Below are 55,495 nucleotides of genomic sequence, written 5' to 3' on the forward strand. Positions count from 1 at the left end.
GCGTGTAGACTGTGGCCCCATTGGCGCGCCCCTCGCTTAGGGCATCGGCATGGAACGAAATAAAGAGGTCGGCCTGAACCTGATGCGCCAGAGCAACGCGGCCCTCCAACGAGACGAAAATATCCTCCTCCCGCGTCAGGATCACGTCAAATTCCCCCGCACGAAGCAGCATGTCTTTCAGTTCCTTGGAAAAGGCCAACATCAGTTCTTTTTCATTGACGTCGCCCTGCTCGGCACCGGGATCAATGCCGCCATGACCAGGATCGATCACAACGACCAAAGGCGTATCGCCACGCTGACGTGGGCGGATCACACCCTTGAGCGGCGTTCCGGTTGCCTCCCATCCCGGCAAATCAGGCGCTCCTGAGGCTGCGGCAAAGCTCTCGGCGTCCATGTCTTCCAGTTGAATGGTCAAAATCGCAGCACCCGTCTGCGTGGCTATGGCCATATCGGCCCCTGCCACGCCATATGGACCGGCCAGATCGACTACCATACGGGACCATCCGGGTCGAAATCCGCCCATACGAACCGCGACAGCGCGCTCTGAGCGGTCAATACTCTCGGGCGTGGCCTCTCGCCAATCCACTTCGCGGAAGTCCATGACAAGGCGCGGAGGGCTTTGCAGGGTAAAGACGCGCCACGGCACGCCCTGGCTCAGCTGCAGGCGCAGCTCGACGCCATCCCGTGTATCGACGATCTCTGAAGCAGCTTCGTCAAAGCGCGCCAGACCGCTGAAGTCCTGCGCTACCGCCAGTGACGCCCATAGCGCCATGACACATCCCAGTATCACCCGGATCATTTCTGCTCGCCTGCCGTTAGGTCTGATTTTGTTTCAGCTTACACCAGCGCGCAGCGATTGCCCACTCAATCTTGTTATGACCGCGCGTCCATAAACGTCTTTAGCCGCGCAAGCCCTTCTTCGATATCAGCCGTGGAACGTGCATAGGAAAACCGCAGGGTGCCCGCCCCGCGCTTGGGGTCAAAATCAAGGCCGGGGGTCACGGCCACACCCGCTTTCTCAAGAATCTCGGCTGCAAAGGCACGGCTGTCTTCGGTCAGGTCGCTGACATCGACGTAAACGTAGAACGCGCCATCAGGCGGCGCGATACGGTCAAACCCGGCTTTCGGCAAGCCTTCTAGCATCAAGGCGCGGTTGGCCGTGTAAACATCCATATTCGCTTGCAATTCGTCGCCGCAATCCATCGCCGCTAGCGCGGCCAATTGACTGGCATGTGGCGGACAAATAAAGAGATTTTGCGCCAGACGCTCCACCACGCGGACGTGATCTTCGGGCACGACCATCCACCCCACGCGCCAACCCGTCATTGAGAAGTACTTTGAAAAGGAATTGATCACATAAGCGTCGTCGCTGATCTCCAGCGCGGTGACGGCCTTCGCCTCATATTCGATCCCGTGGTAAATCTCGTCACTGATGAAACTGGCCCCCTGCGCGGCGGCGGCCTGCATCAAAGCACTCAGCGATGCGCGATCCAGCATCGTGCCGGTGGGATTCGCCGGACTGGCCACCATCAACCCATCCAGATTGAGGCCTTCCAGATCACCCGGCACCGGCTGCAGGCGGTTTTCTGCCGCGGTTTCAATATCGACCGGGGTCAGCGCGAGGGATTTCAGGATCTGCCGGTAGCTGGGATAGCCCGGCGCCCCGATGCCAACCCGCGCGCCTGTGTCAAAAAGCGCCGTGAAGGCCAGAATGAACGCCCCTGACGAGCCGGGCGTGATCACCACACGCTCCGGCGACAGGTCAACATCATACCATTCGCCATAAAGCTTTGCGATGCGCGCCCTGAGCTGCGGCAGCCCAAGTGCCACGGTATAGCCCATCGCGTCGGTTGCCATCGCCTTGGCCAGCGCCTCTCGTGCACCATGCGGCGCAGGGGTTCCGGGCTGGCCCACTTCCATGTGGATGATGTGCCGCCCCGCTTCTTCGGCCTGGCGCGCAGCTTCCATGACATCCATCACGATGAAGGGATCGACCTCGGACCGGCTTGAGTTTCGCATTTGCTTCCCCGTAAACTGCGCTAACGTTTAGATGGGTTTCACTTGGAAAGCGCGACGCCGTCAATGTCTCTCTCACACATCTTACGTATTCTGACCGCAAGCGCCTTGTTGGCGATGCTTCTGGCACTGCCAGCACGGGCGCAGACAATCTTGCGCGATCCCGATATCGAACACGCCCTCAAACAGCTTGCCGCGCCCGTCTTACACGCCGCTGGATTGGGCACGGCGGGCATGCGGATACTCGTCATTGACGATGGCTCTCTCAATGCCTTTGTCATTGATCGGAATCATATTTTCCTCAATTCCGGCCTGATCCAGCGCATGGAAACGCCGGACATGCTGCAATCGGTGATCGCGCATGAGGCGGCGCATATCGCCAATGGGCATTTGACCCGGCGACCTATCAATCTGCGCAATGCACGTACGGCAGCTGGCATCGGATCGGCACTTGCCGCGATCGCTGCGGTTGCGGCGGGGGGTGGTGCCGAGGCGGCGGGGGCCGTCGCACTCGGGGCACAGACCACAGCACAGCGCCTCTTTTTCGTGCACACACGTGCTGAAGAGAACGCGGCGGACCAAAGTGGCCTGCGTTACCTGGTTGAGGCTGGGATCAGCACAGAAGGTGCGCTCAAAGTGCTTGATCTCTTTCGCGGACAAGAGCTTTTGATTTCCGCCCGACAAGACCCCTATGCGCGCACGCACCCTCTATCGCAAGATCGCTACCGTACGATGCAGCGCCTGAGCCAGGCACATGTTGGGCGTGAGACGCCCAAAGATACCGCAGCGTGGTACTGGTTTATGCGCGCCAAGGGCAAATTGTCGGCCTTCCAGCGGTCGCCGAAGTGGACCCTGAATCGCGCAGGTGAATCGGGCTATGCCGATATCAAGGCGATGCGCGAGGCAGTGGCTTGGCATCGGCGCGCAAATCTCAACCGTGCCCTGCCGTTGATCGACCAGGCGATCGCCGCCAACCCGAATGATCCCTACTATTATGAGCTTAAGGGACAGATCCTGATGGAAAGCCGGCAGTTCGACGCCGCCGTCACGGCCTATAGAAGTGCGGCACAGCTTGCGCCACGCAACGCACTCATCCAAGGGTCGTATGGTCGGGCTATGTTGGCCACGGGTCAAACGCAGGACGCTCTGCAAATGCTTGAAAAATCACGCGCATCAGATGGACGGGATCCGCGGCTTTTAAGAGATATGGCCACGGCCTATGCCAAACTTGGAAACACCGGCATGGCCTCGGTTGTGACGGCAGAGCGGTACGCCATGGTCAATCGGATGGAAGACGCCGCAATCCATGCCAAACGCGCATCGGGGCTTTTACCTCAGGGCTCCGCGGGGTATCGAAGGGCCCAGGACATCCTGTCAGCGGTCAAGCGCGCCGCTCGGAACAAGTAGAGTTTGGGGGAGAGCGAATGAAAAACTGGCTTATAGCAGCAGCAGCCGTCACGGCGCTCACCCTGCCCGCGCACAGCCTAGATGTGGACGGGATGAGCGATGCCGAGCGCGAAGCTTTTCGGGCGGAAATCAGGCAGTATCTTCTGGAAAATCCTGAAGTGATTATGGAGGCCGTCGCGGTTCTGGAACAGCGTGAAGCAGAGCAACAAGCCCAGGCAGATGTGGCTTTGGTTGCGGCAAATGAAGAGGCGCTGTTTGAGGACACTCACTCTTGGGTCGGGGGCAATCCAAACGGTGACATCACGCTGGTTGAGTTCATTGACTATCGCTGCGGGTTTTGTCGGCGTGCCCATCCCGAAATCGAAAACCTACTCGAAACTGATGGAAACATCCGCCTGATTGTAAAGGAATTTCCCATTCTTGGAGAGGATTCTGTAACCGCATCGCGCTTTGCCATCGCGGTGAAGCAGCTGGCAGGCAATGAGAACTACAAGGCTGTTCATGATGCCTTGATCGCCCTGCCGGGAGAGGTGTCTGAACCTGCGTTGCGACGGCTCAGCGATGCGTTTGACCTGCCCACTGATGATATTCTCGCGCATATGGAAAGCGATGATGTGACCGAAGTGATCGCGTCAAATCATGCCCTGGCACAACGTCTGCGCATTTCCGGCACGCCGACATTTGTGATGCAAACCCAGATGTTACGAGGGTTTGTTCCTGCGGATGACATGCTGGCGATAGCGGAAGATCTGCGAAGCGAATAACTTGCCGCAAGATTGCGCGCTAAGCTCTTATGAAATAATTATTATTCCGCAGCTTGTGCCGCTTCTACAGCATCAATTTCTGCGGCTTTTTTCTCAACCTGTTCGACGATGTGCTCAATCATCTCATCATTGGACAGTTTGTGACTGGCTTTGCCAGCCAGATAAACCATCCCCGATCCTGCACCGCCACCGGTAAAGCCCACATCGGTCATCAAAGCCTCGCCAGGACCATTCACAACACAGCCAATGATCGAAAGGCTCATGGGGGTTTTGATATGCTCCAGCCGCTTTTCCAGCGCCTCGACGGTCTTGATGACGTCAAAGCCCTGTCGCGCACAGGATGGGCAAGAGATGATATTCACACCGCGATGACGCAGCCCGAGAGACTTCAGGATTTCATACCCAACCTTCACCTCTTCCACCGGATCGGCGCTTAGGCTTACCCGGATCGTGTCGCCAATGCCCATCCAGAGCAGGTTTCCAAGACCAATCGCGGACTTGATTGTACCAGACACAAGGCCACCTGCCTCAGTGATGCCAAGGTGAATCGGCGCGTCCGTGGCCTCGGCCAGGGCCTGATAGGCAGCGGCCGCCATGAATACATCAGACGCCTTACAGCTTATCTTGAATTCATGAAAATCATTGTCTTGCAGCACCTTGATATGGTCGAGACCAGACTCCACCATCGCCTCGGGCGTGGGCTCTCCGTATTTCTCAAGCAGGTGCTTTTCCAGCGATCCTGCGTTCACACCAATGCGCATAGAGCACCCATGATCGCGCGCGGCCTTGATCACTTCGCGCACGCGGTCTTCTGAGCCGATGTTGCCCGGATTGATCCGCAGACAGGCCGCGCCGGCCTCTGCCGCCTCAATTCCGCGCCGGTAGTGAAAATGAATATCTGCCACAATCGGCACCGGGCTTTCGCGCACGATGTCCTTGAGCGCGCGCGACAGAATCCTCATCGGGCACGGAAATACGCACGATATCCGCGCCCGCCTCTGCGGCGGCCTGAACCTGTGCGATGGTGCCGGGGATATCCGTAGTGACCGTATTGGTCATGGTCTGCACGCTGATCGGGGCATCCCCGCCCACGGGAACGTTGCCCACCATGATCTGACGGCTTTCGCGGCGATAGATATTGCGCCAGGGACGGATGTGATTAAGCGACATGAGCGCGGGTCCGCAACGTTGTAAACTTAAACTGACAATAGGTTGCAGTGGCACAAGAGGCAATTGCCTTGCGGCGTTTAATCCTCGATTGGGGCCTCCGGCGTCTCTGCCACGCCCTGAAGCTCTGCCACGTAGCGCAGCAGGTCTTCATCCTGGTTAAGGTCAGCGACCTGCAAAGCGTCTGCCAACATCTGCGCATCCAGCGGCAAACCTGACGTCACCTGCCCGCTGGGCCCAGCCGGACCATAGTGCTGGCCGTTCATGGCAAAATAGATAGAACCGGATTCGCCCACGCGCAGCTCGGACGGTTCTTCGGTCACAGGGACATCCCAAGTGTCACCGGCATTCATGATTCCTTCGAACAGGACCGTGCCATCAGCCGCCCGAACACGAACCCAGGCCGGACGCACAGCCACCATGCGCACGCCCTGTGGCTGATCACTCAGAACCTGCGGGCTCGCAACCGGTGTTTCGATACCCGGCTCTTCCGCTGTTACCGAAGCAAGCGCATTGTTGGACGAGAAATTGGCAGGTGCCGTGTCAGAGGCGAAATTCGAAGGTGCCGTGTCCGCCGAAGGAAGTTCTGGACGGAACGTTCCCACTTCAGATGGATCGAGCGTGGAAATCGGCGCATCGCGCGCAGTCAGCACGGGCACATCAAGCGCCTGTGGACGGTAAAGCCGATCCAGCCGTTCATCCCGCGGCGCCTCAAAGCCATTGTCTGCTGTTTGGGCCGGATCCTCGGTGCTCTCCACACCCGGAGGTGCCACCACGACACCGTTCAGGGGATCAAGATCGCTGAGAACATCAGGTGTGTTTTCCACGGGTGCAAACTGCACGCGTTGAACTTCATTCAGAACGCTCCAGCCGCCGTAGCCAATCCCGCCGATGAGCAGCATCAGAACAAGGGCCGACCCAATCGCGCCGGGTTCAACGCCGGACACAATGGAATCCTTGGCCGGGACAAAGGGTGTCTTGGGAACCGCAATCGGATCCTCGCGATGCATCTTGCGGCGCGCTTTGGCAATCTCGCCACGCCGCAGGCTCGACGCCTCTGCGGACATACCGTGCGCAATGGAAAACCCGCTTTCCTGACAAAAGCCTTCAAATGCCTTGTCGGGGTCCATGTTCAGATAGCGCGCATAAGAGCGCACATAGCCGGGAATAAAGCCGGGTGTGTCAAAGGCATCGGGATCGCAATTCTCGATCGCAGCCACATAAGAGGCCTTGATCCGAAGCTCGCGTTCCACATCCAGCAGAGATTTGCCCATGGTCGCGCGTTCGCCGCGCATCATGTCGCCAAGGCGCAGGTCAAATGCATCGAAACCGCGAGGTTCGTCTCCCGGTTCGTCTGACACACGTTTTGACCGGAAACCGATCATACCCTTACTGCCTTTGTCCTATGCCTGCTCGCAATCTCATGATTCGCGTGCATCCCGCCCGTCTCACATAACTGTAACATATCGCAGATGCGAATGCACCCGCAGCACGTTTATGCAGACAATTCGGACCGATTTAAGGCGCAATGGCTCCAAAGTGCGTCCATTGCGTGGACAAGTTGGTCAATTTCTTGCGGCCCATGCACCGGAGATGGCGTGAAACGAAGCCGCTCAGTGCCTCTTGGAACCGTGGGGAAATTGATCGGCTGGACGTAGATTCCATAGCCGTCGAGCAGCATGTCACTGAGCTTTTTGGTATGAACCGGATCACCAACGATGACAGGCACAATGTGGCTTCCATGATCAATCAAAGGAAGTCCAAGCCCCTTGAGCCGCAGCTTAAGCGTCTTGGCTTGTGTCTGGTGCAGATCACGAAGCGCCTGATCGGTTTTGAGATGCGCCACGGATGCCGCCGCGCCAGCCGCCACCGCAGGTGGCAGGGATGTGGTGAAGATAAAGCCCGGCGCATAAGACCGTATGGCATCGCACATCTTGGCCGTCGCCGCGATATAGCCGCCCATCACGCCAAAGGCTTTGGCCAGCGTGCCGTTGATGATGTCGATGCGGTGCATCAGCCGGTCGCGTTCCGCAACACCTGCTCCGCGTGGCCCATACATGCCGACGGCATGCACTTCGTCGATGTAAGTCAACGCACCGAACTCGTCTGCCAGATCACAAATCGCCTCGATCGGAGCAAAATCGCCATCCATGGAATAGACCGATTCAAACGCAATCAGTTTCGGTGCATCCGGGTCATCGGCAGCGAGCAGTTCGCGCAGGTGATCCAGATCGTTGTGCTTGAAAATCCGCTTGGCCCCGCCATTGCGGCGCACACCCTCGATCATCGAGGCGTGGTTGAGTTCATCGGAATAGATGATCAGACCGGGGAACAGTTTTGGCAAAGTTGAGAGCGTGGCATCATTGGCGATATAGGCGCTGGTGAAAAGCAGCGCCGCTTCCTTGCCATGCAGGTCTGCCAGTTCGGCCTCAAGACGTTTGTGATAAACGGTTGTGCCGGAAATGTTGCGCGTGCCGCCCGAACCGGCCCCGGTGGAATCCAGCGCTTCGTGCATCGCCTCCAAAACGACGGGATGCTGCCCCATGCCAAGATAGTCATTGCCGCACCAGACCGTCACGGGCTGTTCGGTGCCATCCGGACGACGCCAGATCGCATGCGGGAACTGCCCCTTTTGACGTTCAATATCGATAAACGTCCGATACCGGCCTTCTTCATGCAGGCGCGCAATCGCTTCATCAAGCTTCGCAGAAAAATCCACGCGTCTTCCCTTCCTTGGCAGTCTGGCCTGGGTGGGCCACATGTCACCGAAATGACATGCTCAGGTTTCTTGGGACGGATATAGAACCCGTCGCTTGCAAGCAATAGTTTACAAATTGCCACGGGGGTCTCTTTGACCCAAATCAAGATGCTGGACAGTGCGCACGGGGCTGGTAGGGTCGCGCCAAACTCCACGACCAATGATTGGAGACATCTCATGTCCCTTGACGCCGTTTTGGCCCGAATTGATTCCGACATGCCGCAGGCGATGGATCGCCTGATGGAGCTGTTGCGTATTCCGTCAATTTCGACCGATCCAGCCTATGCCAAACCCTGTCAGGAAGCCGCCGATTGGCTGGTGGCAGACCTGCAAAGCCTTGGAGCGCGCGCTGAGAAACGCCTGACATCGGGCCATCCGATGGTGGTCGGCCATATTGACGGACCGGAAGGCAAGGACACGCCGCACCTTTTGTTTTATGGTCATTATGACGTGCAGCCGGTGGATCCCCTCGACCTGTGGCACACCGATCCGTTCCAGCCCGAGCTACAAGATACCCCCAAAGGTCAAGTCATTCGCGGGCGCGGATCGTCAGACGACAAAGGGCAATTGATGACCTTTGTCGAAGCCTGCCGCGCCTACAAGGCGGTCACTGGCACCCTGCCCTGTCGCATCACGTTTTTCTTCGAGGGCGAAGAAGAATCCGGCTCGCCTTCGCTTGTGCCTTTCATGGAAGAGAATGCCGCCGAACTGAAAGCCGACCTGGCCCTGATTTGCGACACGTCCATGGTCGCGCCGGGTGTGCCGTCTATTGCTTCACAATTGCGTGGGATGGTGAAGGAAGAGTTCACAATCCACGGCCCAAGAATCGATTTGCATTCAGGTCATTACGGAGGACCGGCGCTCAATCCGTTGCGCGAAATCTCTCGTCTCATCGCCAGCTTCCATGACGACACAGGCCGCGTGGCGGTCGAGGGATTTTATGAAGGCGTGCACGAAGTGCCGGACGATCTTTTGCGCCAATGGGAAAACAGCGGCTTTGATGAGGATGAATACCTTACATCCGTGGGCTTCACCGAGCCGCATGGCGAAGACGGCTATTCGACGCTGGTTCAGCAATGGGCACGACCAACGCTAGAAGTCAATGGCCTGTGGGGCGGGTATCAGGGCGTGGGCACCAAAACGGTGATCCCGGCCGAGGCGCATTGCAAGGTCACCTGCCGGTTGGTTGGAGATATGGACCCCGACGCGCTTCGTCGCAAGCTGCGCAAACATGTCGAGGACCGGCTGACCCCAGATGCGCGGGTAGAATGGAATGATGATCTTGACGGCTCGCCCGCGGCGGTGATGAACATCGCGCGCCCCGAGTTCGAAGCCGCGCGTCAGGCGCTTAGCGATGAATGGAACCGGGAGGCGGTCTTTGTTGGCATGGGTGGCTCGATCCCGATTGCCGGGTTCTTCAAGGAAATCCTCGGGCTGGATTCCATGCTGATCGGATTTGCCAACGAAGACGACGCCATTCATAGCCCGAATGAGAAATACAACGTCGAAAGCTTTCAAAAAGGCGTGCGCAGCTGGGCGCGGGTGCTGGACGAGCTGACAGGCTGATCTGTGATGATCCTGGGCTTTGAGGATCATGTCGAGATGTTGAACGGCATCGAGATTGCCTGGAGCATGGGCGGTGATGGCCCACCCCTGCTCTTGCTGCATGGCTTTCCGCAAACCCGCGCGCTTTGGGCAAAGGTGGCCCCGCAATTGGCCAATACGTACCAAGTGATCTGCCCCGATCTGCGCGGCTATGGCGCAAGCGGCAAGCCGCACCCCGTCAGCGCCTACAGCTTTCGCGAAATGGCGCGGGATCAGATCGCGTTGATGACCCATTTGGGCCATAAGAGATTTGCAGTGGCTGGCCATGATCGCGGTGGGCGCGTGGCGCATCGTTTGGCTTTGGATGCGCCGGGGGCTGTCTCAAAGCTCTGTGTCATGGACATTATTCCCACCCATACCCTACTCACCGAGCTGCGCATGGATGTGGCGCAGGCCTATTACCACTGGTTTTTCCTCGCCCAGCCCGAACCTTTCCCGGATCACATGATCGCCGCTGATCCGGATCGGTACTTTGAGTCCTGCCTGTTGGGTTGGGGTGCTGCCAAACTGGAGGACTTCGACGCCGACCAACTGGCCGCCTACCGCGCAGCCTGGCGTGACCCCTACACGATCCGCGGCATGTGCAATGACTACCGCGCGGCGATTTCCCATGACGTTGAAGATGATGCCGCCGATCTAGATGCGCAGATCACCTGCCCCACGCTTGTCCTCTATGGCGCAGACGGGGCCATGGCCAAAGCCTATGATGTGGCAGAGACCTGGGCTGGGAAATGCACGGATATGCAGGCCAAGGCTCTGCCTGGCGGGCATTTCTTTGTGGATTGCGCGTCAGATGAGACGGTGGACGTGCTGCAAACGTTCTTTGAGGACGCAGTGTAAGGTCCGCTTTGCGGACTGCACGGACCTTGCGTTGAGCCGTGCCAGCGGCGGACCGGGGGACGGCGCAACCGTACAATGATCGGCGCGCTTTATCCCGGCCAAGTCCGCCTGCCAAATAATCGTAGCACTGACGCCACCCAAAGCGCCGGCCCATCGGGCCGGTCCGGCGCTGGCACGGCGGGCCTGCGGCCCTCGATTCCGTGCCATGAGTGTGGAGAACGAAGGAACGGGATGAGCTAAATAGCAGACTATCGCATTGCGCAAACACTAGTCACGCGGTCAAGTCCGTTAAAACCACCCAGTATCAAGTCATAGTCGGAAACATTGGCGCGGTTGACGGGGCTCGAACCCGCGACCCCCGGCGTGACAGGCCGGTACTCTAACCAGCTGAGCTACAACCGCGCAGATCATGTTTTACAGCAGTGGCGCGGTTGACGGGGCTCGAACCCGCGACCCCCGGCGTGACAGGCCGGTACTCTAACCAACTGAGCTACAACCGCCCGCTGCAAGTCTGATCCTGAAGGCCCAGACGTGAGGTGCTTCTTAGGCTGCGCGCTTCGCCCCGTCAAGCGCTCTCAGTGGGAAATCACATGCAACGCCGCCGGATCATGTTGGCTTGCAATTTCGAAGGAAAATGGTGGGCGGTGAGGGACTCGAACCCCCGACATCTTCGGTGTAAACGAAGCGCTCTACCAACTGAGCTAACCGCCCGCCTTGCGCGCCCTCTAGCAAATGTCAGACCGCAGACGCAAGGGCAGAAGCGCATCGCGACCAAGTTTCGTCATCAAATGTGGTTATCATCTGCTTCAGGACGTTACGTCACGTCAAGATTTGGGCAAACACATCTTCTTTTTGGACCTGATTGAAGTACCAGTCGCATTGGTTGTGGTGAGGGGCATGGTAAGGAGATTTCGTCTGTGGCGTCCTGGTTTGTCGGTATTGCCCTTCCTCTGGCCTTGTACTTTGGCCTTGTTTTTCTTCCCAGAGCAGGCGCGATACGCCTCTTGATCCTGACGGGTATGGGACTTGGCGTGCTATGGACCGCCTACTTTCTGAAAGTTGGCGGCTCGGGTGCGCTTGATCCGGTGAAAGGCGCCTACAGCGTCCTTATGCTTTTGGCCTTTACAATTGCTCTTGTTCTTGGCGGTACAATGATGGTTATGAAAACCCGCCTGCCCGAGACCTGGCCTACATGGAGCTGGCCAATATGCGTTTTGGTCGCCCTTGTGGCCGTAGGGATCCCATTGGTCCGCATGTTCGGAATGTGAAAGACACCTTGCAGACTATCAGCGAAGGATAGAGGCTGTGCCATCCCTGACGTGATGCACGATCCCCTGCCCGCCCTCAAGCGACGACAAAGCCTCTGGCGACAGCCCAAGTGCAAAGCACCGCATCAGCCGCGATGTGACACCATGCGTGACGATGACTGTGGGGCCCTGCAACCGCATCAACCCGCTTTGCACCCGTGCGCTCATGTCTTCAATTGTTTCGCCCCCAGGAGCGGTGAATTTCCACAAATTCGGATCTTCCGAAACCGGTAATTCCGGGTGTGCCTTGGCCAGCGCATCCACTGTTTTTCCTTGCCACGCGCCCATATCAATCTCGGTGAAGGCTGTTTCAACTTTGACCGGCAACCCAAGGGTTTCATTCACGATCTCTGCAGTCCGCCACGCGCGGCCCGAGGGACTTGTCACCAGAACCGTGTCGCGTGTCAGCGCACAGTGCTTCAGGATGTTGCCCTGTGTTCGGGCCTGAGACAGGCCGGTCTTGGTGAGCGGGCTATCCAAGCGCCCCTGCAAACGTCCGACACGGTTCCATTCGGTCTCGCCATGCCGCAGCACCCAAAGCTCGGGCAGCTTGGGCACACGGGCTTGATCCGGCTGGAGTTTAGGCATGGCTATGATCCACACAGCGAAAAATGGTGGGCGATAACAGATTCGAACTGCTGACATCTTCGATGTGAACGAAGCGCTCTACCACTGAGCTAATCGCCCGCCGGAGAGCTGTCTAGCCACACAACCAGGTGCGTGCAAGTCTCAACTCAAGCTTCCCTGAGTGCGCGCTTTAGTTTTGCTGTTTGACCTGACGAATGCGCACAACGCTGATATCCGCGTTTGGGGTTTCCTTGCGTCGCTTGTGTACCATTCGCCCCAAAGGTTGAAGATTCATGGTCCGGCCTTCTGCAACGGCTTCGCCCATGACGGCGATCATCGCCTCAACCACCGGTTTGACTTTGTGCTTTGGAAGCTCAGCACGACGGCTCACCTCTTCGACCAGTTCCTTGCGCTTCATTTCGGTTTGCACAGGTGTCGCTATCGGGGCCGCAGGTTTGGAAACCGCCGCAATTGGCGCTTTGGATGCCGGAGGATCAGAAGGCGTCGGCGTGGATTTTGCCGCGGTCGCCTTGGCCGGCGTCGCTTTCACCCCTGCTTTTGGTGTCTTCGCCTTGCTGCTTGCACCTGACGCAACCGATTTGGATTTTGCCTTTGTCGCGCTGCGTGTTGCCATAATAACCACCCGATTGTTTATATTTTGGAAACAGCATACGGAAATCTACATTAAAGACCACCTCTCAGTTGACCTTGCCGTTTCAGGAAATGTAAACTGTTGCAGAATAAATTCTGGGGGAATTTACGTGAAACACTTAACTATTGCTGTCGGTTTGATTTTTGTGCTTGCGGCAGAGCCATCTCTTGCCGGGTCTTTGTCGGACCCTGTTGTGGAACCTGAAGTGATCGCTGAGGACTCGACGGCGAGTTCCGAAAAGCTTGAAGGCACATTGGCCGGTCTTGCAGTTCTGTTGATCATCCTCGGAGCTGCAGGCGCGCTTTAAACTCAAAGGTCGCTGCACAAGTCGCTCGATTCAAAAGAACAACGGCGCTTTGGGCTAAAGCGCCGCTTTCTGTGTTTTTCAGAGTGTTTCGCATTTAACTTGAGCCATCTCAAAATGCGAAACACGCGCAACATTCGAAGGTTGCGCTGCGTTTCGCGAAAAGCTGTGATTCAGAGTTTTCCCGAAACGCTGTAGGTAGAATTAATGTGCTGTTGCGCCTGATCCTTGCGTGGATTGCAGCGCGGCAGCCGCCGCTTCCTCAGCCTCTTCATCCCACTCCACCGCCTGTGGCGTGTCCACCAAAGCAAGACGCAGCACTTCGCTCACGTGATCGACGGGGATGATTTCCAGCCCCTCTTTCACATTGTCGGGAATCTCCACCAGATCCTTCTCGTTGTCGCGCGGGATAAGCACCGTGGTGATCCCCCCGCGCAACGCGGCAAGAAGTTTTTCCTTCAAGCCTCCAATGGGAAGGGCCGTGCCGCGCAGGGTGACTTCACCCGTCATGGCAATGTCCTTGCGCACCGGAATGCCGGTCAGAACCGAGACAATCGACGTCACCATGGCAAGACCGGCACTTGGCCCGTCTTTCGGCGTCGCGCCTTCGGGCACATGCACGTGGATGTCCCATTTCTCAAACTTGGGCGGCTTGACCCCGATCTTTGGTGCAATCGAACGCACATAGGAATTCGCCGCGTCGATGGATTCCTTCATCACATCGCCCAGCTTACCGGTGGTTTTCATCCGGCCTTTACCCGGCAGACGCAGCGCCTCGATGTTCAAAAGCTCACCGCCCACCGAGGTATAGGCCAGACCGGTCACGACACCGACCTGATCTTTTTCCTCGGCCAGGCCGAACTTGAACTTTTTCACGCCAAGGAAGTCGTCGATGTTTTCTGATGTGACATCAACGCTTTCCGCCTCTTTGCGGATGATCTTGGTCAGCGCCTTACGCGCCACCTTGCCAATCTCACGTTCAAGATTCCGAACCCCCGCCTCACGCGTGTAGTAGCGGATGATATCGGTCAGCGCATCGTCGCCAAAGCTGAATTCCTTGGCTTTCAACCCGTGGTTCTTGATCTGCTTGGGCAGCAAATGCTGCTTGGCGATCTCGCGCTTTTCGTCCTCGGTGTAGCCGGCCAGCGGAATGATCTCCATCCGGTCCAACAGTGGCCCGGGCATGTTGTAGGAGTTCGCCGTGGTCAGGAACATCACGTTCGAGAGGTCATATTCGACCTCCATATAGTGATCGACAAAGGTCGAATTCTGTTCGGGATCAAGAACTTCGAGCATGGCCGAGGCCGGGTCACCCCGGAAATCCTGACCCATCTTGTCGATCTCATCCAAAAGAATGAGCGGATTGGTCGTCTTGGCCTTTTTCAGCGCCTGAATGATCTTACCGGGCATTGAGCCGATATAAGTCCGGCGGTGACCGCGAATTTCGCTTTCATCACGCACGCCACCCAAAGAGATGCGAATAAATTCGCGCCCGGTGGCCTTCGCCACGGATTGACCCAGGGACGTCTTGCCAACACCCGGAGGACCAACAAGGCACAGGATCGGGCCCTTGAGTTTCTTCGAGCGCTGCTGCACCGCAAGATACTCGACGATACGTTCCTTCACCTTTTCAAGGCCATAGTGGTCATTGTCGAGCACATCCTGCGCGCGACTGAGGTCCTTTTTGACCCGGCTTTTCACACCCCATGGAATCGACAGCATCCAATCGAGGTAGTTGCGCACCACGGTGGCCTCGGCCGACATGGGGCTCATGTTCTTGAGCTTTTTCAGCTCGCCATCGACCTTCTCACGCGCCTCTTTCGAGAGCTTGGTGTTGGCGATTTTCTCTTCAAGCTCAGCGATTTCGCCCTCGCCCTCTTCGCCATCGCCCAATTCCTTCTGAATGGCCTTCATTTGCTCATTCAGGTAGTATTCACGCTGAGTGCGCTCCATCTGGGATTTGACGCGGGTCTTGATCTTTTTCTCGACCTGAAGCACCGACATCTCGCCCTGCATCAGACCGTAAACCTTCTCAAGACGTTCGCTCACCGAGAGCGTTTCCAAAAGCTCCTGCTTTTGGTCCACTTCAATGCCCAGATGCCCCGACACAAGATCGGCCAGCTTGGCCGCATCATCGGCCTCGGTCACGGCCGCCAACGCCTCTTCGGGGATGTTTTTCTTGATCTTGGCGTAGCGTGCGAATTCATCCGTCACCGTGCGCAACAACGCCTCAATCGTTGCGGCATCGCCCGGCATCTCGGTCAGATACTCGGCGCGAGCCTCAAAAAAGTTTGGATTTTCAATGTAATCCGAGATTTTCACACGGCTCACGCCCTCAACCAGCACTTTGACCGTGCTGTCGGGCAGTTTGAGCAGCTGCAGCACATTGGCCAGCACACCGGTGTTGTAAATGCCGTCAGATGTCGGATCGTCCTCAGATGGATCAATCTGACTGCTCAGCAGGATTTGTTTGTCATCCTGCATCACCTCTTCCAGCGCGCGCACCGATTTTTCACGGCCCACGAAAAGCGGCACGATCATATGTGGAAACACCACAATATCGCGCAGCGGCAGCACTGGGTAAGAGGCGTTAAGGGGATCTTTCATGCTCGATATCCTATACTCGCAAAAAGGCTCTGGTCCCGACTTGGCGGCAACGCCCGGCCTTTTCCGTTTCGATTTGGTTAATCTGGGGCGATGCCCGCCCTGTTTCAACCTTGGTCGGCTTATATGGGGTCGTTTTACCTGTGGCGCCGACAATGCCGTGCGCACAGCGCTGGCACAAGCGCGAATTCAATCAAATTTCAGGTTTGTTTAAGGGTTCAGGCCAAAACGGACGCTGCCAAAACGGCGACAGAAATCCAACTGGCGGTAAATACGGCAAATGGCATGGTCAGGTCCTCACTAGTTACACTTCAAACTAAGAAAGGACCGCACACGCGCCTAGTCAGGTTACCCTGACTTTTGGTCACATAGACGCGCGTGCGGTTCCAAAAATCCGGCGAGGTCAGGCCAGCAGAGAAATTGCGACCATCGCCATAAAGGCCCAGGAAAAGGAAAAGACAGCAAAAGACATTTTATCGGTTCCCATCAACCGGGCGTGAACCGCCCGTGAAACCGAAGGTGCATGCAAAACCTTCTCAAAGGGTAAACGGATCATAACGAACCTTAACTTTACGCCAGAACAGCGACCGCCAAAACGGCTGCTGACATCCAGCTCACAGCAAACATTGCAAAAGGCATAATACTATCACTCACAGACATCACTAAAACACGGGTATCCTACCCCGAGTCAGGCGATATCACCTAGCAAGAATCCGCCGATGGGGCAGAAACGGACTGATGCCAAAATCGGGATAATGCAGTTTTCAGAGCGGATCGATGTCGCCACGGGCGCGTTCCGCATGGAAGTTTTCTTCCCACGCGGCAAAATTTCTATTGGCTATCGCGCTGCGCATTCCATCCATAACATCCTGATAATACTGCAAATTATGCCATGTCAGCAGCATGGAGCTTAAAATTTCCTGACTGCGAAACAGATGATGCAGATAGGCGCGCGAGTAGTTGCGGCAAGCAGGACAGGAACACGCCTCATCCAGCGGACGTGTGTCATCCATGTGACGCGCGTTCTTGATATTGAGCTGTCCATACCGGGTGAAAACTTGCCCCGTGCGCCCCGAACGAGAGGGCAAAACACAGTCCATCATGTCAATGCCGCGCTTCACGGCGCCCACAATATCGTCAGGTTTGCCAACCCCCATCAGGTAGCGTGGTTTGTCCTTTGGCAGGCTGTCGCAGGCATAATCCAGCACGCCAAACATGGCCTCCTGCCCTTCCCCCACGGCAAGGCCGCCGACGGCATAGCCATCAAACCCAATCTCAACCAGCGCCTTGGCGCTTTCTTCGCGCAGCTCTCGCGTCACGCCGCCCTGCATAATGCCGAAAAGCGCATGTCCGGGCCGGTCGCCGAATGCATCCTTCGACCGCTCCGCCCACCGCATCGACAGGCGCATGGCCCGCGCCACCTCTTCGTCCGTGGCTGGCAGTGCGGGGCACTCATCGAAACACATCACGATGTCCGAGCCCAAAAGCGCCTGAATTTCCATCGAGCGTTCCGGCGTCAACTCATATTTGGACCCATCAATATGGCTCTTAAACGTCACGCCCTTTTCGGTCAGTTTTCTTAACCCTGCCAGGCTCATCACCTGAAACCCGCCGCTGTCGGTCAGGATGGGCCGGTCCCAGTTCATGAACCTGTGCAACCCGCCAAGGGACGCAACGCGTTCTGCGCCCGGACGCAGCATCAGGTGATAGGTATTGCCCAACAGGATATCCGCGCCGGTCTCACGCACACTTTCCGGCATCATCGCCTTGACCGTCGCCGCCGTGCCCACAGGCATGAAAGCGGGCGTGCGGATGTCTCCACGCGGCGTGTTGATTACACCAGTACGTGCCGAGCCATCTGTGGCCTGCAAATCAAAAGAAAAACCCAATCGACACCCGTTTCTTACACTTTCGCCTCTCTCTAAAGCGGTTTACCTTACATTGTAAATTCGCCGTGAGCACATATATTGTATACTGTAGTATACATTAAAGAGGGACCTACATGACAGAAGATCAAATCATCAATCTGCTTTCTTCGAACCTGATTTACATCCTGCTCGCCTTTCTTCTTTTCCTTGTCATTTTCAAGGGCATCAAGATTGTTCCCCAATCGGAACAACATGTGGTCGAACGCTTTGGCCGCCTGCGCTCGGTGCTTGGGCCTGGCATCAACTTTATCGTGCCTTTTCTGGACGTTGTGCGACACAAGATATCCATTCTTGAACGCCAACTTCCCAATGCCAGCCAGGACGCCATCACCAAGGACAACGTGCTGGTGCAGGTGGAAACCTCTGTCTTCTACCGCATCACGCAACCCGAAAAGACCGTCTACCGGATCCGCGATGTAGATGCCGCGATCGCCACCACTGTAGCCGGGATCGTGCGGGCCGAAATTGGTAAAATGGATCTTGATGATGTGCAGGCCAACCGAAATCAGCTGATCTCGACCATCAAAATCCTGGTCGAAAGTGCCGTGGATGATTGGGGAATCGAAGTCACCCGCGCTGAAATCCTCGATGTGAACCTCGATCAGGCGACGCGTGATGCCATGCTGCAACAGCTCAACGCCGAACGTGCGCGCCGGGCGCAGGTGACTGAAGCCGAAGGGCAGCGCCGCGCTGTGGAGTTGGCTGCCGATGCCGAGCTTTATGCAGCCCAGAAAGCCGCCGAAGCCCGCCGGGTGGAAGCCGATGCCGAAGCTTACGCAACCGGCGTTGTCGCCAAAGCGATTGCCGATAACGGTCTGGAGGCCGCGCAGTATCAGGTCGCCCTGAAACAGGTGGAGTCGCTCAACGCATTGGGCCAAGGCCCGTCCTCATCCACCGTTCTGGTGCCCGCGCAGGCGCTTGAAGCCTTCGGAAATGCCTTCAACATGCTGAAAGGAAAGTCATAATGGCCTGGGTATCACTCTGGTGGGTCTGGCTTTGCGCAGCACTCGTGTTGGCCATTCTCGAACTCCTGGTGCCAAGCTATATCTTCCTTGGCATCGCCGTGGGCGCTGCCATCATGGCGGGCATAGTGGTCATCTTTCCGCCGCTTGGGGTGTCGACCCTTATGGCCATATTCGCAGCACTTTCCCTCGTCTCTTGGCTTGTCTTGCGGCGCATTTTCCGGTCTCCCGATGACCAGACGCGCATCGTGCACGAGGACGTCAACAAATAAGCGCCCTTGAGTTGGCGCAGGATACATGTTGGGATCAGGGCTCGGCCGGAAGACGTCTCCGCGCCGGGCCCTTGAATTTAAAGCAGGTTTCTTATGGCTGACAGCTCCACTCCCGAAACACTTCAATTTGGTTGGGAAGAATGGATCAGCCTGCCCGATCTGGGCGTCCCTGCCCTGCGTGCCAAAGTGGATACCGGCGCGCGCACCTCGGCGCTGCATGCCTTTGATATCGAAACCTTTGGCTCTGCAGCCAAACCCAAGGTGCGGTTCACTGTGCATCCCATTCCGGGCCGCGATGATCTGGTGATCCCCTGCTCGGCCCCCATCGTGGACCGTCGCGAAGTGGCCAGTTCAAACGGTGAAAAAGAACTGCGCTTTGTGATCGAAAGCACGATGGAAGTGGCCGGGCAAAGCTGGCCCATTGAGATCACGCTGACCAACCGGTCCTCAATGACAAGCCGGATGCTCTTGGGGCGACAGGCGATGAAGGATCACATTTCCATTGCAGCTACGGATCGGTTTCTGCAGCCCGAGCTCAATTACGATGTCTATCACACCAAGCGCATGCGCGAGGTCCAGCCCAATCGCGCCCTGCGCATTGCCGTGCTGAGCCGGGAGGACAATTACTCGACCAGACGGCTTGTGGAAGAGGGTGAAAAGCGCGGCCATGCGGTTGAGGTGATCAACACAACCCGTTGTTATATGGCGATAAACACGCTGGCCCCTGAAGTGCATTACGATGGTAAGCGCCTGCCGCGCTATGACGCCGTGATCCCGCGCATCGGCGCCTCGATCACCGCTTATGGCGCGGCTGTCATCCGCCAGTTTGAAACCATCGGCACCTATTGTGTGAACCCGTCGGCAGGCATCACCGCCAGCCGGGACAAGCTCTACGCACATCAGATCATGGCGCGCGCCAAGGTTGGGATGCCCAACACAGCCTTTGCCGCCTCGCCCCAGGACACCGGCAATCTCATCGGGTTGGTGGGCACGGCACCGTTGATCGTGAAACTTCTGGAATCCACCCAAGGCAAGGGCGTTGTTCTGGCAGAAACCAAAAAGGCCGCCGAGTCGGTGATCGACGCCTTTCGCGGGCTCAAGGCCAACTTCCTCGTGCAGGATTTCGTCAAGGAGGCCGCAGGTGAAGATATCCGCTGCCTGGTCATTGGCGGCAAGGTCGTCGCCTCAATGAAACGCACCGGGGCCGAGGGAGATTTTCGCTCGAACCTGCACCGCGGCGGATCGGCCAAGTCGGTGCGCATCACCAAAACCGAACGCGAAACCGCCCTGCGCGCGGCCAAGTCATTTGGGCTTGGCCTGGCTGGTGTGGACCTTTTGCGCGCTGAGGCTGGACCCAAAGTGCTGGAGGTCAATTCCTCGCCGGGCATGGAAGGGATCGAGACATCCACGGGTAAAAATATTGTCGGTATGCTCTATGAAGATATCGAAGCACGTGTGCGTCCGGCGCCAATTCGCAGGCGGAAAGCGGCGAAATAGCACAACCTTGGTTGGGACACGCCTCTGGACGTGCCCTGACTTAAACCTTATATCTTTGCTCAGGAAAACGTCATAGGACCGGACATGACCCAAAATCCTGATCCCATGGAAGGTGCGCCGCTCATTGCGCCCTCAACCACAGATCACCCGCTTTACGACCAGATTGTCGAGGCGTGCCGCTCGGTGTTTGACCCTGAGATACCGGTGAATATCTATGACCTGGGTCTGATCTATACCATTGATGTTGATCCAGAAAATGCGGTGAAGGTGATTATGACGCTCACAGCGCCGGGTTGCCCCGTGGCCGGCGAAATGCCTGGCTGGGTGGCCGAGGCAGTTGAACCATTGCCCGGTGTCAAACAGGTCGATGTGGAACTCACTTGGGAGCCCCCCTGGGGCATGGACATGATGAGCGATGAGGCGCGGCTAGAGCTGGGCTTTCTGTAAGGCGGTTATTGGATCGAAAGGCGAGCTACATGTTCGGCATTCCAGGCAAACAAGCGGTCAGCATGACCCCAAAGGCGGCAGAAAAGATTGCCACACTGATGGAGAAAGACGGCCATCAGGGGCTGCGTATCGGCGTCAAGAAAGGCGGCTGCGCGGGCATGGAATACACCATGGATTACGTCAATGAGGTCGACCCACATGACGAGGTGGTCGAACAGGACGGCGCGCGGGTGATGATCGCGCCCATGGCGCAGATGTTCCTCTTTGGCACCGAGATTGATTACCAGACCTCGTTGCTGGAATCCGGTTTTGTCTTCAACAACCCCAATGTCTCCGAGGCCTGCGGCTGCGGCGAGTCGATCAAGTTCGATGAGGCGTTGTTCGAGAAGAAATGAGCGTCTCAGACGCCGATATCGCCGGTTCAGTTGAGCTTTTTGGCCCCATTGGAGACATCACCACACGCAAGATGATGGGCGGGCTGTGCCTTTATGCCGACGGCACGATCTTTGCCATTCTGCACAGCGACGGCACGCCCTATCTCAAGGCGCAAAGCGCTGATATGATTGCCAAGCTGGAAGAGATGGGCGGCACCCGCTGGACCTACAGCCGCAAAGGCAAGCCGCCCACATCCATGCCCTACTGGTCCCTGCCCGACGCCGCGCTTGACGACGCGGAGCTGGCCTGCGATCTGGCACGCGAGACATTGAAGGACCTCAGATGACCCAAGCCCGCAAACTCGCCGCTGGAAACTGGAAGATGAATGGCACCCGCGCGGCGCTTGCAGAGCTGGAGGCGCTGGCCCGGGCGCATCCCAATCCTTCGGTCGGTATCCTGATCTGCCCGCCTGCCACGCTCATTCAGACCGCAAGTGCGGCAATGGCGGATACACCCGTAGAAATTGGCGGACAGGATTGTCACGCCGAGCCATCTGGCACCCATACCGGCGATATCTCGGCGGAAATGCTGGTGGATGCCGGGGCCACATCCGTGATCCTGGGCCATTCAGAGCGCCGCGAGGATCACGAGGAAAGCAGCGAAGATGTCCGCGCCAAGGCCAAGGCGGCACAGGCGGTGGGTCTTGTGACGATCATCTGCCTGGGCGAGTCGCTGGCCCAACGCGAGGCCAACAACACGCTCGACATCATCGGCGGTCAGCTGGCCGCCTCCCTGCCCGACAGCTGCTGTGCCACCAACACCGTTGTCGCCTATGAACCCATCTGGGCCATTGGCACCGGCAAAGTGCCCACCACCGCACAGATTGACGAAGTGCATGACTTCATTCGCACGCGGCTGATCCAGCGTTTCGGGGAGGCTGAGGGCGGTGGGATACCGTTGCTTTACGGCGGGTCCGTGAAACCCGGCAACGCGGCCGAGATTTTTGCGACGGACAATGTGGATGGCGCACTTGTGGGCGGCGCGAGTTTGAAGGCCGAGGATTTCTCGCCGATTATCACGGCGCTGGAGGGGTCGGCGTAGGGCGGGGTTTCACCCCGCGATCGCAACACGTGCCGGGTTGAAACCCGGCCTACCAACTGCGTTAAGCCATACATAACATTTACCATTGAGCCGCGCGATTGTCAGACCGCGGGGTGGCGACCTGCTGAAAGTTCAAAGCACTTTATGTCTGCCAAGCCGCAAACTCTTTGAACAATGTGCTGACATCAACCAATCGCCAGCCCGATGGGGCGGTCTGGCGATCGCGCGGCGGCGCTGCGCGCCTCAATTCCGCGCGAGAGTTACACCCCCCTCACCCCACCTCCATCGGCAACACCGTCGTCGACTTGATTTCTTCCATCGACAAAAGCGCCGTAACATTGTGCACTTTCACTTCCGATATCAGCGCCTGGTAGAACGTGTCGTAGGCCCGTGCGTTGGCCACCACGACCTTCAGGATGTAGTCGATATCCCCTGCCAAACGGTGTGCCTCCAGCACTTCGGGGCGGCTTTTCAACGCGTTCAGAAACCGCCCCTGCCAGCCGGCATCATGCTCTGACGTGCGGATCAGGACAAAGAAACACGCCTCGAACCCGAGCGCTTCAGCATCCAGCAGATAGGTCTGGTGCTTGATCACGCCCCCATCGCGCATTTTGCGAATCCGGTTCCACACCGGGGTCTTGGAACTGCCCACGGACTTGGCGATATCATCCAGCGATTGCCCTCCGTCGCGCTGCAGCTCCAAAAGAATTTTCCGATCCAGATCGTCGAGACGAACAGCCATTCCGGTTTTTCCTCTTTTCCAGAACATTCCCGATAAGTTAGCTAAAAATTAGAACATTGATCCTTATTTGCAAGCGTATATGGCGCTTTATTGGAATAATTTCCTATATATTACTCAAGAATTCTGGAACCGGAGGCGACGGCCTTGAAACATTTTCCTATCTTCGTAGCGCTGGAAGGACGGCGCGTGGTGCTGTCGGGCGGCGGTGAGGCGGCTTTGGCCAAGTTGCGTCTACTTCTAAAAACCGAAGCCAGCCTGACCGTGTTCTCATCCGATCCCGCGAAAGAGATCGAAAACTGGGCAAATGAAGGCCGCCTGCGTCTGGTGCGCCGCGCGATGGAGCCGGGTGATGCGACCTGCGCCGTGCTTTTCTATGCCGCTGACGAGGATGACGCCGAAGACGCGCGCACCTCGACCATTGCCCGTGCGGATGGGGCGATGGTCAATATCGTCGACAATCTGGGCGACAGCGAATTTATCACACCTGCCATCGTCGATCGTGACCCTGTCACCGTCGCCATCGGCACCGAGGGCGCAGCCCCGGTTCTGGCCCGAGCCATAAAATCCGACCTTGAGGCGCGCCTGCCCGCCAACCTGGGTCCGCTCGCGCGCATCGGCAAGGCCTTCCGCAAAGCGGTTGAAGTGCTGCCCATGGGCCGCAAGCGTCGCGACTTCTGGTCGGACTTTTACTTCAACGCAGGCCCCCGCGCGATGGATCAGGGCGGTGAAAACGCTGTGCAGGACACCCTGCCCGCTCTTCTCGACAAACATGAGCGCGCGCAAGAGCGTGAAGGGCATGTCGCCTTTGTCGGCGCAGGTCCCGGCGACCCGGAGCTTCTGACGCTCAAGGCGCGCAAGGCGCTCGACGCGGCCGATGTGGTCATTCACGACCGTCTTGTGACCAAGGACATTTTGGAACTCGCCCGCCGCGAGGCCATCCTGATCAACGCTGGCAAAGAGGGGTTTGGCCCCTCCATGTCGCAAGATGACATCAACGCGCTGATCATCGAGCATGCCGCCACAGGCGCACAGGTGGTGCGCCTCAAGGGCGGCGATCCCACCGTTTTTGGCCGTCTGGATGAAGAAATTGAGGCCGTCATGGCCGCCGACATCAGCTGGCACGTCGTGCCTGGCATTACCGCCGCCTCGGCCAGTGTCGCAAGCCTGGGTCAAAGCCTGACCAAGCGGGGGCGCAACTCGTCTGTGCGCTTTGTCACCGGTCACGACATGAAGGGTTATGCCGATCACGACTGGGCCTCGCTGGCCCGCCCCGGAGAGGTGGCCGCCGTCTACATGGGCAAGAAATCCGCCCGCTTTATTCAGGGCCGTCTGTTGATGTACGGCGCGGATCGCAGCACACCGGTGAGCATCATTGAAAACGCCAGCCGCCCGGATCAGCGCATTCTGGCGACCACCCTGTCGGGGCTGGTCAATGATCTCGACGCCTCTGACCTCAATGGCCCGGCCCTCACGCTCATCGGCCTTGCCCCCCGCGCCGCCGAAGCCGCCCTTACAGATATTCAACAGGAGTTCGCCTGATGCCCCGTGAATTCACTCCCAAAGTCGTCACCGCCAACGCGCTGATTGAGGGCGATGTGGTCTATCAGACCGCCGATGACCGCTGGACGCGCGATCTTTCCGAGGCGGAACTTATCAAAGACGAGGGTCTGGCCAATCTGCGTCTGGCCCAGGCAGAAGGCCAGCCCGAGCTAGTTGTGGGCGCGTATCTGGCCGATGCCGCACCGTCCGAGGATGGACCGCAGCCGACGCATTTCCGCGAAGAGTTTAGGCGCACCGGGCCGTCGAATTACTTCCACGGCAAACAGGCGGAGTTGACTGATGTATAACTATTCCGAATTCGACGCCGCTTTCGTGGCCGAGCGCAACCGCCAGTTCCGTGCTCAGGTCGAGCGCCGCATTGACGGCTCGCTCACCGAGGACGAATTCAAGCCCCTGCGCCTGATGAACGGCCTTTACCTGCAACTGCACGCCTACATGCTGCGCGTGGCCATTCCCTATGGCACGCTTGGCAGCGCCAAGATGCGTCAGTTGGCGCTGCTGGCAGAGAAGTGGGACAAGGGCTATGGCCATTTCACCACGCGTCAGAACATTCAATACAACTGGCCCGAGCTGCGCGATGTGCCGGATATGCTCGATGCGCTGGCCGAGGTGGGGATGCACGCCATCCAGACATCCGGCAACACGATCCGCAACGTGACGGCAGACCATTTTGCAGGGGCTGCGGCAGATGAGATTGCCGATCCCCGCCCTGTGGCCGAGCTTTTGCGTCAGTGGTCCACCGACCACGCGGAGTTTCAATTCCTGCCGCGCAAATTCAAGATTGCCGTCACCGGCGCACCCGCTGACCGGGCCGTGACGCTCGCCCATGACATCGGCCTGCAGATCGTAGAGCGCGAAGGCGAGATCGGCTATAAGGTCATCGTAGGCGGTGGTTTGGGCCGCACGCCGATGATTGGCAAGGTCATCGCTGAGTTTGTCTCTCAGGACGACTTGTTGCCCTATGTTGAGGCCGTAGTTAGCGTCTGGAACCTGCTGGGCCGCCGCGACAACAAATATAAAAGCCGCATCAAGATCACCGTGCATGAGCATGGCATCGAGGACATCCGCGCGCGGGTCGAGGAGCGGTTCAAGGTGATCCGCCCGACCTTTAGCGGCATTGACGTGCAGCTCTTTGAAGAGATCAAGGCCGCCTTTGCGCCCCCTGCGTTCCGCGAGGAAAGCACCGCGATCTTTGAAACCACCTACAAAACCGATCCGATCTTCCGGTCCTGGGCGGATGTGAACCTCGCAGACCACCGCGCGCCGGGCTATGCCATCGTGCAGATCAGCCTCAAGGCGCATGGCGAAACGCCCGGTGATGCCACAGCCGAGCAGATGCGCGTTATGGCCGATCTGGCCGAGCGCTATGGCCATGATGAGTTGCGGATCAGCCATGAGCAGAACGTGATCCTGCCGCATGTGCATAAATCCGACCTGCCCGCCATTCATGCCGAGCTGAAAAAGCATGGGCTGGCCACGGCCAATATCGGGCTGATCAGCGATATCATCGCCTGCCCCGGCATGGATTACTGTGCGCTGGCCACAGCCCGGTCCATCCCGATTGCCCAAGAGATTGCCACGCGCTTTGACGAGCTAAAGCTGGAGCATGAAATTGGCGAGCTGAAGATCAAGATCTCGGGCTGCATCAACGCCTGTGGGCACCACCATGTGGGCCATATCGGCATCCTGGGCCTCGACCGCGCGGGTGTGGAGAACTACCAAATCACGCTGGGTGGCGACCACACCGAAACTGCCGCCATTGGTGACCGCACCGGGCCGGGGTTCTCTGCGGACGAGATCATTCCGGCCATCGAGCGGATCGTTGAGGCGTATCTTGACCTGCGCGATGGAGCAGATGAGACCTTCATCGAAACCTACCGCCGTGTGGGTATGCCTCCGTTCAAAGCGGCCCTTTATGAGCAGGCCGAAGCCTATGCTGCTGAATAAGATCAACACGGATCTGCCGGTTCGGGTTGATAGCCTGAATGAGTGGTACAGGCTGCATTCGGCCACAGCCGTGCTGACACATGCGCTTGGCAACCCGGATGCGGGCAAGCTGGCGCTGGTGTCGAGCTTTGGCGCCGAGTCCGTCGTGCTCTTGCACATGGTCTCGGTCATTGATCGCAGCACACCGGTCATATTTATCGACACCGAGATGCTCTTTGCCGAGACGCTGGTCTATCAGCAGGAGGTGAGCGAGCGGCTGGGGCTGAACGATGTGCGAACCATTCGCGCCTCAAACGTGGCGCTCAAGGCCGAAGACCCGGATGCCACGTTGCATCAACGCGAAACAGACGCCTGCTGCGCTTTGCGCAAAACCCAGCCTTTGCAAGACGCGCTTGCAGGCTTCGATGGCTGGATCACAGGCCGCAAACGCTATCATGGCGGGGACCGCACCACTCTCGATTTCTTCGAGGTCGAAGAGGCCACAGGTCGCATGAAGATCAACCCGCTCGCCCATTGGACGCGGAAAGATGTGCAGACCTACATGGAAGAAAACCGGCTGCCGCGTCATCCGATGGTGACCAAAGGCTATCCGTCGATCGGCTGTATGCCCTGCACCAGCCCGGTAAACAGAAATGAAGATATCCGCGCAGGCCGTTGGCGTGGAACAGAAAAATCCGAGTGCGGCATCCATTTCGTGGACGGGAAAGCCGTCAGAACAGGAGAAAGAGCATGAGCATTATCGTATCCGACGCAGGTTTTGCACAAGACGACTGGGAGGGCGATTTCGCCGCGCTCAATGACGCGCATCCTGGTGTCGCCATTGACCTGGCCTCGTCCAATGACCCCAATGAGTTGGCCGGGCGTCTTGATGACACGCCCATGATCAGGGTGGATTTCCCCAACTTTGCTGATGGGCGCGGGTTCACTATCGCACGTCAGCTGCGACTGATGGGGTTCAAGGGCCGCCTTCGCGCCCGCGGCCATGTGATTGCGGATCAATACGCAATGGCGCGGCGTGCGGGGTTTGACGAGATTGAAATCTCGGAAGATCTGGCCAAGCGTCAGCCCGAGGATCAGTGGATGTTCCGCGCCGATTGGCGCGCGCACGACTACCAAAGCCGTCTGCGGGGAGCCTCTGCGAGCGAATTTGCCGCTGAATAACCCCTTCACCTGACCTAAATCAATGTATACGAGGAGATGCCGGGGATAAAATTCCCCGGCAATTGATGCGCATGAATGAGACCGTAAAAGTGACCGAAGCCAAAGCTGTCAAAGTCCCCACCCTGCCCGACGCCCAGACCGTGACAGAAGTCAAGCACTGGACGGACCGGCTGTTTTCCTTCCGTACCACGCGGCCTGCATCGCTGCGCTTCCGCTCGGGCGAGTTTGTGATGATCGGCCTCATGCAGACGGATGAGAAGACCGGCAAGGAAAAACCCCTTCTGCGCGCCTATTCCATCGCTTCGCCCTCCTGGGATGATGAGTTGGAGTTTTATTCGATCAAGGTGCAGGACGGCCCGCTCACATCACGGCTTCAGCACATCCAGCCGGGCGACCAGATCATTCTGCGCCCCAAACCGGTTGGCACGCTGGTGCATGACGCGCTTTTGCCGGGCAAACGGCTCTGGCTGTTTGCGACTGGCACCGGGTTCGCGCCCTTTGCCTCGCTTTTACGCGATCCGCAAACCTATGAGGATTACGACGAGGTCATCATCACCCATACCTGCCGCGAGGTGGGTGAGTTGACTTATGGCGCGGAGCTGATTGAGAGCATCCGCAGCGATGAAATGCTCGCCGAACTGATCGGCGAAGGCTTTGACGAGAAGCTGCGCTACTACCCCACCACCACCCGCGAAGAGAGCCCCAAAATGGGTCGCATCACCGATCTGATGCGCTCGGGCGAGGTGTTTGAGGATCTCGGCGTGGCTCCTCTGGCCCCCGAAACCGACCGCGCGATGGTCTGCGGCAACATGGCGTTTAACCTTGAGATCAAGGACATGCTGGAAGAATACGGCCTGCGCGAAGGGGCCAATTCAGATCCCAAGGAATACGTCGTCGAAAAGGCGTTTCTGGACTGAGGTTTTTGGCTTAGGTGTCCTGTTTTTGATCCTGGCGACCTCAACATCAACGCCGATCCGAAGGATCAAATCAGAATTTGCGCGGCAATGAAGCGGGTGTCTGGAATGACCCCCAAACCGCCGTATGCTGCGCTGCGCACCAGTGTCCGCTTTGCTTACTGTGACCACAAACAACCCTTTTCTGCGCAGGGACTCTGAAAAGGATCTATGTCCGACACATGTGGCCAAGCGATTGCTGCCCACTCGACGGTCATTTGCCTTTCTGTTACCAATGACGCAGGTTCGATCCTGCCCCATTGTCGAGGACAATATTATGCTGCGTTCAATGCTACTAACTGTCGTTCTAATTGCACCTCAGTGCCTGAATGCGAGCGAGAAAGTAGCCGTAACGAACTACTATGTTGTCAACCAAGAGCAGGTTCCTGCGGGAGAGAACGTTTTTTGGAAAGAAGACAACTACGGGACCTATACCGTTGAGGAGGGACCAATCGAGTCTGGATTTGTCCGGTGCGTGGGCTCAGGATTTGGTGGACCCAGCGGTGTCAACGGCAGCGGTGTCTGTGTTTACGGTGAAAACGAAGACACCTTCACCATGCGATGGGAGGTTGTTTCCTTCGGCTTCAACGAATGGCAGATCGTTGCATCTACCGGCAAATATTCCGGAATGACCGGAAGTGGAACGACCAAGACACGCGTGGCGTCGGAATACTTAGCGTTTCCGCACCGAATTTCTGACTGGGAAGGTGAACTCACCCTGCCCGATGGGGATTAAATTGAGACCTACAAAGCTTTAGAACAAGCTTGTTTGGGAAGCTGATAAAGTCGTCATTCAGACCATATCAGCATGTGCCGATACTGAGCTATCTGCGGCCAACTTCAAACTGCTCCGGAAGTTGTTTTTCAATAGTCTGGAATAAATTCGGGCCGAACCTTTGCGGCATGGCAAGAGGTCCGGCCCGAGTGTTTTGCGTCTGTTGAGACCTCGCGGTTGTCTTACAGCCCAAGCGCCTCGCGGACGGCTTTAAGCGCGCTCTCAAGCAGTTCAGGATTATCCTGCGCCGCCTTGAGGCTGGTGGTCAGGCCAGTTTTTTCCAACGCGCCCAAGTTTGAGCCGTCGATAAACTCAGTGACTTTATCAAGGTCAAACCCATCCACAGTCAAAAGCTCTGTGATGTCTGGTGTGGCATCACCGGCGGCGTCTGCCGTAGAGGACGCGGCCTCTTCGGTGTTGGTGTCCAGCGCAGCAGTCTCCGTTGCCTCTTCTGCGGCCTCCGCGGCCGTGTCAGCTGCGGTATCGGCTGCTTCACTTGCTGTGTCAGCCACAGAATCTGTTGCCTCGGCGGCGGTGTCTGCTGCTGCATCTGCGGCTTCGGCAGCTGTGTCAGCAGCGGCGTCGGCTGTTTCTGCAGCAGTATCCGTTGCTGCATCTACCGCACCTTCAGCGGCTTCAACCGCCTGATTGGCGGTATCCGCCGCTGCATCTGCTGCGCCTTCAGCCGCCTCGGTTACGGTATCGACAGCTTCTTGTGCCGTGTCTGCGGCGGCATCCGCCACCTCACCCGCCGTGTCTGCCGCCCCTTCCGCAAGGTTTTGCGTGCCTTCCACAGCGCCTTCCACGGCCTCTTCGGTTGCTGCGGCGGCATCGCTTGCGGCCTCTGTTGCAGTCTCAACTGCGCCTTCTGCCGCTTCCGTCACGGCCTCAGCCGCGTTCTCCACTGCCTCACCCGCAGCATCCGCAGCACTGTCCAGCGCTTCTGGTGCGTTTACATTCTCGCTGACGTCGCTTGCGATCTCCTGTGGTGACTTGCCGGAAAACAGCATGTACCCTCCGGCAATCACAATCAGTGCCACAAGAACCCAAAGCAGGTTTTTCATTTGTCTCATCCCCTTTTAAAGCAGTCTTTGCGCCTCATGCGCGAACTGCGATGTCTGTAGCTGTCAGATGCGCCCGAGCTTGAAAAGGTACAAGGGGAAATTCGACACCAATCGGCTCAGATCAGCCGATTTTGCCGCTTGAATCAGTCCCTCAGCGGCGTTAGGTTGCCACTTCAAGTCAAACCATAAGAAGGACCAAAGCCATAGCTCGCAGACCCCACAACGCGCCCCCTACGCGCGACACCGGACCGCGCATCAACGACCGCATCCGTTCCTCTGAAATCCGCCTCATCGGCGCCGAAGGAGAAAATGTAGGGGTTGTGACACCCGAACGAGCAATGGAGATGGCGGCAGACGCCGGTCTTGATCTGGTCGAGATTTCCCCAAATGCCGAACCTCCGGTCTGTAAGATCATGGACTACGGCAAGTACAAGTACGAACAGCAAAAACGCGAATCCGAGGCGCGCAAAAAGCAGAAGGTTATCGAGGTCAAAGAGGTCAAGTTCCGACCCAACACTGACACGCACGATTATGACGTGAAAATGCGCAACGTCTTTCGCTTTCTAGAGAACGGCGACAAGGTCAAAGTTACCTTGCGGTTCCGCGGCCGTGAAATGGCACATCAGGACCTGGGCCGCGACCTTTTACAGCGTGTTGCCGAGGATATAGAGGGCGTGGGCAAGATCGAAAACATGCCCAAAATGGAAGGCCGCCAGATGATTATGATCATTGGGCCTGGCGGCAAGTAACCTCAAACCTTTGAACTCAAAATGAAAAAGCGATCAGAAGCTATCTGGTCGCTTTTTTATTGTGAACACACATTGATTGCATCGTGGTCTTTGCTATCGTTTCAGGAGGCTTCTGAAGACAAACACGCGCCGGATCATCACTCTCTGGCAAAAGAATAATCAACCTGCAGCCCCAAAATCGGCTGCATATGTCTTGTGAAGCAAAGAAGAGACGAACAAACGTCCACAGCGGGGGAGACAACATGGCGCGAAGATGCAAAGCCCTTTGGGCTGGCGCTTTATGTTGCCTGGCGACAACAGCCAGCGCGGAACGGGCCAGCGACGGCCAGCTTAATCTCTATTACTGGCAAGCGCCGTCTATTCTAAACCCGTATCTGTCGGGTGGCAGCAAAGACATTGAGGCCGCCAGCCTGATCCTGGAACCCCTGGTGCGCTATGATGAAGCCGGTGCAATGGTGCCCTGGCTTGTGGATGACATCCCATCGTTGGAGAACGGTGGTGTGTCCGAAGATCTGACTTCTGTCACCTGGCGGCTCAGCGAAGGCCTTTTGTGGTCAGATGGAAGCCCGGTGACATCTGAGGATATCAAATTCACTTGGGAATACTGCACAGCCGAAGGCGGCGGGTGTGCGCAGTTTGAGAAGTTCGGCGGCATTTCTGCGATTGACACACCTGATGCGCTCACCGCAGTGGTGCGCTTTGAAGGCCCGAAACCTTTCCCCTACTCTGCATTTGTTGGCGGGTTGTCTCCTGTTTTGCAAAAGGCGCAATTTGCCGAGTGTCTTGGCCCCCGCGCCCAGGAATGCAGCGCCGAGAATTTCGCACCGATTGGCACCGGGCCCTTTGTCGTTGATGATTTTCGCCCCAATGACGTGGTGCAACTCTCGGCCAATCCCAATTACCGTGACCCGGTCAAACCTGCATTTGGCAGCGTTCTGATCAAAGGTGGCGGAAATGCCAGCACCGCAGGAAGCGCGGTGTTGGAGACCGGCGAATTTGACTATGGCTGGAATCTGCAGCTGGCGCCGGACGTTCTGGCCCGCATGGAAGCCGCGGGAAAGGGTCAAGTTGTCTCGGCTTTTGGCACGGTTGTGGAGCGGATCGTGCTCAACCTCACAGACCCATCACGCGAGCGAGGAGAAGCTCGTTCGACCGTTGCACACCCTCACCCGTTTCTGACTGACCCAGCTGTTCGCGAAGCGCTTAGCCTGGCGATTGATCGCGCGCTATTGGTTGAGATTGGCTATGGGCCTGCCGGGCGTGTGACGTGCAACGTCTTGCCCGCACCGGCGATTTATGTCTCGACCGCCAATGATGCCTGTCTGATGCAAGACATCTCAGGCGCTCAGACGCTCCTGGACGACGCGGGTTGGACCGACACTGATGGCGATGGCGTGCGGGACAAGGATGGCGTTGCCCTGCGCCTTCAGTTTCAAACCTCGACCAATGCCGTGCGGCAGGATTTCCAGGTTCTCATCAAACAATGGTGGGCCGAGATTGGTATCGACACACAGTTGCGCAACATTGATGCCAGCGTCTTTTTCGGCGGCGATCCTGGAAGCCCGGATACATTTCAAAAGTTCTTTGCCGATGTGCAGATGTTTGCCGGAAGCTTCGATGGCACCGATCCCGAGGCTTACATGTCAAGCTGGCGCTGCGACAAGATCCCGGCACCTGAAAACCAATGGCAAGGCAGCAATATCTCGCGGTTTTGTAGCGCAGACTATGACATGCTCGCCGACACAATGCGGCGCACCGGTGCCATGCACGAGCGCGCCGCCTTGGCCAAAACCATGAACGACGCTCTGGTCGGCGCGTTTGTCCTGCTGCCGCTTGTGGATCGCGGCCGTGTCTCCGCCCACGCCAATTCCCTGGGCGGTGTGCGGATCAACACCTGGGACACAGAGCTTTGGAACGCCGCCGATTGGGTGCGCAAGGACGGCAACTGAATGCACGTCGTGTGCGGAGTTGTTGAATGCTGAGCTATACGCTCCGCCGGCTCATCCTGACAGTGCCTACACTGCTTTTCATCGCTTTGGTTATCTTCTTGCTGCTGGAGCTGGCACCCGGTGATCCTATGGCGCAGGTGCCACTTACCGTGCCGCCCGAGGTCAAGGCGCAAATGCGCGAGGCCCTAGGTCTTGGCGAGGCGATGCACATCCGCTTTATCAAATGGCTGGTGCAGTTCTTCTGGATCGAGCCACAGGTCTTCATGGATCATATGTTCGGCACCTCCCTGTCCGAGGGCAAACTGCGCGTGCTCAGCTGGCAGCATCGCGGCCCGGTCATGGATGTGGTGGCAGAACGCCTGCCGCAGACGCTCTGGGTTGTGGGCACGGCCTATGTCGTGGGCATTCTCATCGCTCTACCCATCGGGATATACTCAGCCTACCGCCAGTACTCGGTGTTCGATCAGGCGGGCACATTCGTCACCATGATCGGCTATTCGATCCCGCCCTTTTTCAGCGGTCCGCTGGTGATTGCCCTTTTCTCGGTGCAGTTGGGCTGGTTCGACTTTGTCTATGACACCACCCACGAGGTCACTGACTGGGCCAGTTTCAAAGTGCAACTAAGCCAGATGGTCTTGCCGGTGATGGTTTTGTCCCTGCAGACCACCGCACAGATCAGCCGCTATATGCGCGCCACTATGCTGGACAATCTGAACCAGGATTATGTGCGCACCGCACGCGCCAAAGGTCTCTCTGAGGTGGTGGTGGTTCTGGTGCACGTTCTGCGCAACTCAATGATCCCTGTGGTCACGGTCATCGCCCTTGGCCTGCCTGCGGTCTTTGGCGGCGCGATCATCACCGAACAGCTGTTTTCCATCAACGGCATCGGCGCCCAGTTGATTGACGCGATCCGTGCCAATGATCTGCCGACGGTGCACACGCTGACTTTTATCTTTGCGGTGCTGATCGTTTTGGCCAACCTGCTTGCCGACATCCTGTACGGACTGCTCGATCCGAGGATTCGCTATGACTGAGCCGCATAAACCCTCTTCCAGTCTCTGGCGCGATGTCTGGCACGGCTTTGCACGACACCGCGGTGCGCTTCTGGGCGCTGTTGTATTTGGCCTCATCATCCTGACGGTTTTTCTCGGCCCATTCCTCTGGACGCTTGATCCCGGCTTTACCGATATCCGCGCGCGCAACCAAGGCCCAAGCTGGGCGCATCCCTTCGGCACCGACAATCTAGGCCGCGACACGCTGGCACGGGTCATGGCAGGCGGACAGATTTCCATCGCGGTCGGCCTGGCAGCCATGGCGCTTTCCATCGGTCTGGGCAGCTTGATCGGCGTGCTGGCGGGCATGTTCCGCTATCTCGATGGCCCGCTGATGCGGCTCACAGACCTTTTCTTGTCCCTACCTCTCCTGCCGTTGCTTTTGGTCATGATGCTGCTCTTTAATGAAAGCCTCACGGGCCTTCTGGGCCCTGAAACCGGCACGTTCATCCTCATCGTCGGCGCTATTGGCCTGACAAGCTGGATGCCCACAGCACGGATCGTGCGCGGCGATGTCCTTGCCCTGAAAGAACGCGAATTCGTGCTGGCTGCGCGCTCCATCGGTACATCACCCGCCAAACTCATCACGCGCCATATCCTGCCCAATGTGCTCTCGCCCATCCTGGTCTCCGCCACGCTGGGCATTGCCACGGCGATTATCACCGAAAGCGCGCTTAGCTTTCTCGGCTTCGGCTTCCCACCAGACTTCGCCACCTGGGGTCAGCTTCTCAAAGACGCGACCGTTTACCTGCAGGATTACCCCGAACGCGTGATCTGGCCCGGGCTGGCCATTTCCCTGACGGTGCTGAGCGTGAACTACATGGGCGACGGGCTGCGCGACGCGCTCGACCCGCGTGCCCGGCGCTAAGGTGGGATGCCTCCGGCGGGGATATTTTCGGCAAAGAGAAAGGCGGGGTCGCGACGTGTCTTTCTTCTTGCCAGAAATATCCCGGGGGTTTGGGGGCTGGCCCCCAAGTTTACCTGCGTTTTGGGGCTGACCCCCAGCAAAACCTACGACCCCTTCACACCGGCATCCGTTGCTCGACCACTTCCGCCCACCAGCTGCAGCCAAAGGGGATGGCATCGTCGCTGAAATTGTATTCCGGATGATGCACCGGGGCAGTCTGCCCATTGCCCATCAGGATATAGGCACCGGGCCGTTCCTCCAGCATGAAGGCGAAATCCTCGCCGCCCATGACGAGAGGCGCATCCTCGCATTGCCCGGTCACTTGTCGCGCAGCGTGGGCGGCAAACTCGGTCTGTTCGGCGTGGTTGGCCATCACTGGATAGTTGCGCTCATACTCCAATGTGATCGTCCCACCAAAGGCCTCGCCGATGTTCTCACACAGCGCGCGCATGCGCTTTTCAGTCAGATCGCGGATGGCCGGGCTGAGCGTGCGCACCGTGCCCATCAGCGTGACCTGTGAGGGAATGACATTGAACGTCTTCGAGGATGTCTCCATCGACGTCACGGAGACCACGGCATTCTCAATCGGATCAGCGTTGCGGCTCACAATGGTCTGCAGCGCATTCACCAACTGGGCCGTCATCACCACGGGGTCTATGGTTTCATGCGGTTTGGCGGCATGTCCGCCTTTGCCATCCACCACGATGTCAAACTTGTCGGTCGCGGCAAAAAATGGTCCGGGGCGAATGGCAAACGTGCCCTCCGGCACGCCGGGCCAGTTGTGCATGCCGTAAACTTCCTGAATGCCGAACCGGTCCATCAGCCCGTCTTGGCACATCTCGCGCCCGCCGCCGCCGCCCTCTTCGGCCGGTTGAAAGATCACCACCGCCGTGCCGTTGAAATTTCGCGTCTCCGCCAGGTACTTCGCCGCCCCCAAAAGCATCGCCGTGTGACCGTCATGCCCACAGGCATGCATCTTGCCGTCGGTTTTGGAGGCATAGTCGAGCCCGGTTTGCTCATGTATCGGCAGTGCGTCCATATCGGCACGCAGGCCAATAACCTTGCCCGATCCGCTTTCGCGCCCCTTGATCACGCCCACAACACCGGTGCGGCCAATGCCAGTCACCACCTCGTCACAGCCAAAGTCTTTGAGCTTTTCCTCGACCAAAGCGCTGGTGCGATGGGTGTCAAACATCAGCTCAGGATTTGCATGAATATCCCGTCGCCAGGCGGTGATTTCATCCTGCAGGTCGGCAAAGCGGTTTTTCACGGGCATGGGGCGTCCTTTCAGTCATATCCGCTGTCAGAGATCAGCACATGATGCCCCGGCGTCACCTCTTGGTAAATTGAAGGGCCGGGATCATGTCCGATCTTATGTATAGGTGAGGGAATTGGTTTGAAATTCAACTCATCATCTTTGATGCGCTGCTTGGGATTCGGGACCGGCACAGCGCTCAGCAAGGCTTTGGTATAGCTATGACGAGGATCGCGCAGCACCGCGTCGCGGGGTCCACGCTCAACAATGCGCCCCAGATACATAACCGCAATCTCATGGCTCATCTGCTCAACCACGGCCATGTCGTGGCTGATGAAGAGAAAAGACAGCCCCAAATCCGCCTGCAAGTCCCGCAACAGGCTCAGGACCTCGGCCTGCACACTGACATCCAGCGCGCTGACGGCCTCATCCGCCACAATCAGCTTGGGGCTCAACGCCAACGCGCGCGCAATCGCGACCCGTTGACGTTGCCCTCCGGAAAGTTCATGCGGATAGCGTTGCAAAAGGTCTTGCGGCAGGTGCACCCGGTCAAACAGCTCTGCAACACGGGCCTCTGTATCCTGACGTGGCATGGGCGCATAGTTCCACAGCGGCTCGGCCGCCTGATCTGCCACGCGGCGCTGCGGGTTGAGGCTGGCGTAAGGGTCCTGAAAAATCATCTGCATGCCCGACCGCGCCGTGCGCAGGCCCTGCGTGTTGAGCGCCAGAACATCCTGCCCATCGAACTGCACCGTGCCGGATGTCGGCTTAACCAGCCGCAGGATGGACCGGCCCACAGTGGATTTCCCACTGCCCGACTCGCCAACCAGCGCGAGTGTGCGCCCCGGTTGCAACGAGAAAGACACGTCCGTCACTGCGTGCAGCTCAGCCACCGTGCGGCGCAGCATACCTCCCTTCACCGCAAAGCGGGTTGTGAGGTTATTGACCTTAAGCAGCGGCGGACCTGTATCCGCCACCTCAGAGACAGTGCTCCCCTGCCCCAGACGTGGCACCGCCTTGAGAAGCGCCTTGGTGTAAGTCGCCTTTGGGCGCTCAAAGATGTCGTTGACCGGGCCTTCTTCCACCTTGCGCCCATCCTGCATGACCACCACACGGTCCGCCACTTGGGCCACCACGGCCATGTCATGCGTGATAAACAGGACCGCCGCGCCGGTTTCAGCCTTGAGCCGGTTGATCAGTGCCAGGATCTCGGCCTGCGTGGTCACATCAAGCGCCGTGGTCGGCTCATCCGCGATGAGCAGTCTGGGCCGACAGGCCAGCGCCATGGCAATCACAACACGCTGCCGCATCCCGCCCGAAAGCTCATGCGGATATTGCCGCAGACGCCGCTCCGGCTCTGGCAATCGCACTTGCTGCAACAAGTCCAGCGCTCGATCACGCGCCGCTTTGCGGCTTAGCCCTTCATGCTGCCGCAAACCTTCGGTGAGTTGCCGTTCCACCGTGAACACCGGATTGAGCGCGGTCATCGGCTCCTGAAAGATCATCGCTATGTCGTTGCCGCGCAGATGACGCATGGTGTCAGCAGTGGCTTGCGTCAGGTCCTGTGCTGTGCCTTCGGCCTCAAACCGAACCCGCCCGCCTGTGATCTCTCCGCCACCAAATTCGACCAGCCGCATCAGCGAAAGCGCCGAGACCGATTTGCCCGAGCCGGATTCACCGACGATACAGAGCGTCTCGCCCGGGAACACATCAAAAGAGACATCCTCCACCCCCGCGACCACACCCTGCCGTGTCGCAAAGCGCACTTGCAGGTTTTCGATCTTGGCGAGAGGACGGTCGAGCATGAGGGCCTGTGGCTCCGCTATGAATGCATCAGACGCTAGTGCTGCTACCGTCTGACGTCAAACAAGGCATGCTGCTTTATTTGGCTGGCAGAAACCGCGTGACCCCAACAGACGCCGCCCTTGCCAGATCTGCATCAAGCGACATGGGAATATACTCCCCCGCCTCCAGAGCTGCGACAGGTCATCGTAATGTCGGCTCAGGAAGTGACCCGACTGACCGGTGGAAATGATGAACACGCTGCTGTCCGGATCCGCGAAGTCATAGACCCCGCGATAAGCGGCGCCATGCACGTTGTGGAAAGGATCAGCTCCCTCTCCCGCCGTGCGCCCGCGCAAGAGCGTGTTATCGCCCCCGGAGGTGGACTGGCGAATGTTCACAAAATACCGCAGCACCGGGATATCTCCCAACACTTGATGATCATGGGTGGCCTGATGCGCATCGCCCCAGCGCAGGCTTTCCAGCGCGGTGCCATAGCGCTCATCAATCCACACAAGCGCGTCATCCAGCGCCAGCCGGGCAATGTCGGTGCAGGTCTCGGTGATGGTTGACTGCCGGATATCGCACCAGGCCGATGCACCGTCGATATCTCGGTAAACGCGCTCGATAAACACCGGATCGGGATGGGTGAACTCTTCGGCCAGCGGCCCCATGTCATCCTCGATGAGCCGCTCCTGCAGCGCGCGCAGCCAGGCAGCATAAATCAGCGGCTCAGGCAGATGCTCGTTCATCTCACCGTTCCAGCGTTGCAACAGGTCCAAAGCCCGCTGGCGTTGCCGTTCAGGCGTACCGTCAGGAGCAGCCTCGCCAGTGAACCAAAGGTCCTTGCCGATGAGGGGTAGAAGTGACCGCGCGGTGAAACTCACCGTATCAAGCTGTGCCTCGATAAAGCTGTCTCGCGTATGCACCTGCCGCGTCTGCATCAACCGCCGCCAGCGCAAAACGCGCTGCGTGTCGCCCCAGACATGGCTGACATGCTGTGGGAAAGGCCGGTCCACGGTTTTGTTGTTGGTATTGCCCAGCAAACCGCCTGCGGGGGCCACAAACTCCGGATTGGCCGAATAGGCATTTATCCCCTGCCAGCGGTTCTCTTCGATCCATCCCCGGCTGGGCATACGCCCCTGGCTTTCGTGGGCGGCATTGCGGCGTGGCATCGCCCCCACGGTTTTCATCGCAATCATGTTGCGGTCCACCACGGTCAGATTCTGCGACGGGGCCACGTATAGCTCGCCCGCGGCCAGCGCCTCGCGCACCGACTGCCCGCGCATCAACGCATAGCCCGCGCTCATGGTGGTGTCGCGATCCGACAACGCCGTCCAGGCCAGCGAGGCGACATGGCCAGCAGGTGTCACTTCGGCGAGGTTGTAGTGCGAGCCGGGGAGGACCGGGCCATTTTCGGTCCACCGCAAGGTCATCGTGACGGGTGTGGTATCCTTGATGCGGATAATCGAGCTTTCTGTGCGAAATGGCTGATACCCATCCGGGGTCAGATATTCCTGCGGGTTTTCGGGGTTGAGTTTTTCAACGTAAAGATCCTGATCATCTAGATAGGATGACGTAATCCCCCAGCCCAGCGTATCCGACCGCCCCGTCATGACAATCGGAATGCCCGGAATTGTGCCGCCGATAACCCCGCCGGTCTCAAGCTCAAGCCGCGCCAGATACCACATCGCCGGTGCGGTAAAGCCGAGATGCGGATCGTTGGCCAGTAGCGTCGCGCCAGCCGCAGAGCGTTTGGGCGCTGCCGCCCAGACATTGGAGGCTCCTGCATGTGCGCGCTTTTGGAACGGCGACAAGGGATGGTCTGGAATGCCGGTTCCCGTAGCTTGCGCAAAACTTTGCCCCTGTGGGAACAGCGACGCGTAGTCCGGCAACGCCGCGATGCCATTGCCCGGGGCCAACGGCATGATGTCGTTCAGTCGCGCGGCGTTGTTCAGCGCCAGCGAACTGCGCGCGTAAAGCACTTCTTCTTCCAGATGCGAGGACAGCTGCACCGACAGAAGTTTCAGAATGGCCAGCGAATCCGCAGGCTGCCAGGGTGAAATGGGTGAGTTGATAAAGAAAAGTTCCGGCGCGCCGCGCCCCAGGGCAAACGTGTTGATTTCACTCAGCCGCGCGTTGATCCCGGCTGAGTAAGCTGCCAGTGCAGCCTGCGTCTGGCTGTCCTGTGCGGCAACGGATGTCTTGGCGAGAGTATAGAGATCAAACCGGCGCATCAGCTTGTCGATCTCAACCGTGCGCACACCCAGCACTTCTGACAACCGCCCCTGCGCCGTGCGCCGCAGCATCACCATCTGCCACAGCCGGTCCTGCGCATGGGCATACCCCAGACCAAAGAACGTATCGCTGTCCTGCTGACCAAAGATATGCGGCACGTTGGAATTGTCGCGCACGATATCCATCGGCTGCGCAACGCCATCCGTGCCTAGCGTTTTCTGGTAATCCGGCAGCGACCGCGATAGCAGGTAGTAACTGATCAACACAGCAGCCAATCCCAGAAGGATCATCCCCCCTGCGATCCGGATCAGCCACACAAAAACTTGCGCCATACCTGCCTCGAATTACCTTGCATCTTGGGTCGGGATAGTCAGAAATCCCGCCCATGACAATGACCGCCTTAAGGCGCAAAGGGAGAATATCATGGCAAAGCTGGCATTTCTGGGCATGGGCGTAATGGGATACCCAATGGCAGGGCACCTGAAGGCCGCTGGTCATGAGGTATGCGTCTACAACCGAACCTTTGCCAAGGCCGAGGCTTGGGCCGCCCAACATGGCGGAACGGCCGCCAAAACGCCACGCGAGGCCGCGGCAGGCGCAGAGTTTGTCATGGCCTGTGTAGGCAATGATGATGATTTGCGCAGCGTCTGCACAGGCGACGATGGCGCGTTTGCAGGCATGTCCAAGGGGGCGATCTTTGTCGATCACACCACCGTTTCGGACACGGTCACACATGAGCTCTATGCCGTTGCCAAAGGTCACGGCCTCAACTTTGTCGACGCGCCAATTTCCGGTGGTCAGGCGGGTGCAGAGAACGCCCAGCTCGGCATCATGTGCGGCGGCGATCAAGATGCCTACGACGCGGCAGAGCCGGTGATGAATGTCTATGCCAAGCTCTGCAAACGCATTGGCGAGAGTGGCGCGGGCCAGGTCACCAAGATGTGCAACCAGATTGCTATTGCCGGGCTGGTTCAGGGCCTGTCAGAGGCCCTGCATTTTGCGGAAAAAGCCGGGCTTGATGGGCGTTCGGTGGTCGAGGTGATCAGCCAGGGCGCAGCAGGAAGCTGGCAGATGTCCAACCGCTACGAGACCATGCTGGATGATCACTTTGAACACGGGTTTGCCGTCGACTGGATGCGCAAGGACCTTGATATCTGCCTGACCAGCGCCGACAAAAACGGCGCCTCCCTGCCCGTCACAGCGCTTGTCGATCAGTTCTACAAGGACGTGCAAAAAATGGGTGGCGGGCGGTGGGATACCTCCAGCCTGTTTAAGCGCCTGCGCAAAATGGGCTGAGCGACGCCCGACCCAAAAGCTTTCAAAAAGCTTTTGGGAATTCCTTTCGCGAAGGAATTCCCACCCCGTTTGGGCAAGGTTACCCATGCGCGCGGCCCCATCCCTCCTCTACAACTATGCCTGCACAGCGCACCCATGTTTTTGGTGCGCCATAATTTTCAGCGTGGGAGGAGAAAATGAAACAGGTTTTGGCAGCAGCGTTCTGCATGGCGCTAGCCAGCACAGCACAGGCTGGAGGAACATACGACTCAACCGGCACTGTAGTTGGCCAATCCACCAGCAGCATTCACGCTCTGCAGGATGGTCATCTGGTGCTTGAACTGCGTTCGACCCATGACGCATTCCAAATGGCGGCGGCCGACCACCCCTTTTCGGGCATGAGCGGGTCCTGCACGGGTGCGGCAGAAATTCGCGGCGCATCTGCGACCGGTGGCGGCATGTGCGTCTACACCAGCGCAGATGGCAGCATGGCCGTCAATCGTTGGACAGTGACGGGACTGGGGGCCGACGGCGCATTTGAAGGGCATTGGGTCATGATCGCGGGCAATGGCAAGATGGAAGGGCTGACCGGGGGCGGAACCTATCGCAGTCTGACCAATCCAGAGACCGGCGCACAACACATCACACTCACGGGCGCGATAACGAAACCCTGATCCCGGGCGCAATTTCAGCCCCACTCACATTAAGAAGGACTCACATATGTTTGCGCGTGTTACGCATTTTCAGATGAAACCCGATATGGTCCAAGACGCGATTGCGCGGCTCGACCAGATGAAACCGGCCATCATGAACCTGCCGGGGCTGCATCAGTTCATCAATGCCATCAACGAGGACGGTAGCGGATGTGTGGTTGCATTGGTGGAAAGCAAGGAAATCTCAGATGCCAATGAAGACGCCGTGGCGCAGCTTTGGTCGCAATTTGCCGACCACCTCACCGCCCCTCCAGAGGCCTCTGGCTTTGATTTTGTGGCCAACTGGTCTGCGTGACCGAGTCAATGACCTCAAACGCGCCCGCTCTCTCCTCCAGATTGATCGGGCGTGTGGGGGCGGTGTTCAATTGCGAAGCTCAAACATGTGTTTGTCTTCCACGTTGAAGATCGCCCCAACCGTTTTGAACACAGACAAAGCGTCGTTCAGCGATTGCGCCGAATTCACACCCACCTTTTCGTAGACCGCCTGAATCTGGTTGCGGACAGTCTTTTCCGCCCGCCCCGTCGCTGCTGCAATCTCGGACGGGCTTTGTCCCGCAACCACGGCGCTACAAATCTCTGCCTCGCGTTGCGTCAGCTCAAACACATCCCGCAAGAGCCCTGTGTTCACCGGCTCATCACCGAGACTTCCCACGAAGATCGCATAGAGCCGGCGCGCATCGTAAAGATCCTGATCCGCCTCACCTGCATCCGCCATCGAGGGATGAAACGGCGCAATGCAAAGTGACACCGGCCCGTCATGCTCCTCCAGCCGCAACCCGGCAGGCACATTATTTTGCGCAAGACCTTCAATCTGACGGTAGACCGCGCTGGTGTTTCTTGGGTCGCTCAGCATCAGCTGACCCGATGCATTGGTGCGAAACAGGGCGTCCCGGTCCAAAAGCCGCTGACCGGCGGCATTGGAAAAGACCAGCCGCGCCTCGCGATCCGTGACCAGCATCGGCAAAGCGATGGCATCCAGAAAGCCCTGAAATGTCTCAGAGGCTTCCTTGGCCATCCGCAAGGCCCGTGCAATGCGCGTTGCACGCACCACATGGGGTGAGATCAGTTCAAACACCTGTTTGAGCGCCTCGGGGTCAGGAGTGTCATTGCTTTTCTCATTTTCGAAAAAGATGAACACCGCCTCGCGAAGCCCGCTCTGAGCAAATTTCAGCGACACCCAATGGCCAATTCCGGCCGGTTCCAAAACGGTCTTGTACGAAGTTGAGGATCTGAATTCCTCGTCCGTGAAAATCTCACGCGAGTAATAGACATCGCCAATCTGCGGATCGATGCGCTTCAGAAGCTCCCGGCGGTGGTCGTTCTGATCCTCGCCGATGCCGTGTACTTTGCCGTCTTTGGTGTGCTTGTCATAGACCTCTTGTGAGGCTGTGTTGAACCCATCAGGGTTATACATCCCGATGAATTTTTCGCCTTCCTGGGTGTAGACAGCCCCCATAAAGCCTTGGAATTTCTGGTTGAGCGTCACCAACAACTGCTGCCACTGCTTCGGCTCCAGCGCCGAGTCGTACACCACCCCGATTAAATCGCTCAGTTCCTGAAGTTCAGACCGCGTCTGCTCCATCTACCATACCCTACGTCACCCACGACAGGCAGACTGCGTCGAAGGCGCGAAAAAAGCAACGTTTTCGCAGCCTGGAAACGTCAGAGCTTTGGAAATCACGCCAATACGTGTTCCGTCACCGGTCGATTTCGCGCGTGTTCTTGGTAGGCTCCCTGTCGGATGACGCCCACCCTCCACCAAAGCCGAACTGTGTCGTGGCGGCCTCCCTGAGGTCAGGTGTGCTGCGCAGCAGCTCGGCCACACCGCGCGCAATCACCCGTCGTGTGGAGGCTGGTGCATGGGTGTGCTGAAGAGCAAGGGCCTCAAGAAGCCTGATGCGGGTGTCCAAAGTCAGAGCCTCATCCTCTGTCATGCGATCCAAAATCGACTGTGCCGCGGTCTTCCCTTCCAGCTCGATCCAAGCCGTCGCATAGGCCCCGAGATAGGGCAAATCCCGCGCAATCGCCGCATCCAGTTCTTGCGACAAATAAGGCCCAAAGCCGGGGTCTTGTGAAAGCCCCGCCAAAAGGATGCGAATAGGCAACAGATCACTATCCCCGGAATTCAGATCCTGCTTCAGGGTCGGGATCTGCGGCAGACGCGCGGCACGCAGAGCGCCGTAAGGCGCACGATCCAACTCTTGCAATGCCAGGCGGCGCAGGTCCGGGTTGGGGTCGTTGAGATAGCTTGAGAACATCGACAGTCTTTCGGCATCCGCACCAAAGGACCATTCGATCTGATGTTCCACAACATGGTCAATCACGCCTCGAAACCTGTCATCCAGAACCGCGAGCTCCAGCCACGATCCATAGGCCCCGTCCCGCGCCAGCAGAACCGTTTGAGTGGTCTGCTCAGACAGCCGCGCGCGTGTCGCGGGGCTTACCCCCACGGGAACGCTGGCGGTATCAGGGCCCAAAAGCGCCTTTATCGGTTTGTACCTGGTGGGATCAGCCGGGTCAGGCCGCGCGACCACGATATGTTCTGTGGCCAGCAGGATATCCACCAGAGTCGGGTCTGGGACATAGCCGTGAAACGCGCAAGCCTCTGCGCTTTGCCCGGCGCCTAGGCTGATCATGCCGCCAAGAAGCCATGCTGCGATACCTGTTCGTCTCATGCCCGTTCACCACCTCATCCACGGCGCAAAATATCCGTCTTCGCGACCTGCGCCCTTGCATCATGATTAGCATACATTCACAGCCGATGGCCTGTCACATTTGGGTGTGCTCTGTCATTTCAGCGGCGGGTATTCGCGCCTCAAAGCCCTAGCTTGTCACGCATAAAGGCCAGAGCCACCGACAGGCCATCAGGCGCGATGCCATGACCGGTGCCCTTCATGATATGCGCGTAGACATCAGTCCATCCAGCCCCCTGCAGAGCCTCAGCAGCCTCCGGCAAGGATTGCGGCGGCACCACATCATCGGCATCGCCGTGCACCAAAAGCACCGGTGGTCGGCTGACCACTTCATCAGCGAGAAGATCAGGCTGCAACAATCGGCCCGAAAAGGCCACGATCCCTGCCACCGGGTCCTCCCGGCGCGGGGCCACATGCAACGCCATCATCGTGCCTTGGGAAAAGCCAAACAGCACGACTTGCTCAGGCAGAACGTCTTCATCGACCATAAGCGCATCGAGAAAAGCGTCCACGTCCGCGGCAGAGGCCCGAAACGCGGTTTCCGCCGCATCATCGCTGGAGCCGTCAATCCAAGGGATGGGCGACCATTGAAATCCGAACGGAGCACCAGGAATCGTTTCCGGCGCATCGGGGGCGACGAACAGCGTATCCGGCAGGTGTTCTCCCAACGGGTCTGCAAGCCCCAAAAGATCCGCCCCATTGGCCCCATAGCCATGCAAAAACACCACAACCGACCGGGTTGTCCCGGAAAGCGGCTCTTTGCGACCTGCATTCAAAACACGTGTCATGGGGGCTCTTCCTTCGTTTATGTGAAACGGGTGTAGGGGGTCAGCGAGAGAGGTTCAACTGTTAGTCTATGGCTCGAACGACTGCATCCACCACTCTTTCCGCGTGGATTTGCAATGCCAAAAACGCTTCTCGAACCAGCTATAGCGTTGCCAGCTTCTTTGTGAGATCAGCGCCCGTTGTCTTGATGTCCCCGAAAGAGTATTCATCTTGTATCAAAGCAGGGCCCGGGCTTCGACACGTTTTCCAATATACAATTGCGTAAGCCCTTCGGCTTTTTCCCGCCGCTCAGTTTGGTCCATGTAGTCTTCGACGAGAGCGCTATCGAACGCCTTGCGCAGACGTTCCAACTGTTCAGCAATGGCATGACGTACATCATCATCTGTGCCGGCCGCACCTGCTGCTGAATTGCACAACAAACAACCGCGTGCCTCATCAGACGGGACCATGTCAAAAAAGCGCCTGATGCGGTCCTGACCTGTATCGCCGGACCGGGTCAGCACATCAATTCCGGGATCAACGAATTTTGTCACATAAAGCGCAAGCGCCTTGAGAAACAGTTTTTTCTTCGACCCGAATTCCTGGTATAAAGACCCTCGTTGAATGCCCATGGCGCTTTGCAAGTCTGACAAGCTCGCCAAATCATATCCAGCCCGCCAGAAAACATGCATGGCCGCGTCAAGTGCGACGTCTGGGTCAAATGAATACGGGCGTGCCATGGTTTCGTACGTTTACAATCTCTGCTTAAGGCTGGCATAGGCCAGCGCTTCATCTTGTGCATCCTATAGCCCATGTTGACCAAGTGATCAACAATTCACAAAACCGTGTTCGGCTCATTGAGTTGTTGACCATTCGGTCACTTTGATCTCATATGACATTCGCAACGTGCTTCCCAAGCATTCGCACCCAAACAACATGACCCGCTAAAAATGGAGATTTACTCATGAAAAAGACACTGATTGCATTTGGCCTCGCCCTTTCATTTGCCGCATCCAGCCCCGCGGTCGCCTATGACATCACCTCAACCGCACCGGTCAATGTCAGTGCTGCCAAGATCGCGCTGAAAAGCCATGACCCCGTCGCCTATTTCACAGTGGGCAAGCCCGTACTGGGCAGCGAGAAATATTCCGCCGAGCATGAAGGCGCCATCTATCGCTTTTCATCTGCGGAAAACATGGAAACATTCAAAGCAGACCCTGCCAAATATGCCCCTCAACATGGCGGTTTCTGCCGCATGGGTGCAGCACTCGGCAAGAAGCTTGATGGCGACCCAACATTGTTCCGCGTCGATGACGGCAAGCTGTCTGTCTACTCCTATCCTGCGGCTTTGGAAGGATATAGCAAGGATGTGTCCGGCAACGGCGCAAACGCGGATGCCAACTGGCCCGAGATCAAGAACAAAGCTCCTAAAGATCTCTGAACAAAAGAGACGTGATGCGGGTTATGCCGCATGACCTCTAAGCCTGAAGCGGTTCGTCTCAGTTCGAGCAATCGCTTCAGGACACCAAAGCCTTGATCCGGCGTCAGATACCCTCTCGGTTCTTGACAACCCGGTAGAACGCCCAAAGCTGCCGAGCTGCCACTGATCTCCAAGGCGACCAGGCCTGAGCCATGTCCCGCAGAGCCCTCTCCTTGGGACGCTCTGGCAAATTGTAAAGCACCCGTGCCGCCTCTTGCAGGGCCAGGTCTCCCGGCGCAAAGATATCTGCACCGCCAAGCGAGAACATGGCGTAGATCTCCGCGGTCCACACACCGATCCCGGGCACATCTGTCAATGTTGCAATCACCTCCGGCGTCGGCGCGTCTCTCAAGGCGCGATAGTCAATCCCGGCCTGCGAGAGCGCGCGGGCATATCGGATTTTCTGACGGCTGAGGCCCACGGCGCGCAGAGCGTCATCACTGGCCCACTTGACCTTGCGTGGCCCTGTCAGGCCCGCGTCTTTCATACGTCCCCAGATGGCCTGCGCCGAAGCCACGCTCACCTGTTGGCTGACAATCGCACTAAGAAGCTCGGCAAACCCATCCGGTTTACGCCGGAGCGGCAATGCCCCGGTCTGAGCATAGGCATAGGCCATGCGAGGGCAGATTTTACATAGTTCCTGAACCCCCTCTTCCACATCGTCGGATGTCTGGATAATGCGGTCTTTCATAGGTTTTGCACCCATGCCAACGCCTCTTCGACGGTCGTCACGCGTTTGGCGTCGGGCTGCACCGGGCGATTGAGCATGATCACGCGAATGCCCAGATGGCGTGCGGCCTCAAGCTTGGTGCGAGGGATGGTACCCCCGGCGTTTTTGACGATCAGCCACTCGACCCCCAACTCTTTGAAAAGACGGACTTCATCATCAAAGGAAAACGGCGGGCGTCCGATGCAGTAGCGCCCATTGGGAAAGGGAAACGGACCATCGGGGGGATCAATCTGGCGGCAGATGAGCGTGCAGTTTGCCAGGTTCTCAAACCGCAACAAGGTTTGCCGCCCGGTGGCCAGGAAAACGGTGGACCCATCCGGAATATGCGTTGCCGCCTCTTCCTCACGGTCCAGACAAATCCAGTCGTCTCCGGGCTGTGGCGTCCATGCCGGGCGCAGGAGCTGACAATAGGGTATGTTCTGCTCGCGACAGATACGTTCAGACCGGTGTGAGATGCGATCAGCAAAAGGATGTGTGGCGTCCAAAACGGACTTAATATCATGTGCTTGCAGGTAAGACTTAAATCCAGTCTCTCCGCCAAACCCGCCGCTATCTGTTGGAATCGCCAGAGGGCTCGGTGCACGGGTGGCTCCGGCAAGCGAGGCACGTGCCTTGATGCCTTTGTCGTGCAAAGCCTGGGCGATGATCTTGGCCTCGCCGGTTCCGGCCAAAAGCAAAAGCGTCATGATCCCGGCCTCTGCCCTGCGCGCGCAATGATATCGCCTTGCCGATCTATGACCACAGCATCGCAAGAAACCGTATCGGGGAGCATGGATTGCACCTGTTCACAGGCTGAAGACGCAATCCATTCGGCCATCTCTTTCCCAACAGTTTCATAAACTTGCAGCGCTGTATTCATGCCAGACAGTTCAGGTTTTCCAAGTATACCGGCCAAGCCATCAAAATCCACCTGACTGCGTCCTGAATGCAGATCACGCGCACCTTGGGCCAGCTTGGTCATCTTGCCGATGCCGCCACCAATGGTGATATGCGGAACGGGATGTTTGGCGAGGTACTTGAGCAAACCACCTGCAAAATCGCCCATATCCAACATCGCGTGGTCGGGCAGGTCGTAGAGCGCCTGAACCGCCTTCTCGCTGGTGGCCCCGGTGCAGCCTGCCACATGTGTGAGGCCCGTTTCACGCGCCACGTCGATGCCACGATGGATCGAGGCAATCCAGGCAGCGCAGGAAAAGGGGCGCACGATGCCCGTCGTGCCAAGGATCGACAGCCCCCTTTGACGCCAAGGCGGGGATTCCATGTTTTCTGCGCCAACGCCGCTCCACCGGGTATAGATACGGTAATCTCAATATCTGGTGCATTGCCTGTTCGCGCAGCCATCTGCTCAACGACCTCGCTCATCATCTGCCGCGGCACCGGATTGATCGCAGGTTCCCCCGGCGGAATCGGCAGCCCCGGCATTGTCACGGTGCCCACGCCCTCCCCTGCGCGAAACACCACGCCACCCGATGAGGCGCTGACACGGGCGCGCAGCTCGGCCCCGTGCGTGACATCCGGGTCGTCGCCGGCATCCTTGATGATCCCGGCCTCGGCCCAATCTGAACCCTCCGCCCAGTGGGACAGTGCAAACTCTGGCTGCTCTCCACCGGGCAGCGTGATGCCCACCGTATCGGGCCGCCCTGCCCCCCACAGCCCCATCAACGCCGCCTTGGTGGCGGCGGTGGCGCAGGCGCCTGTGGTCCAGCCACGGCGCAAAGGTCCATCGGGTTTGCGAGCCATATCGCGCGGACTATAGGCACGGCCTGCGCCCGCGCCAACGGCCAAATTACTCCGCGAATGTCGCCTCTTAGTGTGCAACCGGTCGTTCCAGGGCTTTCAAGCGGCGCCAAAGCCCGGCATAGAAGAGACATGACTGAGTCTGTGACCCTGCCTGAGACCGATTGGCCCGAGCTTTCGCCCGGCTGGGTGTGGCTATGCGGGGCGGGTCCCGGCGACCCGGGGTTGTTGACGCTGCACGCGCTCAATGCGCTGCGTCAGGCCGATGTGGTGGTCTATGACGCGCTGGTAGAGGACCGCATACTCGACTGGGCGCCGCAGGCTGAGCATATCTATGCAGGCAAACGGGGCGGCAAGCCCTCTGCCAAGCAGCGCGACATTTCCCTGCGGCTGGTCGATTTGGCCAAAGCGGGCAAACGGGTACTGCGCCTCAAGGGCGGCGATCCTTTTGTCTTTGGCCGCGGCGGCGAAGAAGCGCAGACGCTGGTGCAACACGGTGTGCCCCTTCGCATTATTCCCGGCATCAGCGCAGGCATTGGCGGGCTGGCTTATGCCGGTATTCCCGTCACCCACCGCGATGTGAATCAATCGGTGACCTTTGTCACCGGCCATGACCAATCGGGCCAAACGCCAAGTTCGCTCAACTGGCGCGCCATCTCCGAAGGCAGTCAGGTGATCGTGATCTATATGGGCATGAAACACGCAGGCCCCATCACGTCCGCCTTGCTTGATGCGGGGCGGGATGCGGATGAGCCCTGTGCTGTGGTGTGTTCGGCCACGACGCGTGATCAGCAGGTGCTGGAGACGACGCTGGGCGCGATGGCAAAAGACATCGAAGACAGCGGGCTGGAGCCGCCTGCAATCCTCTGCGTTGGGCGCTCGGTGCTGATGCGTCAGGCCCTCGACTGGCAGGCGATGATCGACGGGCAACCGCCACGCGACCTTGATCCCCTGGGCCGGGGGCGACCGGCGGAAAGCGCTTGAGTTTCATGGCGATGCGCGTGTGTCCTGCGAAGGACTTGAGTATTTTGGGAACAGTGAAAGACCTGGGCGCATGGGCCAAGGGCTGATCATTGCAGCCCCGGCCTCTGGCAGTGGCAAGACAACAGTGACGCTGGCCTTGCTGCGGCATTTGGCGCGTCAAGCTGTGCCAGTGCGCGGGGCCAAGTCCGGGCCGGACTACATAGATCCCAAATTTCATGAGGCCGCATCAGGCAAGGTTTGCATGAACCTCGATGCCTGGGCGATGACGCCGGACCGGATCAAAACGCTTGCGGTAGGCGACGGGCTTTTGATCGTTGAGGGCGCGATGGGGCTTTTCGATGGCGCGCCACCTGAGGGCAAAGGGGCCGTGGCCGATCTGGCCCGGATGCTCGGTTTGCCGGTTGTACTGGTGGTGGATGCGGGCAAACAGGCGGGATCGGTTGCACCGCTTGTGGCAGGGTTTGTGGGCCATGATCCTAATGTGTGTGTGGCGGCGGTGATCCTCAACAATGTGGGCAGTGATCGGCACGAGATGATGTTGCGCCGGGCGCTTCAGCCTTTGGGCCTGCCAGTCCTGGCAGCGCTGCGCCGGGATGCAGACCTTGCCATGCCATCCCGCCATCTTGGCTTGGTGCAGGCCGGCGAACGCGCTGACTTGGAGGCGTTTCTGGACCGGGCCGCGGAGGCTTTGGCGGGCAGTTTGGATCAGGAGACTCTGTTGGGGTTGAGTGCTGATCTACCTAATGCACGGCTTGCAAAGGGCCTTACGCCCCCCGCACAGGTGATTGCGGTGGCACAGGATCAGGCCTTTGCCTTTGCCTATCCGCATATGCTGGCCGATTGGCGGGCCGCGGGCGCTGAGATCAAGGTCTTTTCGCCTTTGGCCGACGAAGCCGTGCCGAAGGCAGAGTTCGTCTTTCTACCCGGCGGTTATCCAGAGCTTCATGCCGGTCGGCTGGCGACAGCAGACAGGTTTCTCACGAGCTTGAGGAATGCTGCTGAACACTCTGATATTTATGGTGAATGCGGCGGTTATATGGTGCTTGGGGAGGGCTTGGTTGATGCGGATGGCCAGCATCACGCCATGGCCGGGCTTTTGCCGTTAGAGACCTCCTTTGCCGCCCGCAAGCTGCATCTAGGCTACCGCCATCTGACCGCAAAATCCGGCCCGTTTAGGGGACGCTACACCGCGCATGAATTCCACTACGCCTCAACGCTGAAGGCGCAAGGCACGCCGCTCTTTTCCGCCACAGATGCCGAGGGCACCGCCCTGCCCGATATGGGCCTAAGCCAGGGCCGTGTGCATGGCTCATTTGCGCATATCATTGATGCGGCGGAGTGAGCCCTTGTGGGGGCGCCTAAAGAGGTCTAGCACAGAACCATGACTGATGCCGTGATCACACCTGTCGATGACAGCCGCGCCAAGCGCAATGTCTGGGTGCTGGTCTTCGCGCAGGCGTTCCTGGGCGCGCAGATGGCGATGATTTTTGTGGTGGGCGGTCTGGCCGGGCAAACGCTGGCCAGCAATATCTGTTTTGCCACCCTACCCATTTCCCTCATCGTTCTGGGGTCGATGGTGTCGGCCAACCCCCTCTCCATGGCGATGCAGCGCTTTGGGCGCCGGGCCGGGTTTCTCATCGGCGCCATGGGGGGCGCTTTGGGCGCGTCTGTCGCAGCCTACGGCCTCTATGTCGCCTCCTTCCCCATTTACCTCATCGGCAGCTTCATGACCGGCATCTATATGTCGGCGCAAGGGTTCTACCGCTTTGCCGCCGCCGACACCGCGAGCGACAGTTTCAAGCCCAAGGCGATTTCCTATGTTATGGCCGGGGCTGGCGAGCGCCATCATCGGGCCACAGCTTGTGAAGGTAACGGCGGGTGCGATGGTGATCCCTTTCCTTGGCACGTATTTCGCGGTCATCGCCATCAACCTCATCGGCGCGTTTCTGTTTCTGTTTCTCGACATCCCGAAACCCGCCCCTATCACCCAAGACAGCCCCAAGGGCCGCAGCCGGTGGGAGCTTTTGACCACACCGCGCATCGCTGTGGCGGTGATCTGTGCCACGGTGTCTTACGCCTTGATGAACCTCGTCATGACGTCCACACCGCTGGCCGTTGTCGGCTGTGGCTTTTCGCAGAATAACGCCGCGGACGTGGTCACGGGCCATGTGCTCGCGATGTTTGCACCATCGTTTTACACCGGCCACCTGATTGCGCGGTTTGGGGTGGAAAAGATCATGGGTGCGGGTCTGGTGATCCTCGCCTGCGCAGGTGCCGTGGCCATGCAGGGCGTGGAACTTGAGAATTTCTTTATCGCTTTGATCCTGCTGGGTCTGGGGTGGAATTTCGGTTTCATCGGGGCAACCACGATGCTGGCCGGTGCGCATGAGCCGCATGAGCGGGGCCGCATGCAGGGGATGAATGACCTGATCGTGTTTGGCGGCGTGACGCTGGCCTCGCTGTCCTCAGGCGGGTTGATGAACTGCACCGGTGGCGCGCCGGAGGTGGGGTGGCTCTCGGTGAACCTCGCCATGGTGCCCTTCCTGACACTGGCAGGCGGCGCGCTGATTTGGCTGGTGTTAAGGCCGGAGGAGGTTCGGGGGTAGACGTAGGGTGGGCAGTCTGCCCACCGAAAACCATCGCCACGCATGGGTGGGCAATATTGCCCACCCTACCACCGTCCCGTCATCGCCTTCACCATCAGCCCAAACCGCTTCCGACCAAGCAGTGGATCGCTTCAGGATTTGAAAAATGCCTCCCTCAAATTACCGAGCAACAGTTTCCATAATGACTTCCAAGGATATTAAGCATATGCACTGACTGATGGCTGATGAAATCACATGGGCGCTTTTCTCTTGGTTCGAAGAGTGTGGAGCGCATTTAATTCATCCGGAAGATTTGGAGCGCGTGAGAAGCTTCAATCCTTACGGTGTTGTCTTCAACGTTTTGGCGGACGATGGAGAGTACACAGTGATCGGCGCGGGTAGTGAGAAGTTCCGTGTGCGCCCAGAAGCTTTGATCTTGATAAAGCCCGAAAAGCCTTGGCGTTTTGAAATTGGTGAAACCGTGTCGGTTGTGGGTCGGGACTACGTTGGGTTAATCGTGGGCATTAGCTGGCATTTCAAAGAGAAGAAGCCAATGTATGGACTGAAAGTGGCAGGTAAGTTGAAAAGCAAGCGGTATTGGCCTGAGGACCTGGAAAAGCAAGTAGGGTGAGCAGTCTTTCCATCGATACCCAGCGTTACAAATAGGTGGGGAAATTGCCCGCCCTACGCGTGCTAGTGGACGACGAGAAGTGTTGTTCTACGTAAAAGGCAGCGATGTTGTTGTCACCTCGCTCGGGGGAGAATTTGTAACTGTTCTTCAGAATGGTGTAACAAATGCAAATGTGCGCAGGGCGTTTGGGCAATGAACCTGGAACTCTTAAAAGGTGTTGAAGGAGAAAGAACATCGGCGGTGCACGCTGTGTTTTTTTGTGGTCAGGATGGCGTGATAAGCGATCCAATTTCGATTATCTTACACTCGGGCAGTTCTGGATGGCTTGAAATTTCATCAGATGGAAATGGCAAAATAAAATACAGTTCAAATATTTTCGAACGACTTTATTTCGACGACAAAATTGGGTTCTCTTTCGTCGCTCCGATATTAATTGCCGCGAATGGCAAGGTTGACGGGTCCGAAGAAATTAAAGGCGTGCGCATGGTCGAGGAAGCAGAAGTAACTTCACTGATATTTGATCTCCATGAGAAAAATCTGAAGCTTCGATTTGAGGATGATAACGTTTGTATTGAAATCGTTTAGTTTGGTTGCTGCTTTCTCGCGTAGAGACTTTGTTTGAAAATTTTGATCGAGCATTGGGAGGAAGTAACGTTTTTTGCAAATAAGGCATTTTGAATTATTAGCTGATTTATTGAGATATCGACCCGATTGCTGGGTGACGTTTGGCAAGTCTTATCAGATGCGGATGTAGCGCTATCTCAGCAATGGGAGCAAACTCTTCAAGTTCCAGCTGGCAGAGCCGGCAATTTTTAACGGATGATATTGTACCATGCGGAAGCCAACACACTAATGAAGATTTATCAGGATACAGGGGTAGCATGCCGTCAAATCTGACCATGCATGTTCACAATATCGCTTGCAGCTCCTGCCAGAGTCATTTGCCTTCGTAGGTTGAAGCTATGGGAATGCAAAGACTGGACATTGTACTCTCTGATGGCAGATCAGCAGTCGTTACGCCTGAAGAATTCATAGGGAGTTGGCAATAATGTGTGGTAAATGCCGGGTGCGGTTTCTGGACTATGAGATTTGTCAAGATTTCAACATTGATGGCTATCAACCATTCTTTGAGGACTATTCTAAAGAGAAATGGGCGTCAGAAACCAACGGTGCGATTTTTGATTACCAATTGAAC

At 57.9% G+C, this 55,495-nt stretch carries 50 protein-coding genes, 4 tRNA genes and 4 pseudogenes (1 of these 58 cut by a window edge); 33 read left to right on the forward strand and 25 right to left on the reverse strand.

Translation table 11 applies throughout. The features are described from left to right. Positions 1-799, reverse strand: the 5' portion of a protein-coding gene (locus RZS32_RS18090) for an N-acetylmuramoyl-L-alanine amidase (protein WP_317054943.1). It extends 419 nt beyond the left edge of the window; only the first 799 of its 1,218 coding nucleotides appear in the window; the start codon lies at positions 797-799; its stop codon lies off the left edge, out of view. Positions 800-873: 74 nt separating this feature from the next. Beyond that, positions 874-2,019, reverse strand: a complete 1,146-nt coding sequence (locus tag RZS32_RS18095; RefSeq protein ID WP_317054944.1) for a pyridoxal phosphate-dependent aminotransferase — start codon at positions 2,017-2,019, stop codon at positions 874-876. 63 nt (positions 2,020-2,082) lie between these two features. Between RZS32_RS18095 and RZS32_RS18100 the strand changes: the two genes are divergently transcribed. Then, positions 2,083-3,423 carry a M48 family metalloprotease gene (locus tag RZS32_RS18100; RefSeq protein ID WP_317054945.1) on the forward strand — a complete coding sequence of 447 codons (1,341 nt, stop codon included), beginning with the start codon at positions 2,083-2,085 and terminating at the stop codon, positions 3,421-3,423. Positions 3,424-3,440: 17 nt separating this feature from the next. Continuing rightward, positions 3,441-4,187 (forward strand): DsbA family protein, encoded by a 747-nt coding sequence (locus RZS32_RS18105; protein ID WP_317054946.1) that lies wholly within the window; start codon positions 3,441-3,443, stop codon positions 4,185-4,187. Between the two features lie 41 nt (positions 4,188-4,228). Here RZS32_RS18105 and ispG read toward each other — a convergent pair. From ispG to hemA, 3 genes and pseudogenes are all read right to left on the reverse strand, one after another. Beyond that, positions 4,229-5,357, reverse strand: a pseudogene (gene ispG, locus RZS32_RS18110) (flavodoxin-dependent (E)-4-hydroxy-3-methylbut-2-enyl-diphosphate synthase). Between the two features lie 77 nt (positions 5,358-5,434). Then, positions 5,435-6,739, reverse strand: a complete 1,305-nt coding sequence (locus tag RZS32_RS18115) for a helix-turn-helix domain-containing protein (protein ID WP_317054948.1) — start codon at positions 6,737-6,739, stop codon at positions 5,435-5,437. A gap of 110 nt (positions 6,740-6,849) precedes the next feature. Then, positions 6,850-8,073 carry a 5-aminolevulinate synthase gene (gene hemA / locus RZS32_RS18120; RefSeq protein WP_317054949.1) on the reverse strand — a complete coding sequence of 408 codons (1,224 nt, stop codon included), beginning with the start codon at positions 8,071-8,073 and terminating at the stop codon, positions 6,850-6,852. 216 nt (positions 8,074-8,289) lie between these two features. On the opposite strand from hemA, the gene RZS32_RS18125 reads away from it, so the two are divergent. Beyond that, a complete protein-coding gene (locus RZS32_RS18125) occupies positions 8,290-9,678 on the forward strand; it encodes a dipeptidase (RefSeq protein WP_317054950.1) in 1,389 nt (462 codons plus the stop codon). A 6-nt stretch (positions 9,679-9,684) separates the two neighbouring features. After that, positions 9,685-10,557 (forward strand): alpha/beta fold hydrolase, encoded by an 873-nt coding sequence (locus RZS32_RS18130; protein ID WP_317054951.1) that lies wholly within the window; start codon positions 9,685-9,687, stop codon positions 10,555-10,557. Positions 10,558-10,882: 325 nt separating this feature from the next. Here RZS32_RS18130 and RZS32_RS18135 read toward each other — a convergent pair. The 3 genes from RZS32_RS18135 to RZS32_RS18145 form a co-directional block, all read right to left on the reverse strand. Beyond that, positions 10,883-10,959 (reverse strand) — tRNA-Asp (locus tag RZS32_RS18135). A 21-nt stretch (positions 10,960-10,980) separates the two neighbouring features. Further along, a tRNA-Asp gene (locus RZS32_RS18140) sits at positions 10,981-11,057 on the reverse strand. Between the two features lie 135 nt (positions 11,058-11,192). Further along, positions 11,193-11,268, reverse strand: a tRNA-Val gene (locus RZS32_RS18145). 206 nt (positions 11,269-11,474) lie between these two features. On the opposite strand from RZS32_RS18145, the gene RZS32_RS18150 reads away from it, so the two are divergent. After that, a complete protein-coding gene (locus RZS32_RS18150) occupies positions 11,475-11,825 on the forward strand; it encodes a hypothetical protein (protein WP_317054952.1) in 351 nt (116 codons plus the stop codon). Positions 11,826-11,843: 18 nt separating this feature from the next. Here the strand turns inward: RZS32_RS18150 and RZS32_RS18155 are convergent, their stop codons facing one another. The 3 genes from RZS32_RS18155 to RZS32_RS18165 all read right to left on the reverse strand — a co-directional run bounded on the left by RZS32_RS18155 (position 11,844) and on the right by RZS32_RS18165 (position 12,861). Then, positions 11,844-12,452, reverse strand: a complete 609-nt coding sequence (locus RZS32_RS18155; protein ID WP_317054953.1) for a histidine phosphatase family protein — start codon at positions 12,450-12,452, stop codon at positions 11,844-11,846. Between the two features lie 24 nt (positions 12,453-12,476). Continuing rightward, positions 12,477-12,551, reverse strand: a tRNA-Val gene (locus RZS32_RS18160). Between the two features lie 70 nt (positions 12,552-12,621). Then, on the reverse strand, positions 12,622-12,861 hold the full coding sequence (locus tag RZS32_RS18165) for an HU family DNA-binding protein (RefSeq protein ID WP_339106745.1): 240 nt from the start codon (positions 12,859-12,861) through the stop codon (positions 12,622-12,624). Between the two features lie 79 nt (positions 12,862-12,940). On the opposite strand from RZS32_RS18165, the gene RZS32_RS18170 reads away from it, so the two are divergent. Then, positions 12,941-13,390 (forward strand): hypothetical protein, encoded by a 450-nt coding sequence (locus RZS32_RS18170; RefSeq protein ID WP_339106746.1) that lies wholly within the window; start codon positions 12,941-12,943, stop codon positions 13,388-13,390. Between the two features lie 201 nt (positions 13,391-13,591). Here the strand turns inward: RZS32_RS18170 and lon are convergent, their stop codons facing one another. Beyond that, positions 13,592-15,994 (reverse strand): endopeptidase La, encoded by a 2,403-nt coding sequence (gene lon / locus RZS32_RS18175; RefSeq protein WP_317054956.1) that lies wholly within the window; start codon positions 15,992-15,994, stop codon positions 13,592-13,594. A gap of 761 nt (positions 15,995-16,755) precedes the next feature. Next, positions 16,756-17,880: a tRNA guanosine(34) transglycosylase Tgt gene (tgt, locus tag RZS32_RS18180; RefSeq protein WP_317054957.1), complete on the reverse strand. Its 1,125-nt coding sequence runs from the start codon at positions 17,878-17,880 to the stop codon at positions 16,756-16,758. Between the two features lie 113 nt (positions 17,881-17,993). On the opposite strand from tgt, the gene RZS32_RS18185 reads away from it, so the two are divergent. The 7 genes from RZS32_RS18185 (at position 17,994) to tpiA (ending at position 22,573) form a co-directional block, all read left to right on the forward strand. Further along, positions 17,994-18,884 carry an SPFH domain-containing protein gene (locus RZS32_RS18185; RefSeq protein WP_317054958.1) on the forward strand — a complete coding sequence of 297 codons (891 nt, stop codon included), beginning with the start codon at positions 17,994-17,996 and terminating at the stop codon, positions 18,882-18,884. Next, positions 18,884-19,153, forward strand: a complete 270-nt coding sequence (locus RZS32_RS18190) for an NfeD family protein (protein WP_317054959.1) — start codon at positions 18,884-18,886, stop codon at positions 19,151-19,153. Before RZS32_RS18185 ends, RZS32_RS18190 begins: the two co-directional genes overlap by 1 nt. A 93-nt stretch (positions 19,154-19,246) precedes the next feature. After that, a complete protein-coding gene (gene rimK, locus RZS32_RS18195; protein WP_317054960.1) occupies positions 19,247-20,650 on the forward strand; it encodes a 30S ribosomal protein S6--L-glutamate ligase in 1,404 nt (467 codons plus the stop codon). 84 nt (positions 20,651-20,734) lie between these two features. Further along, positions 20,735-21,097 carry an SUF system Fe-S cluster assembly protein gene (locus RZS32_RS18200; RefSeq protein ID WP_317054961.1) on the forward strand — a complete coding sequence of 121 codons (363 nt, stop codon included), beginning with the start codon at positions 20,735-20,737 and terminating at the stop codon, positions 21,095-21,097. A gap of 29 nt (positions 21,098-21,126) precedes the next feature. Beyond that, positions 21,127-21,492, forward strand: coding sequence for a HesB/IscA family protein (locus RZS32_RS18205; RefSeq protein ID WP_317054962.1), 366 nt, complete (start codon positions 21,127-21,129; stop codon positions 21,490-21,492). Then, positions 21,489-21,818 carry a TfoX/Sxy family protein gene (locus RZS32_RS18210; RefSeq protein ID WP_317054963.1) on the forward strand — a complete coding sequence of 110 codons (330 nt, stop codon included), beginning with the start codon at positions 21,489-21,491 and terminating at the stop codon, positions 21,816-21,818. Before RZS32_RS18205 ends, RZS32_RS18210 begins: the two co-directional genes overlap by 4 nt. After that, positions 21,815-22,573 carry a triose-phosphate isomerase gene (tpiA, locus tag RZS32_RS18215; protein WP_317054964.1) on the forward strand — a complete coding sequence of 253 codons (759 nt, stop codon included), beginning with the start codon at positions 21,815-21,817 and terminating at the stop codon, positions 22,571-22,573. The genes RZS32_RS18210 and tpiA overlap by 4 nt, the downstream gene beginning before the upstream one ends. Before the next feature lie 271 nt (positions 22,574-22,844). Here tpiA and RZS32_RS18220 read toward each other — a convergent pair whose 3' ends face one another. Beyond that, positions 22,845-23,315, reverse strand: a complete 471-nt coding sequence (locus RZS32_RS18220; protein ID WP_338551083.1) for an Lrp/AsnC family transcriptional regulator — start codon at positions 23,313-23,315, stop codon at positions 22,845-22,847. 144 nt (positions 23,316-23,459) lie between these two features. On the opposite strand from RZS32_RS18220, the gene cysG reads away from it, so the two are divergent. From cysG to RZS32_RS18255, 7 genes are all read left to right on the forward strand, one after another. Continuing rightward, entirely contained in the window at positions 23,460-24,854 is a 1,395-nt protein-coding gene (gene cysG / locus RZS32_RS18225) for a siroheme synthase CysG (RefSeq protein ID WP_317054965.1), read from the forward strand. Beyond that, positions 24,854-25,162 (forward strand): DUF2849 domain-containing protein, encoded by a 309-nt coding sequence (locus RZS32_RS18230; RefSeq protein WP_317054966.1) that lies wholly within the window; start codon positions 24,854-24,856, stop codon positions 25,160-25,162. Before cysG ends, RZS32_RS18230 begins: the two co-directional genes overlap by 1 nt. Continuing rightward, positions 25,155-26,822: a nitrite/sulfite reductase gene (locus RZS32_RS18235; RefSeq protein WP_317054967.1), complete on the forward strand. Its 1,668-nt coding sequence runs from the start codon at positions 25,155-25,157 to the stop codon at positions 26,820-26,822. Before RZS32_RS18230 ends, RZS32_RS18235 begins: the two co-directional genes overlap by 8 nt. Then, entirely contained in the window at positions 26,809-27,555 is a 747-nt protein-coding gene (locus tag RZS32_RS18240) for a phosphoadenylyl-sulfate reductase (RefSeq protein WP_317054968.1), read from the forward strand. The genes RZS32_RS18235 and RZS32_RS18240 overlap by 14 nt, the downstream gene beginning before the upstream one ends. Further along, positions 27,552-27,983: a DUF934 domain-containing protein gene (locus RZS32_RS18245; protein ID WP_317054969.1), complete on the forward strand. Its 432-nt coding sequence runs from the start codon at positions 27,552-27,554 to the stop codon at positions 27,981-27,983. The genes RZS32_RS18240 and RZS32_RS18245 overlap by 4 nt, the downstream gene beginning before the upstream one ends. A gap of 71 nt (positions 27,984-28,054) precedes the next feature. Next, positions 28,055-28,900: a ferredoxin--NADP reductase gene (locus RZS32_RS18250; protein WP_317054970.1), complete on the forward strand. Its 846-nt coding sequence runs from the start codon at positions 28,055-28,057 to the stop codon at positions 28,898-28,900. Positions 28,901-29,213: 313 nt separating this feature from the next. Then, positions 29,214-29,672 carry a hypothetical protein gene (locus RZS32_RS18255; protein ID WP_317054971.1) on the forward strand — a complete coding sequence of 153 codons (459 nt, stop codon included), beginning with the start codon at positions 29,214-29,216 and terminating at the stop codon, positions 29,670-29,672. Between the two features lie 221 nt (positions 29,673-29,893). Here RZS32_RS18255 and RZS32_RS18260 read toward each other — a convergent pair whose 3' ends face one another. Then, positions 29,894-30,775: a translation initiation factor 3 gene (locus tag RZS32_RS18260; protein ID WP_317054972.1), complete on the reverse strand. Its 882-nt coding sequence runs from the start codon at positions 30,773-30,775 to the stop codon at positions 29,894-29,896. A 203-nt stretch (positions 30,776-30,978) separates the two neighbouring features. Here RZS32_RS18260 and infC point away from each other — a divergent pair, with 203 nt between their 5' ends. The 4 genes from infC (at position 30,979) to RZS32_RS18280 (ending at position 35,393) form a co-directional block, all read left to right on the forward strand. Then, the gene (gene infC, locus RZS32_RS18265) at positions 30,979-31,524 is read left to right on the forward strand and encodes a translation initiation factor IF-3 (protein ID WP_422395973.1); all 546 of its coding nucleotides are present in this window, start codon (positions 30,979-30,981) and stop codon (positions 31,522-31,524) included. A 242-nt stretch (positions 31,525-31,766) separates the two neighbouring features. Beyond that, positions 31,767-33,473 (forward strand): peptide ABC transporter substrate-binding protein, encoded by a 1,707-nt coding sequence (locus RZS32_RS18270; protein WP_317054973.1) that lies wholly within the window; start codon positions 31,767-31,769, stop codon positions 33,471-33,473. 26 nt (positions 33,474-33,499) lie between these two features. Then, entirely contained in the window at positions 33,500-34,507 is a 1,008-nt protein-coding gene (locus RZS32_RS18275) for an ABC transporter permease (RefSeq protein ID WP_317054974.1), read from the forward strand. After that, the gene (locus RZS32_RS18280) at positions 34,500-35,393 is read left to right on the forward strand and encodes an ABC transporter permease (RefSeq protein ID WP_317054975.1); all 894 of its coding nucleotides are present in this window, start codon (positions 34,500-34,502) and stop codon (positions 35,391-35,393) included. The genes RZS32_RS18275 and RZS32_RS18280 overlap by 8 nt, the downstream gene beginning before the upstream one ends. A gap of 154 nt (positions 35,394-35,547) precedes the next feature. Here the strand turns inward: RZS32_RS18280 and RZS32_RS18285 are convergent, their stop codons facing one another. The 3 genes and pseudogenes from RZS32_RS18285 to RZS32_RS18295 all read right to left on the reverse strand — a co-directional run bounded on the left by RZS32_RS18285 (position 35,548) and on the right by RZS32_RS18295 (position 41,039). After that, on the reverse strand, positions 35,548-36,708 hold the full coding sequence (locus RZS32_RS18285) for a M20 aminoacylase family protein (protein WP_317054976.1): 1,161 nt from the start codon (positions 36,706-36,708) through the stop codon (positions 35,548-35,550). Between the two features lie 11 nt (positions 36,709-36,719). Beyond that, positions 36,720-38,492 carry an ABC transporter ATP-binding protein gene (locus RZS32_RS18290; RefSeq protein WP_317054977.1) on the reverse strand — a complete coding sequence of 591 codons (1,773 nt, stop codon included), beginning with the start codon at positions 38,490-38,492 and terminating at the stop codon, positions 36,720-36,722. A 76-nt stretch (positions 38,493-38,568) separates the two neighbouring features. After that, positions 38,569-41,039 (reverse strand): annotated as a pseudogene (locus RZS32_RS18295) (penicillin acylase family protein). A gap of 91 nt (positions 41,040-41,130) precedes the next feature. On the opposite strand from RZS32_RS18295, the gene RZS32_RS18300 reads away from it, so the two are divergent. The 3 genes from RZS32_RS18300 to RZS32_RS18310 all read left to right on the forward strand — a co-directional run bounded on the left by RZS32_RS18300 (position 41,131) and on the right by RZS32_RS18310 (position 42,990). After that, the gene (locus RZS32_RS18300; protein WP_317054979.1) at positions 41,131-42,003 is read left to right on the forward strand and encodes an NAD(P)-dependent oxidoreductase; all 873 of its coding nucleotides are present in this window, start codon (positions 41,131-41,133) and stop codon (positions 42,001-42,003) included. 176 nt (positions 42,004-42,179) lie between these two features. Further along, complete coding sequence (locus tag RZS32_RS18305; protein ID WP_317054980.1) at positions 42,180-42,656, forward strand: hypothetical protein; 477 nt, start codon at positions 42,180-42,182, stop codon at positions 42,654-42,656. Positions 42,657-42,702: 46 nt separating this feature from the next. Beyond that, positions 42,703-42,990, forward strand: a complete 288-nt coding sequence (locus RZS32_RS18310) for a hypothetical protein (RefSeq protein WP_317054981.1) — start codon at positions 42,703-42,705, stop codon at positions 42,988-42,990. 66 nt (positions 42,991-43,056) lie between these two features. On the opposite strand, the gene RZS32_RS18315 is transcribed toward RZS32_RS18310, so the two are convergent. The 4 genes from RZS32_RS18315 to RZS32_RS18330 form a co-directional block, all read right to left on the reverse strand. After that, positions 43,057-44,277: a helix-turn-helix transcriptional regulator gene (locus RZS32_RS18315; RefSeq protein ID WP_317054982.1), complete on the reverse strand. Its 1,221-nt coding sequence runs from the start codon at positions 44,275-44,277 to the stop codon at positions 43,057-43,059. A gap of 115 nt (positions 44,278-44,392) precedes the next feature. Continuing rightward, positions 44,393-45,370 (reverse strand): hypothetical protein, encoded by a 978-nt coding sequence (locus tag RZS32_RS18320; protein ID WP_317054983.1) that lies wholly within the window; start codon positions 45,368-45,370, stop codon positions 44,393-44,395. A 140-nt stretch (positions 45,371-45,510) separates the two neighbouring features. Next, positions 45,511-46,176, reverse strand: coding sequence for an alpha/beta hydrolase (locus tag RZS32_RS18325; RefSeq protein ID WP_317054984.1), 666 nt, complete (start codon positions 46,174-46,176; stop codon positions 45,511-45,513). A gap of 213 nt (positions 46,177-46,389) precedes the next feature. Continuing rightward, entirely contained in the window at positions 46,390-46,893 is a 504-nt protein-coding gene (locus RZS32_RS18330; protein ID WP_317054985.1) for a TetR/AcrR family transcriptional regulator, read from the reverse strand. A 224-nt stretch (positions 46,894-47,117) separates the two neighbouring features. On the opposite strand from RZS32_RS18330, the gene RZS32_RS18335 reads away from it, so the two are divergent. Next, the gene (locus RZS32_RS18335) at positions 47,118-47,594 is read left to right on the forward strand and encodes a YHS domain-containing (seleno)protein (protein WP_317054986.1); all 477 of its coding nucleotides are present in this window, start codon (positions 47,118-47,120) and stop codon (positions 47,592-47,594) included. Positions 47,595-47,697: 103 nt separating this feature from the next. Here the strand turns inward: RZS32_RS18335 and RZS32_RS18340 are convergent, their stop codons facing one another. The 3 genes and pseudogenes from RZS32_RS18340 to RZS32_RS18350 form a co-directional block, all read right to left on the reverse strand. After that, the gene (locus RZS32_RS18340; protein ID WP_317057822.1) at positions 47,698-48,324 is read right to left on the reverse strand and encodes a DNA-3-methyladenine glycosylase family protein; all 627 of its coding nucleotides are present in this window, start codon (positions 48,322-48,324) and stop codon (positions 47,698-47,700) included. Beyond that, positions 48,321-49,049 (reverse strand): cobalt-precorrin-6A reductase, encoded by a 729-nt coding sequence (locus RZS32_RS18345; protein ID WP_317054987.1) that lies wholly within the window; start codon positions 49,047-49,049, stop codon positions 48,321-48,323. Before RZS32_RS18345 ends, RZS32_RS18340 begins: the two co-directional genes overlap by 4 nt. Beyond that, positions 49,046-50,103: pseudogene (locus RZS32_RS18350) on the reverse strand (cobalt-precorrin-5B (C(1))-methyltransferase). Before RZS32_RS18350 ends, RZS32_RS18345 begins: the two are co-directional and overlap by 4 nt. 129 nt (positions 50,104-50,232) lie before the next feature. Between RZS32_RS18350 and cobA the strand changes: the two are divergent. The 5 genes and pseudogenes from cobA to RZS32_RS18375 all read left to right on the forward strand — a co-directional run bounded on the left by cobA (position 50,233) and on the right by RZS32_RS18375 (position 54,885). Next, positions 50,233-51,084 (forward strand): uroporphyrinogen-III C-methyltransferase, encoded by an 852-nt coding sequence (cobA, locus tag RZS32_RS18355; protein ID WP_317054989.1) that lies wholly within the window; start codon positions 50,233-50,235, stop codon positions 51,082-51,084. 70 nt (positions 51,085-51,154) lie between these two features. Beyond that, complete coding sequence (locus tag RZS32_RS18360) at positions 51,155-52,426, forward strand: cobyrinate a,c-diamide synthase (protein WP_317057823.1); 1,272 nt, start codon at positions 51,155-51,157, stop codon at positions 52,424-52,426. A gap of 39 nt (positions 52,427-52,465) precedes the next feature. Further along, a pseudogene (locus RZS32_RS18365) lies at positions 52,466-53,690 on the forward strand (MFS transporter). A 217-nt stretch (positions 53,691-53,907) separates the two neighbouring features. Next, the gene (locus RZS32_RS18370; protein ID WP_317054991.1) at positions 53,908-54,300 is read left to right on the forward strand and encodes a DUF6960 family protein; all 393 of its coding nucleotides are present in this window, start codon (positions 53,908-53,910) and stop codon (positions 54,298-54,300) included. Positions 54,301-54,492: 192 nt separating this feature from the next. Beyond that, a complete protein-coding gene (locus RZS32_RS18375) occupies positions 54,493-54,885 on the forward strand; it encodes a hypothetical protein (protein ID WP_317054992.1) in 393 nt (130 codons plus the stop codon). The last annotated feature ends 610 nt before the right edge of the window (positions 54,886-55,495 follow it).

The organism is Roseovarius sp. W115 (genome assembly GCF_032842945.2).
In the GTDB taxonomy this organism is placed as follows: domain Bacteria; phylum Pseudomonadota; class Alphaproteobacteria; order Rhodobacterales; family Rhodobacteraceae; genus Roseovarius; species Roseovarius rhodophyticola.

Bases quoted from the DNA above. Each gene is read 5' to 3' on its own strand.
- RZS32_RS18095 (WP_317054944.1), bottom strand. From the start codon at position 2,019: ATGCGAAACTCAAGCCGGTCCGAGGTCGATCCCTTCATCGTGATGGAT.
- RZS32_RS18100 (WP_317054945.1), top strand. From the start codon at position 2,083: ATGTCTCTCTCACACATCTTACGTATTCTGACCGCAAGCGCCTTGTTG.
- RZS32_RS18105 (WP_317054946.1), top strand. From the start codon at position 3,441: ATGAAAAACTGGCTTATAGCAGCAGCAGCCGTCACGGCGCTCACCCTG.
- RZS32_RS18115 (WP_317054948.1), bottom strand. From the start codon at position 6,739: ATGATCGGTTTCCGGTCAAAACGTGTGTCAGACGAACCGGGAGACGAA.
- RZS32_RS18125 (WP_317054950.1), top strand. From the start codon at position 8,290: ATGTCCCTTGACGCCGTTTTGGCCCGAATTGATTCCGACATGCCGCAG.
- RZS32_RS18130 (WP_317054951.1), top strand. From the start codon at position 9,685: ATGATCCTGGGCTTTGAGGATCATGTCGAGATGTTGAACGGCATCGAG.
- RZS32_RS18155 (WP_317054953.1), bottom strand. From the start codon at position 12,452: ATGCCTAAACTCCAGCCGGATCAAGCCCGTGTGCCCAAGCTGCCCGAG.
- lon (WP_317054956.1), bottom strand. From the start codon at position 15,994: ATGAAAGATCCCCTTAACGCCTCTTACCCAGTGCTGCCGCTGCGCGAT.
- RZS32_RS18185 (WP_317054958.1), top strand. From the start codon at position 17,994: ATGACAGAAGATCAAATCATCAATCTGCTTTCTTCGAACCTGATTTAC.
- RZS32_RS18190 (WP_317054959.1), top strand. From the start codon at position 18,884: ATGGCCTGGGTATCACTCTGGTGGGTCTGGCTTTGCGCAGCACTCGTG.
- rimK (WP_317054960.1), top strand. From the start codon at position 19,247: ATGGCTGACAGCTCCACTCCCGAAACACTTCAATTTGGTTGGGAAGAA.
- RZS32_RS18200 (WP_317054961.1), top strand. From the start codon at position 20,735: ATGACCCAAAATCCTGATCCCATGGAAGGTGCGCCGCTCATTGCGCCC.
- RZS32_RS18205 (WP_317054962.1), top strand. From the start codon at position 21,127: ATGTTCGGCATTCCAGGCAAACAAGCGGTCAGCATGACCCCAAAGGCG.
- RZS32_RS18210 (WP_317054963.1), top strand. From the start codon at position 21,489: ATGAGCGTCTCAGACGCCGATATCGCCGGTTCAGTTGAGCTTTTTGGC.
- tpiA (WP_317054964.1), top strand. From the start codon at position 21,815: ATGACCCAAGCCCGCAAACTCGCCGCTGGAAACTGGAAGATGAATGGC.
- RZS32_RS18220 (WP_338551083.1), bottom strand. From the start codon at position 23,315: ATGGCTGTTCGTCTCGACGATCTGGATCGGAAAATTCTTTTGGAGCTG.
- RZS32_RS18230 (WP_317054966.1), top strand. From the start codon at position 24,854: ATGCCCCGTGAATTCACTCCCAAAGTCGTCACCGCCAACGCGCTGATT.
- RZS32_RS18235 (WP_317054967.1), top strand. From the start codon at position 25,155: ATGTATAACTATTCCGAATTCGACGCCGCTTTCGTGGCCGAGCGCAAC.
- RZS32_RS18240 (WP_317054968.1), top strand. From the start codon at position 26,809: ATGCTGCTGAATAAGATCAACACGGATCTGCCGGTTCGGGTTGATAGC.
- RZS32_RS18245 (WP_317054969.1), top strand. From the start codon at position 27,552: ATGAGCATTATCGTATCCGACGCAGGTTTTGCACAAGACGACTGGGAG.
- RZS32_RS18250 (WP_317054970.1), top strand. From the start codon at position 28,055: ATGAATGAGACCGTAAAAGTGACCGAAGCCAAAGCTGTCAAAGTCCCC.
- RZS32_RS18255 (WP_317054971.1), top strand. From the start codon at position 29,214: ATGCTGCGTTCAATGCTACTAACTGTCGTTCTAATTGCACCTCAGTGC.
- RZS32_RS18260 (WP_317054972.1), bottom strand. From the start codon at position 30,775: ATGAAAAACCTGCTTTGGGTTCTTGTGGCACTGATTGTGATTGCCGGA.
- RZS32_RS18270 (WP_317054973.1), top strand. From the start codon at position 31,767: ATGGCGCGAAGATGCAAAGCCCTTTGGGCTGGCGCTTTATGTTGCCTG.
- RZS32_RS18275 (WP_317054974.1), top strand. From the start codon at position 33,500: ATGCTGAGCTATACGCTCCGCCGGCTCATCCTGACAGTGCCTACACTG.
- RZS32_RS18280 (WP_317054975.1), top strand. From the start codon at position 34,500: ATGACTGAGCCGCATAAACCCTCTTCCAGTCTCTGGCGCGATGTCTGG.
- RZS32_RS18285 (WP_317054976.1), bottom strand. From the start codon at position 36,708: ATGCCCGTGAAAAACCGCTTTGCCGACCTGCAGGATGAAATCACCGCC.
- RZS32_RS18290 (WP_317054977.1), bottom strand. From the start codon at position 38,492: ATGCTCGACCGTCCTCTCGCCAAGATCGAAAACCTGCAAGTGCGCTTT.
- RZS32_RS18300 (WP_317054979.1), top strand. From the start codon at position 41,131: ATGGCAAAGCTGGCATTTCTGGGCATGGGCGTAATGGGATACCCAATG.
- RZS32_RS18305 (WP_317054980.1), top strand. From the start codon at position 42,180: ATGAAACAGGTTTTGGCAGCAGCGTTCTGCATGGCGCTAGCCAGCACA.
- RZS32_RS18310 (WP_317054981.1), top strand. From the start codon at position 42,703: ATGTTTGCGCGTGTTACGCATTTTCAGATGAAACCCGATATGGTCCAA.
- RZS32_RS18315 (WP_317054982.1), bottom strand. From the start codon at position 44,277: ATGGAGCAGACGCGGTCTGAACTTCAGGAACTGAGCGATTTAATCGGG.
- RZS32_RS18320 (WP_317054983.1), bottom strand. From the start codon at position 45,370: ATGAGACGAACAGGTATCGCAGCATGGCTTCTTGGCGGCATGATCAGC.
- RZS32_RS18325 (WP_317054984.1), bottom strand. From the start codon at position 46,176: ATGACACGTGTTTTGAATGCAGGTCGCAAAGAGCCGCTTTCCGGGACA.
- RZS32_RS18330 (WP_317054985.1), bottom strand. From the start codon at position 46,893: ATGGCACGCCCGTATTCATTTGACCCAGACGTCGCACTTGACGCGGCC.
- RZS32_RS18335 (WP_317054986.1), top strand. From the start codon at position 47,118: ATGAAAAAGACACTGATTGCATTTGGCCTCGCCCTTTCATTTGCCGCA.
- RZS32_RS18340 (WP_317057822.1), bottom strand. From the start codon at position 48,324: ATGAAAGACCGCATTATCCAGACATCCGACGATGTGGAAGAGGGGGTT.
- RZS32_RS18345 (WP_317054987.1), bottom strand. From the start codon at position 49,049: ATGACGCTTTTGCTTTTGGCCGGAACCGGCGAGGCCAAGATCATCGCC.
- cobA (WP_317054989.1), top strand. From the start codon at position 50,233: ATGACTGAGTCTGTGACCCTGCCTGAGACCGATTGGCCCGAGCTTTCG.
- RZS32_RS18360 (WP_317057823.1), top strand. From the start codon at position 51,155: ATGGGCCAAGGGCTGATCATTGCAGCCCCGGCCTCTGGCAGTGGCAAG.
- RZS32_RS18370 (WP_317054991.1), top strand. From the start codon at position 53,908: ATGGCTGATGAAATCACATGGGCGCTTTTCTCTTGGTTCGAAGAGTGT.
- RZS32_RS18375 (WP_317054992.1), top strand. From the start codon at position 54,493: ATGAACCTGGAACTCTTAAAAGGTGTTGAAGGAGAAAGAACATCGGCG.